The 56613-nt window shown below is 71.0% G+C and carries 52 protein-coding genes and 1 pseudogene (1 of these 53 running past the window's edge); 39 read left to right on the forward strand and 14 right to left on the reverse strand.

The window, feature by feature from the left end; translation table 11 throughout:
- From asnS to QFW80_RS05120, 17 genes and pseudogenes are all read left to right on the forward strand, one after another.
- A protein-coding gene (gene asnS / locus QFW80_RS05040) for an asparagine--tRNA ligase (RefSeq protein WP_280600266.1) crosses the window boundary here: on the forward strand, positions 1-399 show its 3' end. 1002 nt of this gene lie to the left of the window's left edge; only the last 399 of its 1401 coding nucleotides appear in the window; its start codon lies off the left edge, out of view; its stop codon occupies positions 397-399.
- Positions 399-704, forward strand: coding sequence for a hypothetical protein (locus tag QFW80_RS05045; RefSeq protein WP_280600267.1), 306 nt, complete (start codon positions 399-401; stop codon positions 702-704). Before asnS ends, QFW80_RS05045 begins: the two co-directional genes overlap by 1 nt.
- Positions 701-1021 carry a hypothetical protein gene (locus tag QFW80_RS05050; RefSeq protein ID WP_280600268.1) on the forward strand — a complete coding sequence of 107 codons (321 nt, stop codon included), beginning with the start codon at positions 701-703 and terminating at the stop codon, positions 1019-1021. The genes QFW80_RS05045 and QFW80_RS05050 overlap by 4 nt, the downstream gene beginning before the upstream one ends.
- 12 nt (positions 1022-1033) lie before the next feature.
- Positions 1034-1654 carry an FMN-binding negative transcriptional regulator gene (locus QFW80_RS05055; protein WP_280600269.1) on the forward strand — a complete coding sequence of 207 codons (621 nt, stop codon included), beginning with the start codon at positions 1034-1036 and terminating at the stop codon, positions 1652-1654.
- 13 nt (positions 1655-1667) lie between these two features.
- On the forward strand, positions 1668-2453 hold the full coding sequence (locus QFW80_RS05060) for an SDR family oxidoreductase (protein WP_280600271.1): 786 nt from the start codon (positions 1668-1670) through the stop codon (positions 2451-2453).
- Positions 2454-2459: 6 nt separating this feature from the next.
- Complete coding sequence (gene nei, locus QFW80_RS05065) at positions 2460-3275, forward strand: endonuclease VIII (protein ID WP_280600273.1); 816 nt, start codon at positions 2460-2462, stop codon at positions 3273-3275.
- Positions 3276-3310: 35 nt separating this feature from the next.
- The gene (locus QFW80_RS05070) at positions 3311-4738 is read left to right on the forward strand and encodes an aldehyde dehydrogenase (RefSeq protein ID WP_280600275.1); all 1428 of its coding nucleotides are present in this window, start codon (positions 3311-3313) and stop codon (positions 4736-4738) included.
- Between the two features lie 28 nt (positions 4739-4766).
- Positions 4767-5429 carry a carbonate dehydratase gene (gene can, locus QFW80_RS05075; protein WP_280600276.1) on the forward strand — a complete coding sequence of 221 codons (663 nt, stop codon included), beginning with the start codon at positions 4767-4769 and terminating at the stop codon, positions 5427-5429.
- Positions 5426-5863, forward strand: a complete 438-nt coding sequence (locus QFW80_RS05080) for a RidA family protein (RefSeq protein WP_280600278.1) — start codon at positions 5426-5428, stop codon at positions 5861-5863. The genes can and QFW80_RS05080 overlap by 4 nt, the downstream gene beginning before the upstream one ends.
- Positions 5860-6408, forward strand: coding sequence for a 3-hydroxyanthranilate 3,4-dioxygenase (locus QFW80_RS05085; RefSeq protein WP_280600280.1), 549 nt, complete (start codon positions 5860-5862; stop codon positions 6406-6408). Before QFW80_RS05080 ends, QFW80_RS05085 begins: the two co-directional genes overlap by 4 nt.
- A 13-nt stretch (positions 6409-6421) precedes the next feature.
- Entirely contained in the window at positions 6422-7042 is a 621-nt protein-coding gene (locus QFW80_RS05090) for a hypothetical protein (protein ID WP_280600282.1), read from the forward strand.
- 53 nt (positions 7043-7095) lie between these two features.
- The gene (locus QFW80_RS05095) at positions 7096-8121 is read left to right on the forward strand and encodes an amidohydrolase family protein (RefSeq protein WP_280600284.1); all 1026 of its coding nucleotides are present in this window, start codon (positions 7096-7098) and stop codon (positions 8119-8121) included.
- Complete coding sequence (gene kynU / locus QFW80_RS05100; protein WP_280600285.1) at positions 8118-9395, forward strand: kynureninase; 1278 nt, start codon at positions 8118-8120, stop codon at positions 9393-9395. Before QFW80_RS05095 ends, kynU begins: the two co-directional genes overlap by 4 nt.
- Positions 9392-10744 carry an FAD-dependent oxidoreductase gene (locus tag QFW80_RS05105; protein WP_280600287.1) on the forward strand — a complete coding sequence of 451 codons (1353 nt, stop codon included), beginning with the start codon at positions 9392-9394 and terminating at the stop codon, positions 10742-10744. Before kynU ends, QFW80_RS05105 begins: the two co-directional genes overlap by 4 nt.
- A 58-nt stretch (positions 10745-10802) precedes the next feature.
- A pseudogene (sbcB, locus tag QFW80_RS05110) lies at positions 10803-12242 on the forward strand (exodeoxyribonuclease I); the annotation flags it as partial.
- A 139-nt stretch (positions 12243-12381) separates the two neighbouring features.
- On the forward strand, positions 12382-13068 hold the full coding sequence (locus QFW80_RS05115) for a DUF2461 domain-containing protein (protein ID WP_280600289.1): 687 nt from the start codon (positions 12382-12384) through the stop codon (positions 13066-13068).
- A gap of 4 nt (positions 13069-13072) precedes the next feature.
- Positions 13073-13612, forward strand: coding sequence for a DUF2939 domain-containing protein (locus QFW80_RS05120; RefSeq protein ID WP_280600290.1), 540 nt, complete (start codon positions 13073-13075; stop codon positions 13610-13612).
- 120 nt (positions 13613-13732) lie between these two features.
- Here the strand turns inward: QFW80_RS05120 and QFW80_RS05125 are convergent, their stop codons facing one another.
- The 5 genes from QFW80_RS05125 to QFW80_RS05145 form a co-directional block, all read right to left on the reverse strand.
- The gene (locus QFW80_RS05125; RefSeq protein WP_280600291.1) at positions 13733-15829 is read right to left on the reverse strand and encodes a TonB-dependent siderophore receptor; all 2097 of its coding nucleotides are present in this window, start codon (positions 15827-15829) and stop codon (positions 13733-13735) included.
- A 406-nt stretch (positions 15830-16235) separates the two neighbouring features.
- Positions 16236-17150: a 5'-nucleotidase gene (locus QFW80_RS05130; protein ID WP_280600293.1), complete on the reverse strand. Its 915-nt coding sequence runs from the start codon at positions 17148-17150 to the stop codon at positions 16236-16238.
- Positions 17151-17343: 193 nt separating this feature from the next.
- Positions 17344-18114 (reverse strand): NAD kinase, encoded by a 771-nt coding sequence (locus QFW80_RS05135; RefSeq protein WP_280600294.1) that lies wholly within the window; start codon positions 18112-18114, stop codon positions 17344-17346.
- Between the two features lie 161 nt (positions 18115-18275).
- Positions 18276-23255 carry an NAD-glutamate dehydrogenase gene (locus tag QFW80_RS05140; RefSeq protein ID WP_280600296.1) on the reverse strand — a complete coding sequence of 1660 codons (4980 nt, stop codon included), beginning with the start codon at positions 23253-23255 and terminating at the stop codon, positions 18276-18278.
- 163 nt (positions 23256-23418) lie between these two features.
- Positions 23419-24567 (reverse strand): acyl-CoA dehydrogenase family protein, encoded by a 1149-nt coding sequence (locus tag QFW80_RS05145; protein WP_280600297.1) that lies wholly within the window; start codon positions 24565-24567, stop codon positions 23419-23421.
- 198 nt (positions 24568-24765) lie between these two features.
- Between QFW80_RS05145 and QFW80_RS05150 the strand changes: the two genes are divergently transcribed.
- The 3 genes from QFW80_RS05150 (at position 24766) to metH (ending at position 29653) form a co-directional block, all read left to right on the forward strand.
- A complete protein-coding gene (locus tag QFW80_RS05150) occupies positions 24766-25695 on the forward strand; it encodes an ArsR/SmtB family transcription factor (protein WP_280600298.1) in 930 nt (309 codons plus the stop codon).
- A gap of 76 nt (positions 25696-25771) precedes the next feature.
- Positions 25772-26854 (forward strand): homocysteine S-methyltransferase family protein, encoded by a 1083-nt coding sequence (locus tag QFW80_RS05155; protein ID WP_280600300.1) that lies wholly within the window; start codon positions 25772-25774, stop codon positions 26852-26854.
- Between the two features lie 99 nt (positions 26855-26953).
- Positions 26954-29653, forward strand: a complete 2700-nt coding sequence (gene metH / locus QFW80_RS05160; RefSeq protein WP_280600302.1) for a methionine synthase — start codon at positions 26954-26956, stop codon at positions 29651-29653.
- Positions 29654-29690: 37 nt separating this feature from the next.
- Here the strand turns inward: metH and QFW80_RS05165 are convergent, their stop codons facing one another.
- The 6 genes from QFW80_RS05165 to QFW80_RS05190 form a co-directional block, all read right to left on the reverse strand.
- Complete coding sequence (locus tag QFW80_RS05165) at positions 29691-30311, reverse strand: DUF2058 domain-containing protein (protein ID WP_280600304.1); 621 nt, start codon at positions 30309-30311, stop codon at positions 29691-29693.
- A gap of 12 nt (positions 30312-30323) precedes the next feature.
- A complete protein-coding gene (locus QFW80_RS05170) occupies positions 30324-30539 on the reverse strand; it encodes a SlyX family protein (protein ID WP_280600306.1) in 216 nt (71 codons plus the stop codon).
- Complete coding sequence (locus tag QFW80_RS05175; protein WP_280600307.1) at positions 30539-31891, reverse strand: UDP-glucose dehydrogenase family protein; 1353 nt, start codon at positions 31889-31891, stop codon at positions 30539-30541. The genes QFW80_RS05170 and QFW80_RS05175 overlap by 1 nt, the downstream gene beginning before the upstream one ends.
- Positions 31892-31905: 14 nt before the next feature.
- Positions 31906-32670 carry a BamJ family beta-barrel-assembly machinery protein gene (gene bamJ / locus QFW80_RS05180; protein ID WP_280600309.1) on the reverse strand — a complete coding sequence of 255 codons (765 nt, stop codon included), beginning with the start codon at positions 32668-32670 and terminating at the stop codon, positions 31906-31908.
- Between the two features lie 77 nt (positions 32671-32747).
- A complete protein-coding gene (locus QFW80_RS05185; RefSeq protein WP_280600310.1) occupies positions 32748-33680 on the reverse strand; it encodes an FKBP-type peptidyl-prolyl cis-trans isomerase in 933 nt (310 codons plus the stop codon).
- Positions 33681-33794: 114 nt separating this feature from the next.
- Entirely contained in the window at positions 33795-34355 is a 561-nt protein-coding gene (locus QFW80_RS05190) for a glutathione peroxidase (RefSeq protein ID WP_280600311.1), read from the reverse strand.
- 141 nt (positions 34356-34496) lie between these two features.
- Between QFW80_RS05190 and QFW80_RS05195 the strand changes: the two genes are divergently transcribed.
- The 6 genes from QFW80_RS05195 to QFW80_RS05220 all read left to right on the forward strand — a co-directional run bounded on the left by QFW80_RS05195 (position 34497) and on the right by QFW80_RS05220 (position 39394).
- The gene (locus tag QFW80_RS05195; protein ID WP_280600313.1) at positions 34497-35012 is read left to right on the forward strand and encodes a hypothetical protein; all 516 of its coding nucleotides are present in this window, start codon (positions 34497-34499) and stop codon (positions 35010-35012) included.
- A gap of 4 nt (positions 35013-35016) precedes the next feature.
- The gene (locus QFW80_RS05200; RefSeq protein WP_280600315.1) at positions 35017-35388 is read left to right on the forward strand and encodes a GntR family transcriptional regulator; all 372 of its coding nucleotides are present in this window, start codon (positions 35017-35019) and stop codon (positions 35386-35388) included.
- On the forward strand, positions 35385-36263 hold the full coding sequence (locus QFW80_RS05205; RefSeq protein WP_280600317.1) for an ABC transporter ATP-binding protein: 879 nt from the start codon (positions 35385-35387) through the stop codon (positions 36261-36263). The genes QFW80_RS05200 and QFW80_RS05205 overlap by 4 nt, the downstream gene beginning before the upstream one ends.
- On the forward strand, positions 36260-37327 hold the full coding sequence (locus QFW80_RS05210; RefSeq protein ID WP_280600318.1) for a hypothetical protein: 1068 nt from the start codon (positions 36260-36262) through the stop codon (positions 37325-37327). Before QFW80_RS05205 ends, QFW80_RS05210 begins: the two co-directional genes overlap by 4 nt.
- A gap of 305 nt (positions 37328-37632) precedes the next feature.
- On the forward strand, positions 37633-38484 hold the full coding sequence (locus QFW80_RS05215) for a hypothetical protein (RefSeq protein WP_280600320.1): 852 nt from the start codon (positions 37633-37635) through the stop codon (positions 38482-38484).
- Between the two features lie 79 nt (positions 38485-38563).
- Positions 38564-39394: a DUF4097 family beta strand repeat-containing protein gene (locus tag QFW80_RS05220; protein WP_280600321.1), complete on the forward strand. Its 831-nt coding sequence runs from the start codon at positions 38564-38566 to the stop codon at positions 39392-39394.
- A gap of 157 nt (positions 39395-39551) precedes the next feature.
- On the opposite strand, the gene QFW80_RS05225 is transcribed toward QFW80_RS05220, so the two are convergent.
- Positions 39552-40982 carry a class II fumarate hydratase gene (locus tag QFW80_RS05225; protein WP_280600322.1) on the reverse strand — a complete coding sequence of 477 codons (1431 nt, stop codon included), beginning with the start codon at positions 40980-40982 and terminating at the stop codon, positions 39552-39554.
- 194 nt (positions 40983-41176) lie between these two features.
- Between QFW80_RS05225 and purB the strand changes: the two genes are divergently transcribed.
- The 12 genes from purB (at position 41177) to pilH (ending at position 54495) form a co-directional block, all read left to right on the forward strand.
- Positions 41177-42571, forward strand: a complete 1395-nt coding sequence (gene purB, locus QFW80_RS05230; RefSeq protein ID WP_280600324.1) for an adenylosuccinate lyase — start codon at positions 41177-41179, stop codon at positions 42569-42571.
- On the forward strand, positions 42572-42970 hold the full coding sequence (locus tag QFW80_RS05235) for a VOC family protein (RefSeq protein WP_280600325.1): 399 nt from the start codon (positions 42572-42574) through the stop codon (positions 42968-42970).
- On the forward strand, positions 42967-43926 hold the full coding sequence (gene bla, locus QFW80_RS05240; RefSeq protein ID WP_280600326.1) for a subclass B3 metallo-beta-lactamase: 960 nt from the start codon (positions 42967-42969) through the stop codon (positions 43924-43926). The genes QFW80_RS05235 and bla overlap by 4 nt, the downstream gene beginning before the upstream one ends.
- Positions 43923-45119, forward strand: a complete 1197-nt coding sequence (locus tag QFW80_RS05245; RefSeq protein WP_280600327.1) for a ribosomal protein uL16 3-hydroxylase — start codon at positions 43923-43925, stop codon at positions 45117-45119. The genes bla and QFW80_RS05245 overlap by 4 nt, the downstream gene beginning before the upstream one ends.
- Positions 45116-46027 carry a GNAT family N-acetyltransferase gene (locus tag QFW80_RS05250; RefSeq protein ID WP_280600328.1) on the forward strand — a complete coding sequence of 304 codons (912 nt, stop codon included), beginning with the start codon at positions 45116-45118 and terminating at the stop codon, positions 46025-46027. Before QFW80_RS05245 ends, QFW80_RS05250 begins: the two co-directional genes overlap by 4 nt.
- Before the next feature lie 177 nt (positions 46028-46204).
- Entirely contained in the window at positions 46205-49036 is a 2832-nt protein-coding gene (locus tag QFW80_RS05255; protein ID WP_280600329.1) for a 2-oxoglutarate dehydrogenase E1 component, read from the forward strand.
- A gap of 42 nt (positions 49037-49078) precedes the next feature.
- Positions 49079-50314: a dihydrolipoyllysine-residue succinyltransferase gene (sucB, locus tag QFW80_RS05260; protein ID WP_280600330.1), complete on the forward strand. Its 1236-nt coding sequence runs from the start codon at positions 49079-49081 to the stop codon at positions 50312-50314.
- A 150-nt stretch (positions 50315-50464) separates the two neighbouring features.
- A complete protein-coding gene (lpdA, locus tag QFW80_RS05265; protein WP_280600331.1) occupies positions 50465-51901 on the forward strand; it encodes a dihydrolipoyl dehydrogenase in 1437 nt (478 codons plus the stop codon).
- 89 nt (positions 51902-51990) lie between these two features.
- Positions 51991-52296, forward strand: coding sequence for a hypothetical protein (locus tag QFW80_RS05270; protein ID WP_280600332.1), 306 nt, complete (start codon positions 51991-51993; stop codon positions 52294-52296).
- A gap of 2 nt (positions 52297-52298) precedes the next feature.
- A complete protein-coding gene (locus tag QFW80_RS05275) occupies positions 52299-52892 on the forward strand; it encodes an LOG family protein (protein ID WP_280600333.1) in 594 nt (197 codons plus the stop codon).
- 144 nt (positions 52893-53036) lie between these two features.
- A complete protein-coding gene (locus tag QFW80_RS05280) occupies positions 53037-54032 on the forward strand; it encodes a YhdH/YhfP family quinone oxidoreductase (protein WP_280600334.1) in 996 nt (331 codons plus the stop codon).
- Between the two features lie 64 nt (positions 54033-54096).
- Positions 54097-54495, forward strand: coding sequence for a twitching motility response regulator PilH (gene pilH, locus QFW80_RS05285; protein ID WP_280600335.1), 399 nt, complete (start codon positions 54097-54099; stop codon positions 54493-54495).
- 32 nt (positions 54496-54527) lie between these two features.
- On the opposite strand, the gene QFW80_RS05290 is transcribed toward pilH, so the two are convergent.
- Positions 54528-55448 (reverse strand): DnaJ C-terminal domain-containing protein, encoded by a 921-nt coding sequence (locus QFW80_RS05290; protein WP_280600336.1) that lies wholly within the window; start codon positions 55446-55448, stop codon positions 54528-54530.
- A gap of 66 nt (positions 55449-55514) precedes the next feature.
- Entirely contained in the window at positions 55515-55973 is a 459-nt protein-coding gene (locus QFW80_RS05295; RefSeq protein WP_280600338.1) for an Hsp20/alpha crystallin family protein, read from the reverse strand.
- A gap of 143 nt (positions 55974-56116) precedes the next feature.
- Here QFW80_RS05295 and QFW80_RS05300 point away from each other — a divergent pair, with 143 nt between their 5' ends.
- Entirely contained in the window at positions 56117-56599 is a 483-nt protein-coding gene (locus QFW80_RS05300) for a peroxiredoxin (protein ID WP_280600340.1), read from the forward strand.
- The last annotated feature ends 14 nt before the right edge of the window (positions 56600-56613 follow it).

Below are 56613 nucleotides of genomic sequence, written 5' to 3' on the forward strand. Positions count from 1 at the left end.
CTGGACCTGCAGACCGAGCACGAGCGCTGGCTGACCGAACAGCACGTCGGCCGCCCGGTGGTGGTGACCAACTACCCCGAGCACATCAAGGCGTTCTACATGCGCCTGAACGACGACGGCAAGACGGTCGCGGCGATGGACGTGCTGGCGCCGGGCATCGGCGAGATCATCGGCGGCAGCCAGCGCGAGGAGCGTCTGGACGTGCTCGACGCGCGCATGGACCAGTTCGGCCTGGACCGCGAGCACTACGCCTGGTACCGCGACTTCCGCCGCTACGGCACCGTCCCGCACGCCGGCTTCGGCCTGGGCTTCGAGCGGCTGATCGTGTACGTCTGCGGGCTGTCGAACATCCGCGACGCCATCCCCTACCCGCGCGCGCCGGGCAACGCGGAGTACTGATGGTCCTGTTCCTGGCCCTGTGCTTCGTGGGCATCGCCATCGGCGGGCTGACCGCGTTCGTGATCTTCTGGCCGCTGGCGCTGGTGCACCTGCGCGACCGCCATCCGGACGTGCGCGCCACGCTCGGCGAGGGCGCGTTCCTGAGCCCCGGCGCGCTGGGCTGGCTGCTGGGCGGCCGCTACCGCGCGGTGCCTGATGCCCAGTTCACCGGGCTGGCGACGCCGGCGATGGTGTCGGGCTGGGTGATCCTGGGGGCGCTGGGCATGTCGGCGCTGCTGTGGCTGTGGTCGGTGGCGCTGCGATGAGCGCCGATACGACCCGCCACGTGCGCGAGGAATGGTGGCTGGCCTCGCTCGGCCGCACCATCGTCTGGGCGCGGCTGCGCGTGCGCGAGGCCGGCACCGCCGAGGTGTTCGACAGCGACGGCGCCACCCTGGTCTACGACAGCGAGGACACCGCGCGCGCCATGCTGATGGACGCCGACTTCGTGGCGTTCGAGGGCATGGACGAGGACGACGCCCTGGCACGCGGCTTTTCGCTGGCCGAACTGGCGCCGCCGGATGCCGGCAGCGAGGACGTGCTGCGCGCGCGCATGGTGCAGTCGCTCGGCGCGCGGGCCTGACCCGCCCGCGCCGTGTACACCCCGCGCGCCTTCGCCGAGACCGACCTGGCCCATCTCGACGCGCTGGTCGCGGCCGATCCCTTCGTCACCCTGGTCACCACCGGCGCCGACGGTGCGCCGTTCGCCAGCCACCTGCCCGTGCTGTACCGGCGCGACGGCGGGCACGTGCTGGTGGAAGGCCACTGGGCGAAGCCGAACCCGCAGGCGCAGCACAGCGGCCCGGCGCTGATGATCGTGCACGGCCCGCACGCCTACGTCTCGCCGTCGTGGTATCCGGACAAGGAGGCCGCGGCGCGGGTGCCGACCTGGAACTACGCCGTCGCGCACCTGTCGGGCACGCTGCATCCGTTCGCGGACGAGGACGCGCTGGCCGACCTTGTGTCGCGCCTGAGCGACCGGTTCGAGGCCAGCGTCGGCCAGGCCTGGCGCTTCGAACCCGGCCGCGACGACCACCGCCGCCAGCTGCGCGGCATCGTCGGCTTCCGCTTCGAGCCCGCGCACGTCGAACTGAAGTTCAAGCTCAACCAGAACCACCCGGTCGCGAACCGCGTGGCCGTGGCGCAGGCGCTGTCCGGCAGCGACGCAGCGGATGCGCGGGCGGTCGCGGCGCTGATGCGCGAGCGGCTGGACTGACGCGGAGGACGCGATGGATCTCGATCTCACCGGCCGCCACGCCCTGGTCTGCGGCGCCTCCGAAGGCATCGGCCGCGCGGCGGCGCACGAACTCGCGGCGCTTGGCGCCGACGTCACCGTCCTCGCGCGCCGGGCGCAGGCGCTCGAGGAGGTGGTCGCGGCCCTGCCGCGCCGCGACGCGCAGCGCCATCGCGCGCTCGCGGCCGACCTGCTCGATCGCGAGTCGCTGCGCGACACGCTGGACGCGCTGGTGGCGAAGGCGCCGGTGCACATCCTGGTCAACAACTCCGGGGGGCCGCCGGGCGGGCCGGTGTTCGCCGCGGACGAGGCCGCCTTCGTCGCCGCCTTCGGCCAGCACCTGCTCGCCGGCCACGCGCTGGTGCAGGCCGTCGTGCCGGGCATGCGCGCCGCGGGCTGGGGGCGGATCGTCAACGTGGTCTCGACTTCGGTATACGAGCCGATCGCGGGGCTGGGCGTGTCCAACACCGTCCGCGGCGCGGTCGCCGGCTGGGCCAAGACGCTCTCGCGCGAACTCGGTCCGCACGGGATCACCGTGAACAACGTGCTGCCGGGGTATACCGAGACCGCGCGCATCGAGCAGATCCTGCGCGACCGCACCGCCGCCAGCGGCAGGTCGCGCGAGGAGTTGGTGGCGACGATGCTGGCCAGCGTGCCGGTGGGCCGTTTCGCCCGTGCGGAGGAGCCCGCCGGCGTGATCGCCTTCCTGTGTTCGCCGGCCGCGGCCTACGTCAACGGCGTCTCGCTGGCGGTGGACGGCGGGCGCATGCAGTCGATCTGACGCCCGATGCCCGAAGGCCCCGAGATCCGCCGCGCCGCCGATCGCCTCGCCGAGGCCGTGGTCGGCGAGCCGCTGGTCTCGGCCTGGTTCGCGTTCCCGGCGCTCAAGCGCTTCGAGCGCGGCCTGCGCGGCCGCCGGATCCTGTCCATCGCCCCGCACGGCAAGGCGCTGCTGACCCGCTTCGACCACGGCTGGACGCTGTACAGCCACAACCAGCTCTACGGCGTGTGGCAGGTGGCGGCCGCGGGCGAGCGGCCCGACACCACGCGCTCGCTGCGGGTGGCGCTGGAGACGGCGGAGCGGGCGATCCTGCTCTACTCGGCCTCCGACGTGGCGATGTGGCGCGATGCCGATCTCGCCCGCCATCCATTCCTGTGCAAGCTCGGCCCGGACGTACTCGATCCCGCGCTGGATGCCGCCGCCGTGTCGCGGCGCCTGCGCGATCCGCGCTTCGCCACGCGCCGGCTCGACGCCCTGCTGCTCGACCAGGCCTTCCTCGCCGGCATGGGCAACTACCTGCGCGCCGAGGTGCTGTTCGAGGCGAAACTCTCGCCGCGCCTGCGCCCGGCCGACCTCGACGCCGCCCAGCGCAGGCGCCTGGCCCGGGCGCTGCTGGAGGTGCCGCGCCGCAGCTACCGCACCCGCGGCATCGAGCCGGCGCGCGGCATGCGCGGCGACTACCTCACCGACACCCCCGACGGCTTCCGCTTCCAGGTGTTCGACCGCGAAGGACTGCCCTGCCCGCGCTGCGGCACCCCGATCGTGCGCGAGACGCTGGCCGGGCGCCGGATGTACGCCTGCCCGGCCTGCCAGCCCGGCTGACGCGGCGCGCACGCGGGCGGCGTTAAGCTGGCGCCATGAAGCACTGCCGGCATTTCATCGAAGGCGCGTTCCGCGACGCCGCCGACGGCCAGTGGCTGGAGGTGGCCGAGCCGGCCAACGGACGCCCGCTGGCGCGGGCGGCTGCAGGCGATCGCACGGACGTGGAGGCGGCGGTGGCCGCGGCGGACGCCGCGTTCCCGTCCTGGTCGGCCCTGCCCAACGATGCGCGTGCGCGCTGGCTCGAGCGCCTGGCCGATGCGCTGGAGGCGAAAGCCGAACTGTTCGCCGAGGCCGAATCGCGCGATGCCGGCAAGCCGATCCGGCTGGCGCGCGAGATCGAGATCCCGCGCGCGATCGCCAACCTGCGCTTCTTCGCCCACGCCGCCACCCAGTTCGCCAGCGAATCCCACCACGGCCAGGCGGGGCTGAACTACACCCTGCGCCAGCCGCTGGGCGTGGTGGCCGCGATCTCGCCCTGGAACCTGCCGCTGTACCTGCTGACCTGGAAGATCGCGCCGGCGCTGGCCGCCGGCAACACGGTGGTGGCCAAGCCGTCGGAGGTCACGCCGCTGACGGCCACCATGCTGGCCGAACTGGCGCAGGAGATCGGCCTGCCGGCGGGCGTGCTCAACATCGTCCACGGCCGCGGCGCGGACGCCGGCGAGGCGCTGGTCGCCCATCCCCGGGTGCGCGCGGTGTCCTTCACCGGCAGCACCGCGGTCGGCACGCGCATCGCGTCGCTCGCCGCGCCGCAGCTGAAGAAGGTCTCGCTGGAACTCGGCGGCAAGAACGCGACCCTGGTGTTCGCCGACAGCGACTGGCAGGACCAGCTCGACACCCTCGTACGCTCGGCGTTCCAGAATAGCGGCCAGATCTGCCTGTGCGGCTCGCGCATCCTGGTCGAGCGCTCGATCCTGTCCGCCTTCACCGAGGCCTTCGTGGCGCGCGTGCGCGCGCTGCGCATCGGCGACCCGGTCGATCCGGACACCCAGTTCGGCCCGCTGGTCTCGCAGGCGCATTTCGACAAGGTGGTCGCGGCCCTGGCGCGCGCCCGCGACGAGGGCGGTCGCGTGCTGTGCGGCGGGGAGGCGCTCGACCGTCCCGGCTGGTTCGTCGCGCCCACGGTGATCGACGGGCTGGGCCCCGAATGCGCCAGCAACCGCGAGGAGATCTTCGGGCCGGTCGCCACGCTGCAGGCCTTCGACGACGAGACCGACGCCCTGCGCCTGGCCAATGCGGTGGAGTACGGCCTCTCGGCCTCGGTCTGGACCCGCGACCTCGACCGCGCCCACCGGCTGGCCGCCGCGCTGCGCGTGGGCATCGTGTGGATCAACGCCTGGATGCTGCGCGACCTGCGCACGCCGTTCGGCGGCACCGGCCGCTCCGGCCTGGGGCGCGAGGGCGGCATGGAGGCGATGCGCTTCTTCACCGAGCCCAGGAACGTGGCCATCGCTTTGCGATAATGGCCCGGACCCTTCCACGGAGACCGCGATGAGCCGACTGCAGGAACTGCTGGAGAAGAACGAAGCCTGGGCCGCCCGGATCGAGGCGGAGGACCCGACCTTCTTCAGCCGGCTCTCGGAGATCCAGACGCCGAAGTTCCTGTGGATCGGCTGCTCGGATTCGCGCGTGCCCGCCAACCAGATCGTCGACATGGCGCCGGGGGAGGTGTTCGTCCACCGCAACATCGCCAACGTGGTGGTGCACACCGACCTCAACTGCCTGTCGGTGATCCAGTTCGCGGTCGACGTGCTCAAGGTCGAGCACATCCTGGTGGTCGGCCACTACGGCTGCGGCGGCGTGCTGGCCGCGCTCAAGGGCATGCGCGTGGGCCTGGCCGACAACTGGATCCGGCACGTCAAGGACGTGGCCAACAAGCACGACCCGGTGCTGGGGGAGATCCCCGACGAGCGCCTGCGCCACGACCGCCTGTGCGAGCTCAACGTGCTCGAGCAGGTGTCCAACGTGTGCGAGACCACGATCGTGCGCGATGCCTGGTCGCGCGGGCAGAACGTGCACGTGTACGGCTGGGTCTACACCCTGCGCGACGGCCGGGTGCACGACCTCGGGCTCGACATCGACAGCGAGCAGGCGCTCGCCGACCAGTACGCGCCGGCCCTGGCGCGGATACGGGTCGACCGGGAAGACCGGTGACCGGCGTGGCGGGCGTACAGGCGGGCAACGCGCCGACGCCCGTCGGCCGCTACCCGCACGCGCGCCGCCACGGCGACCTGCTGTTCCTCTCGGGCATCGGCCCGCGCGATCCGGCGACCGATGCCGTCCCGGGCAACGTGCTCGACGCGGACGGACGGGTGGTCGCGCACGACATCGCCGCGCAGGCGCGCGCCGTGTTCGCCAACGTGCGCGCGGTGCTCGAGGCCGGCGGCGCCCGCTGGGAGGACCTGCTCGACGTGACCGTCTACCTCACCGACATGGCCGGCGACTTCGCCGGCTACAACGCGGTCTGGGCCGAGCACTTCCCGGACCCCGCCACCGCGCCCTGCCGCACCACGTTCGGCATCGACGCGCTGCCCACGCCGATCGCGATCGAGCTCAAGTGCATCGCCGCCCTGAGGACCTCGCCATGATCGCCGCCCCGCTCGACTTCCAGCAGTGGATCGAGGACAACCGCCACCTGCTGAAGCCGCCGGTGGGCAACAAGTGCCTGTACGACGGCGAGTTCATCGTGATGATCGTGGGCGGCCCCAATGCCCGCACCGACTACCACTGGGAGGAAGGCCCGGAGTGGTTCTACCAGCTCGAGGGCGAGATGGTGCTGCGCATCCAGGAAGAAGGGAAAGTGCGCGACATCCCGATCCGCGCCGGCGAGACCTTCCTGCTGCCGCCGCGGGTCGCGCACTCGCCGCAGCGCGCCGAGGGCTCGGTGGGCCTGGTGATCGAACGCCGGCGGCTGGCGCACGAGGACGACGGCCTGCTGTGGTTCTGCGAACGCTGCAACGCGAAGGTGTACGAGGAGTATTTCCACCTCGAGGACATCGAGCAGGACTTCTTCCGCGTGTTCGAGCGCTTCTACCGCGACGACGTGCTGCGCACCTGCAAGTCCTGCGGCCACCTCAACCCGCGCCCCTCGCGCTACGAACTGCAGGCCGATTCGCAGGCCGACATCACCTGAGGCCGCGACGAAGATGAATCACAGGCACGCCGCCACCCTGCTGTCGGTCCTCGCGTTCTGTTTCGCCGGGCCGGCATTTGCGGTGCATCCCGAGCTGGCTGCGATCCACGAGGCCGACCAGGCTGCACGGTCCGAGCCGGCGGCGATCGACTGGAAGACGCTCGCGGTCGAGGATCGGGCGCGCCGCGAACGCGTGATGCAGTTGCTGCGCGCGGGCGAAGTCAAGGCCGCCGTCGACTACTACCACGCGGCGATGGTCTACCAGCACGGCCAAGGCCTGGAGGACATCCGGCTTGCGCATGCGCTGGCGACGGTCGCGATGTCGCTGGAGCCGGACGAGGCGAGGTATCGCTGGCTGGTGGCGGCCTCCTGGGACCGCATCATGACCACCCAGCTGCAGCCGCAATGGTACGGAACCCAGTTCCAGAGCACTCCGGCCGGCATGTTCCTGTATCCGGTCGCCGACGGTGCCGTCAGCGACCAGGACCGCCGGGCGATGCAGGTGCCGACGCTCGACGAGTCCCGGGGCCGCGTAGCGGAGATGGCGCGGATGAATGGACTGGAGGTCGATCCCGCGCCGCCGACCATCGAACAGCTGCGCGAGGCCAGGCGCGTTCCCGACCGCGCCCCCTGACACCACCGTTGCGTCCGTGCGCCACCTCGGCCCTCCCGACGTAGCATAGGCGCATGCTCAAGATCGACATCCACGCCCACTACCTGCCGCGCGACTGGCCCGACCTGGCCCGCCGCTACGGCGAGGCGCGGTTTCCGGTGATCCACCACACCGACGACGGCCGCCACCGGATCTACAAGGACGGGCGCTTCTTCCGGGAGATCTGGTCCAAGACCTGGGACCCGCGCGAACGCATCGACGACTACGCGCGGTTCGGGGTGCAGGTGCAGGTGATCAGTACCGTGCCGGTGATGTTCAGCTACTGGGCCAAGCCCGCGCACGCGCTGGAGCTGCACCAGGCGCTCAACGACCATATGGCCGCCACCTGCCGCGAGTTCCCGCGCCACTACGCCGGCATCGGCACGGTGCCGCTGCAGTCGCCGCGGCTGGCGGTGCAGGAACTGGAGCGGTGCATGGACCAGCTCGACCTGCAGGGGGTGCAGATCGGCTCCCATGTCACCGGCCCCGACGGCAGCCACTGGAACCTCGACGCGCCCGAACTGTTCCCGTTCTTCGAGGCCGCCGCGGACCTGGGCGCCGCGATCCTGGTGCATCCCTGGGACATGATGGGCACCGACACCATGCCCAAATACTGGCTGCCCTGGCTGGTGGGCATGCCGGCCGAACAGTCGCGCGCGGCGTGCTGCCTGGTGTTCGGCGGCGTGCTCGAACGCCTGCCGAACCTCAAGGTCTGCATGGCGCACGGCGGCGGCAGCTTCCCCTACACCATCGGCCGGATCGAGCATGGCTTCAACATGCGACCGGACCTGGTGGCGACCGACAACCCGCACAATCCGCGCGACTACCTCAAGCGCCTGTACTTTGATTCCTGGGTGGCCGATCCGCGCGCGCTGCGCTACCTGCTCGACACCTGCGGCACGGAGCGGGTGATGCTGGGCACCGACTATCCCTTCCCGCTGGGCGAACAGGAACCCGGCGCGGGGATCGAGGCGATCGAACTCGACGAGGCCGCGCGGGCGCGGCTGTACCACGGCACCGCGCTGGAATGGCTGGACCTGCCGCTGTCGAGGTTCGCATGAGCGACCTGTTCACCGACGCCCATGCCGCGGCGCTCGACGCCGCCGATCCGCTGCGCGGGTATCGCGACCAGTTCCTCCTGCCGCGCCACGGCGACCGCGAGCAGGCCTATTTCTGCGGCAACTCGCTGGGCCTGCAGCCGCGCGGGGCGCGGGCGCACGTCGAGCAGGTGCTGGACAAATGGGCCACCGAGGCGGTCGAAGGCCACTTCACCGGGCAGGCGCAGTGGATGCCCTACCACGAACTGGTGCGCGACCCGCTGGCGGAGGTGGTGGGCGCCGAGCCGTCCGAAGTGGTGGCGATGAACTCGCTCACCGCCAACCTGCACCTGATGATGGTGAGCTTCTACCGGCCGACCATCGAACGCACCGCGATCCTGGTCGAAGCCGGCAGCTTTCCCTCCGACCGCTACGCGGTGGAGTCGCAGCTGCGCTACCGCGGCCTGCCGCCGGCGCACACCCTGATCGAACTTGCGCCGGACCTGCCTGGCGGCCTGTTCTCGATGGAGGCGATCGAACGCGCCATCCGCGAACACGGCAAACGCCTGGCGCTGGTGCTGTGGCCCGGCGTGCAGTACCGCACCGGCCAGGCCTTCGACCTGGCGGAGATCGCGCGCATCACCCATGAGGTCGGCGCAATCTGCGGTTTCGACCTGGCGCACGCGGTGGGCAACCTGCCGCTGCAGCTGCACGACAGCGGCGCGGATTTCGCGGTGTGGTGCCACTACAAGTACATGAACGCGGGCCCCGGCGCCGTCGCGGGCTGTTTCGTGCACGCGCGTCACGCGCGGACCGACCGGCCACGGTTCGCCGGCTGGTGGGGCCACGAGGCCGCCACGCGCTTCCGCATGGGGCCGGAGTTCGTGCCCACGCCCGGCGCCGATGGCTGGCAGCTGAGCAACCCGCCGATCCTCGCGCTCGCGCCCCTGCGCGCGGCGCTGGACCTGTTCGCCGGCGCGGGCATGGCGGCGCTGCGCGGGAAATCGGTGCGCCTGACCGGCTATCTCGAAGCCCTGATCGACGCCGGCCTGGCCGACGTGCTGGACGTGGTGACCCCGCGCGATCCGGCGCAGCGCGGCTGCCAGCTCTCGCTGCGCGTGGCCGGCGGCCGCGAGCGCGGTCGCGCGCTGTTCGGGTTCCTGGGCGCGCAGGGCATCGTCGGCGACTGGCGCGAACCGGACGTGATCCGCATCTCCCCTGCCCCGCTCTACAACACCCACGCCGACGTCCTGCGCTTCGCGCGCGCGGTGGAGCAGTGGCGGAGCGCCGCGGCGTGAGCGACCCGCGCACGATCACCATCATCGGCGCCGGGCTGGCGGGGACGCTGCTGGCCACCCTGCTGGCGCAGCGCGGCTGGACGGTCGAGGTCTTCGAGCGCCGCGGCGATCCGCGCATGCACGGCTACGCCGGCGGGCGCTCGATCAACCTGGCCCTGGCCGAACGCGGACTGCACGCGCTGCGCCAGGCCGGCGCCGACCTCGGGGTGATGCAGCAGGCGGTGATGATGCGCGGGCGCATGGTGCATCCGCTGGGCGGCACGCCGGAGCTGCAGCGTTACGGGCGCGACGACAGCGAGGTGATCTGGTCGATCAACCGCGGCGAACTCAACATCGTGCTCATCGAGGCCGCCGAGGCCGCCGGTGCGACCCTGCACTTCGACCGCCGCCTGGAGGACGTCGATTTCGCCGCCGGCACCATGCGCGTGCTCGGCGAGGGCCACGACGAGCGCCGCGCCTTCGACACCCTGGTGGGTGCGGACGGCGCCGGCTCGACCCTGCGCGCGCGGATGATGCGGATGCAGGACCTGGGCGAGCGCACCGAATGGCTCGACCACGGCTACAAGGAACTCGAGATCCCGCCCGGCCCCGGCGGCGCGTTCCGGATCGAGCCCAACGCGCTGCACATCTGGCCGCGCGGGCACTACATGTGCATCGCCCTGCCCAACGACGAGCGCACCTTCACCGTCACCCTGTTCATGCCGCACGAAGGCCCGTACCCGAGCTTCGCGACCGTGGACGACGGCCCGGCGGCGCGCGCGCTGTTCGAGGCGCAGTTCGCCGACGCGGTGCCGCTGATCCCGATGCTGGAAGAGGACTACGAGCGCAACCCCACCGGCATGCTCGGCACGCTGTACCTGGACCGCTGGCACCTGGACGGACGCGCGGTGCTGCTCGGCGACGCCGCGCACGCGATGGTGCCGTTCCACGGCCAGGGCATGAACTGCGCGTTCGAGGACTGCGTGGCACTGGCTGACCGGCTCGCGCCCGGCGTGGAATTCGCCGATGCGTATGCCGCGTTCGCCGCGGAGCGCATGCCGGATGCCGCGGCGATCCAGCACATGGCGCTGGAGAACTACATCGAGATGCGCGACCGCGTGGACGACCACGACTATCGCCTGCAGCGCGCCCTCGAGCTGCTGCTGCAGGAGCGGCATCCGGGCCGCTTCGTGCCCCACTACGCCATGGTCAGCTTCATGCGCATCCCGTATTCGGTCGCGCTGGCGCGCAGTGAGCTCCAGCGCGGGATCCTGGCGCGCGCCACCGCGGGCCTGGCGTCGCTGGACGCGGTGGACTGGGCCGCGCTCGATGCCGACGTGCGGGCGCGGCTGACGCCGATCGCGGACTGATCGCAGGCCCCTCGGCAGGGCGGCGGACCTGCCGCGCCACCCGGCCTACAATGCCGACATGCCGGCCAGCTTCCTGTTCTACGACCTCGAAACCTTCGGCGCCGACCCGCGGCGCACCCGCATCGCGCAGTTCGCCGCGATCCGCACCGACGAATCGCTGCAGCAGATCGACGAACCGATCGACTTTCTCGTCCGCCCCGCGGACGACCTGCTGCCCTCGCCCGACGCCTCGATGGTCACCGGCCTGGCGCCGCAGGACGTGCTGGACCAGGGCGTGACGGAAGCGGAGGCGTTCTCGCGCATATTCGACGAGATGGCGCGGCCGCAGACCTGCACCCTGGGCTACAACTCGCTGCGCTTCGACGACGAATTCGTCCGCTTCGGCCTGTACCGCAACTTCTTCGACGCCTACGAGCGCGAGTGGCGCGGCGGCAACAGCCGCTGGGACCTGCTCGACGCGATGCGGCTGGCGCACGCGCTGCGCCCCGATGGGATCGCCTGGCCCCAGCGCAACGACGGCAAAGGCACCTCGTTCAAGCTCGAACACCTGGCGACGGCCAACGGCGTGCGCACCGGCGACGCGCACGAGGCGCTGTCGGACGTGCGCGCGCTGATCGGGCTCGCGCGGCGCTTCCGCGAGGCGCAGCCGCGCCTGTGGCAGTACGCGCTGCAGCTGCGCGACAAGCGCTTCGCCGCCAGCCTGGTGGACACCGTGGCGATGACGCCGCTGCTGCACGTCTCGCAGCGCTATCCGGCCAGCCGCCAGTGCGCGGCGCCGGTCGTGCCGCTGGCCAGGCACCCGCGCTACGACACCCGGGTGATCGTGTTCGACCTCGACAGCGACCCCGCGCCGCTGCTGGACCTCGATGCCGAAACGATCGCCGCGCGCCTGTACCTGCGCGCCGACCAGCTTGGCGAGGGCGAAAGCCGCATTGCGCTGAAGGAAGTCCATCTCAACCGTTGCCCGGCGCTGGTGCGCTGGGACCACCTGCGCGACGAGGATTTCGCCCGGCTCTCGATCGACCCGGCCATTGCCCTGCAGCGCGCGGAGCGGCTGCGGGCCGCCGGCCCGGCGCTGGCGGGGAAGCTGCGGCAGGTCTACGAGCGGGACCAGGCATTCGCGCCGGGCGACGCCGACGCGGGCCTGTACGACGGCTTCATTCCGGACGGCGACAAGCGCCTGTTCGCCGACGTGCGCACCACGCCGCCGGCGCAACTGGGGGCGCGCACTTTCGGCTTCCAGGATCCGCGCATGCGAGAACTGCTGTTCCGCTACCGCGCGCGTAACTGGCCGCACACGCTGGACGCCGGCGAACGCCTGCGCTGGGACGCCTACCGGCGCCTGCGCCTGGCCGACGGCAGCGGCCTGTCCGAACTCGGGTTCACGCAGTATTTCGAGCGCATCGCGACACTGCGCAGCGGCCACGCCGCCGACCCGGACCGCCTGCGCCTGCTCGACCGGCTGCGGCACTGGGGCGAGGATCTGGCGCGCAGCCTCGGCAGCGACGCCGCGCCACTCGCGCAGGAGGCGGGCCGTGCCGCGCCGGCCGTCACGGCCGGCCCGCCGTCCGATCCGGTCACGCCATCCCTGTTCCCGACCCGCTGAGCCTACGTACCGCACCGCGCCCGCCCCACCCATGCCGACCTACTTCACGCCCAAAAGCCTTAAATTCCTGCGCGCCCTCGCCCGCCACAACGAACGGGCATGGTTCCAGGACCACCGCGACGACTACGAGACCCACGTGCGCGAGCCGTTCCAGCGCCTGCTGGCCGGCCTGCAGGCGCCGCTGGCCGAGGTCAGCGCGCACTACCGCGCCGATCCGGCCAAGGTCGGCGGCTCGCTGTTCCGCATCCACCGCGATACCCGCTTCGCCAACGACAAGACCCCGTACAAGACCTGGCAGGGCGCGCGGCTGTTCCACGAGCGCAGCCGGCAGGTGCCGGCGCCGTCGTTCTACGTGCAGCTGCAGCCGGGCAACTGCTTCATCGGTGGCGGCATCTGGCACCCGGAGCCGCCGGTGCAGCGCCAGATCCGGCAGTTCATCGTCGACAATCCGGGCGGCTGGCAGGCGGCGGCGCATGCGCCCGCGTTCCGGCGCCGCTTCGCGCTCGACGACGCCGACATGCTGGTGCGACCGCCGCGCGGATTCCCGGCCGATTTCGAGTACATCGACGACCTGCGCCACCGCAACTTCGTCGCCTGGCGCGGCATCGAGGATGACGCGATGCTGGGTCCGCGCCTGCTGCCCACCCTGGTGAAGGACCTCCAGGCCATGGCCCCGTTCATGGACTACCTCTGCGCCGCCCTCGACCTGGAGTTCTGAGCCCATGCGCAAGTGGATCATCCTCGCCGGAGTGCTGCTGGCCGCGCTGCTGGCATGGACCGCCGCCGGGCCGTACCTGACGATGCACGCCATCGGCAAGGCGGTGCGCGAGGAGAACGCCGCCGCGCTGGCGCGCCACGTCGACTTCCCGCCGCTGCGCGCGAGCCTCAAGGCGCAGCTGGGCGACCGGCTGGCGCGCCGCGTGGGCGTGGAGGCGCAGTCGGGCTGGCTCGGTGCGCTGGGTGCGACGGTGGCCAACGAACTGGCCGGCGGCGCGGTCGACCTGATGGTCACGCCCTACGGCCTGGGCGCGCTGATCGAAGGCCGCAAGGTCTGGAACCGCGCCACCGGCCTGCCCCCGCCGCGCACCGAAGCCGGTGCCGCCGCGCGCCCCGACCCCTGGCGCGATGCCCAGCGGCGCTACGAATCGACCTCGCGCTTCACCGCCACCGTGCACACCGACGACGGCGCGCCGGTGGTGTTCGTGCTCACCCGCCAGGGCGTGCGCTGGAAGCTGTCGGATATCCGCCTGCCGCCGCCCTGACGCGCGTTCGCCATCGGCTGGCGCTTCGGTCGCGGCGCCAAGCGGCCCGGCGCATCCTGCCGCTGCGGTCGTCGCCCGCGCGTGGGCGGGCTCGTCCCGTCGGTACGCCAGCCCCCGCCCTCAGAACCGCCAGTTCAGGCTGAGCGTGTAGTTGCGCGGGGCGCCGTAGTAGCCGCTGTAGCGCAGCGTGTTGATGTACTTCTCGTCGCCGGCGTTGTTGACGTTGAGCCGCAGCGCGGCCTCGGGCAGGAAGTTCCAGGCCACGAATCCGTTGATCACGGCGTAGCTGTCCTGGCGCACGGTGAAGCCACTGCTCTCGACGTTGGAGATATCGCTCTGCCAGCGCGCGCCCACGCCCCACGACAGCGTGTCGAACGACGGCACGCGGCCGCTGAGCACGAGGTTCGCGGTACGCCGCGGGACCCAGCGATAGGTGTCGTCGCCGTCCTGGCCGGTCAGCTTCAGGGCCGTGTAGCCGAACACCACGTCGAGCGAGTCGCTCACCCGGCCGGTGGCTTCGAGCTCCACGCCGCGCGAGGTCACGTCCACGCCCTCGTAGTAGAACTGGCCCATGTCGTTGTAGCCGGCCCCGGTGGCCAGCCCGTCCTGCTCGGCGCGGAACACCGCGAGCGTGGTCAGCAGGCGCTTGTCCAGCCATTCGGCCTTCACGCCCAGCTCGTAGTTCGAGCCCCTGGTCGGGTCGAGGTAGCGGCCTTCGGCGTCGGACTGGCTCTGGGGCTGGTAGATGTCGGAGTAGCTCACGTAGCCGAGCACGTCGGGCGTGAAGTCGAACGTCAGCCCGGCGTAGGGGCTGGTCTGGCGTTCGGTCTGGTCGAACACCACGCCGTAGTTCTGGCCGTCGCGGTGGTACTCGGCCCAGTTGACGCCGAGCACGGCCTTGAAGCGGTCGGTCAGCGACAGGCGGGTGGCGCCGTAGGCGCGCTTGAGGCGCTCGTCCAGGGTGCTGTAGGTGGACAGCTCGCCCCACACCGGCTCCGGGATCACATCGCCGCCCCACGGGAAGCCCGGCATCGGGATGTACCCGCACACCGCCTCGCCGCACAGCGCGCCGGCGAACTGGTTGCTGACGTTCTCGCTCTGCGACCAGCTCACGCCGAACATCGCCTCGTGCTCGCGTCCGCCCATCGCGAAGCGGCCGTTGACCGTGGCCGAGCCGAGGTCGGCGGTAAACGCGTCCGCGCCGCCCCACGGATAGCCGTAAAGGCCCACGTTCGTACCCGGCTCCAGGCCGGTGCCATCGCGATCCGTGGCGTAGAACAGCTTGTCGTCGCTGCGGATGTCGCGGCGGTTGTAGGCCAACTTCAGCTGCCAGTCCGCGCCCAGCTGGTGCGTGTATTCGATGAAGCCGGTGCGGGTGGTGGTGTCCCAGTAGGTCCAGTCCTGGGTGGTGGACGCGCCCCGGTCCCATTCGGCCTGGGTGCCGTCGCTGTACATGAAGCCGAGCGCGCCCCACATGTTGCCGTCGGTGTCGGCGTCCTGCCAGGAGTAACCGATCGTGAGGGTGCCGTTCTCGCCCACCTGCCCGTCGACCACACCGTAGACGAAATCGCGCCGGTCGTCCTTGCCGCGCAGGTACGAGCCGCCCTGCTCGTGCGCCGCGACCACGCGTCCGGCCCAGGTCCCGTCGGCGGTGAACGGCGTGGAGTAGTCCACCTCGCCGCGGACCGTGCCCCACGAGCCGTAGGAGAGCCCGAACGTGCCGCGGGTGTCGTTGGTCGGGCGCTTGCGCACGTAGTTGATCGTGCCGGCGGAATTGCCCACGCCGGTGAGCAGGCCGTTCGCGCCGCGGATGACTTCCAGCTTCTCGTAACCGAACGTGTCCTGGGCACCGGTCACGATGCCCCAGCTGTTGGGCAGGCCCACGCCGTCGATCTGGGTATTGGCGATCTCGAACCCGCGCGCGGTGAAGTTGGTGCGGTTGGTCTCCCACTCCTCGACCTGGATGCCGGTGGCCAGGCGCAGGGCCTCGTTGAGGCTGTCGGTGCCGAACTGGGTCATCTGCTCGCTGCCGACCACGCTGATCGACTGCGGCGTGTCCTTGATGGTCAGGTCCAGGTTGGTGGCGCCGTTGCTGACGCGGTTGGCACGCTGGCCGACCACGAGCACCGCGTCGAGATCGCGGGCCGACGGCGTGGCGCCGTCCGTCGCCTCCTGGGCAAGCGTGAGCCCGGGGACGCCGGCCAGGGCCAGGCACACGGCCGCGGACAGGCGGCGGGGAACGGGTCGGAGCGACGGAGCACGGCGGCCCGGAACACGGGCGGGGACGAAGACGGAACGCATCTAGCGGGTCCTGAGACGGGGTGGTCGCGGGGCCCGGAGGCCGCTCGCGGCGCGGCTCGCTGCCGCGGATGCGTATTAAAATGCAAATCACTCGCATTTGGCAACGGGCAATCGGCGGAGGTGGTGTCGACCGGATGGGCTCGAATTGGCCCGATCCGCGATGCGCGACATGCCTGGCGACTTGTCCGCGAGGTCGTCGAGGGCGCGGCGATGCCCTGCACCGCGCGTGTTCCGCTGATGATCTGCTGACCGCTGGCGGCCGACCGGCGCCCTGGCTCTACCAGGCCGGCCCACGCGGCCCGGGCGCCCGCCTGGGCATAGGCTAGCTGTTCGACACCCCGTGCGGGACATGGCCGGCCAGCACGTGCTGGCGGGCGCTGTCGATGTTGTGCGCCGAATCGTCGAAGAAGATGTCGGCGCCGAAGGCTTCCAGGAACGGCCCCTTGGCGCGCCCGCCCAGGAACAGCGCCTCGTCCAGGCGCACGCCCCATTCGCGCAGGGTGCGGATCACGCGCTCGTGCGCCGGCGCGGAGCGGGCGGTGACCAGGGCGGTGCGGATCGGCGAGGCCTCGCCGACGGGAAACGCCGCCTGCAGGTCGTGGAGTGCCGACAGGAACGCGCGGAACGGTCCGCCCGACAGCGGCTCGCGCGCGTTCTCGATCTCGTGGCGGTGGAAGGCGTCGATGCCGCCCTCGCGCGAGACCCGCTCGCCCTCGTCGCCGAAGATCACCGCGTCGCCGTCGAACGCGATGCGGATCTGCTCGCTGGCCATGGTGCCGGGCTTGGCGCGATCGGGAAGGATGGTGGCGGCCGCGACGCCGTTCGCCAGCGCCTGCCGCACGGATTCGGGATTCGCCGACAGGAACAGCTGCGCGCCGAACGGGCGGATGTAGGGCCACGTGGGCTCGCCGGAGGTGAACGTGGCGCGCGAGATGGGGAGTCTGTGGTGCTGGATGGAATTGAAGATGCGCAGGCCGGTGTCGGCGGAATTGCGCGAGAGCAGGATGACCTCGACCCGCGGCGCGTCCGGCGGCGCGGCCACGTTGAGCGCCAGCAGCTTGCGCACCAGCGAGAACGCGATGCCCGGCTCCAGCACGTCGTCCTCGTGGGTGCGCTGGTACTCGGAATACGGCTCGATGCCCTCGCGCTCGAACAGGGCGTGGCTGTCCTCCAGGTCGAACAGCGCGCGCGAGGAGATCGCGATGGTGAGGACCGCGACGGGTTCTTTGCGGGACATGGGGAAATTATGCCTGTGTTGGCGGCGGGCGCGGCGGCGAGTCGCCGTCGGCTCGCCGGCCATCCCCGCTCCATGCCGGACAGGATGCGCGCGAGGCGCCCGAGAGGCCTCAGCGTGACGCCCGCGTCCCGCCCCGAGTGGCGGCTCGACTGTTCACCGATCGAGCCCGTGGCCTGTCCGCCGTTCCGCCCGCTCAGGCCTCGAACTGCTCGCTGAGGATGCGTTCCTCGAGGTTGTGCTCGGGATCGAACAGCATGGTGACGGTGCGCTCGCGCGATTCGCGGATCATGACTTCGACCACGTCGCGCACCTCGTGCGAATCGGCGGTGGCGCTGACCGGACGCTTGAACGGGTCGAGCACGCGGAAGCGCACCTCCGTGTCGCCCTTGAGCAGCGCCCCGCGCCAGCGACGGGGCCGGAAGGCCGCGATCGGCGTCAGCGCCACCACGTTCGCGCCCAGCGGCAGGATCGGCCCGTGCGCAGAATAGTTGTAGGCGGTGCTGCCGGCGGCCGTGGCCACCATCACGCCGTCGGCGATCAGCTCGTCCAGCCGCAGCTTGCCGTTGAGTTCGATCGACAGGTGCGCAGCCTGGCGCGTCTGGCGCAGCAGCGACACCTCGTTGTAGGCCAGCGAGCCCACCGTCGCCCCCGACTCGGTCTGCGCGATCATCTCCAGCGGATGCAGCACCGCCGGCTCGGCCGCGCGGATGCGCTCGATCAGGCCCTCCTCCCGGTGCTGGTTCATCAGGAAGCCCACGGTGCCGAGCTTCATCCCGAACACCGGCTTGCCGAGGCTGCCGTGGCGGTGCAGCGTCTGCAGCATGAAGCCGTCGCCGCCGAGCGCGCACAGCACGTCCGCCTCGTCCGGCTCGCACTGGCCATGGCGCGCGGCAAGCGCGGCGATCGCGCCCTGCGCCTCGTCGGTCTGGCTGGCGAGGAAGGCGATGCGTGGCGTGGTGCTCATCGGCGGCTCCTGCTCGGTCGATCCCCGAGGATAACCCGCGCAGGCGTCGCGTCCGAGGCGGGCGCCGCCGGCGCCCGCCGTGCGGGACCCGTGCGGCCGGGAAGGCAGGCACGGGAGCACCGACCGCGGCGGATGCCGCGGCCGGCCGCGATCAGCCGCGATCAGCCGCGCTGGGCGAGCTGCGACAGCCGCTGCACCGCCACCGACGCGGTCGGGTAGTCGAGCGTTTTCTGCGCCGCCAGCTCGGTCAGCATCGCCAGGGTGAAGCGCAGGGTGGCGTCGTCGCGACCCAGCCACTGCTGCACCTTCTCCTCCGGCGTCTCGCCGGGCATCGCCAGCACCTGGCCGACGATCGTGCGCTGCTGGGTCGCGAGTTCCTCGCGCAGCACGCCGCGTGCCACCGCATGCCAGCGGCCGTCGACCTGCAGCGCGTCGATCTGCTGCGTGAGCCACGGCACGCGCAGCGCCTCGCCGACGCGGAAATGCAGCCTCGCGACATCGATCGGTCGCCGCTTGCGCTCGGTCGCCAGTTCGATGATGTCGGCGCATGGCTCCAGGTACGGCAAGGCGGCCAGCTGGCCGGCGAGTTCCGCCGGCACGCCCTTGCCCAGCCAGTCGGCCAGGCTGGCCTCGTACTCGGGCCGCTGCGAGTCGGGCAGGATGTTCTCGCCCGCGCGGATGTCGCGGAAGCCGTCGTGGTAGCGGTTGACCGCGGTGGTGATGTCCGGGATCGCGCCCGGGCGCGACAGCAGCCAGCGGGTGAACGAGCGCTGCAGGTTCCAGATCACCAGCAGCGCGTCGATCTGCACCGACTCGGCGACGCGGCCATCGAGCGCGTCGATGTCCAGCCACAGCGCGCGCGCCTCCAGCGTCTCGCGGGTGATGGTGAACGCCTTGGCCACCTCGCCGTAGCTGCGGCCGCTGTCCTCCTGCATGCGCAGCAGGAAGGTCGCGCCCATGCGGTTGATCATGGTGTTGGTCACCGCCGTGGCGATGATCTCGCGCTTGAGACGGTGCTGCTCCATGGCCTGGGCGTACTTCTTCTGCAGCGGCTGCGGGAAGTAGCGCTGCAGTTCCTTGGACAGGTACGGATCCTCCGGCACGTCCGAGCGCAGCAGTTCGTCGAACGCGACCAGCTTCGAATACGACAGCAGCACCGCCAGCTCCGGCCGGGTCAGGCCCTGCCCGCGCGCCTTGCGCTCGGCCATCTCCGCGTCGGACGGCAGGTATTCGATCTGCCGGTCCAGCAGCCCCTGCTGTTCGAGCGTGCGGATGAAGTGCTGCTTGGAGCCCAGGCGCGAGACGCTCATCCGCTCCATCAGGCTGATCGCCTGGTTCTGGCGGTAGTTGTCCCACAGCACCAGCTGCGCGACCTCGTCGGTCATCGAGGCCAGCAGCTTGTTGCGCGCCTCCATCTTCAGCCGGCCGTCCTGCACCTGGGCGTTGAGCAGGATCTTGATGTTGACCTCGTGGTCGGAGGTGTCCACGCCGGCGGAGTTGTCGATGAAGTCGGTGTTGAGCAGTACGCCGTGCTGCGCGGCCTCGATGCGGCCGAGCTGGGTCAGGCCCAGGTTGCCGCCCTCGCCCACCACCCGGCAGCGCAGGTCGCGGCCGTCGACGCGGATGGCGTTGTTGGCGCGGTCGCCGACGTCGGCGTGCTGCTCGCGGCTGGACTTGACGTAGGTGCCGATGCCGCCGTTCCACAGCAGGTCCACCGGAGCCCGCAGGATCGCCGACAGCAGCTCGTTGGGCGCCATCGCGGTGGTGCCCTCGGCCAGGCCGAGCGCGGCGCAGGCCTCGGGCGTGAGCGCGATCGACTTGAGCGTGCGCGGAAACACGCCGCCGCCCTTCGAGATCAGGGCCGTGTCGTAGTCGGCCCAGCTCGAGCGCGGCAGCGCGAACATGCGCTCGCGCTCGGCGAACGAGCGCGCGGCGTCGGGCTGCGGGTCGATGAAGATGTGGCGGTGGTCGAACGCGGCCACCAGGCGGATGTGCCGGGACAGCAGCATGCCGTTGCCGAACACGTCGCCGGACATGTCGCCGATGCCCACGCAGGTGAAGTCCTGCGCCTGCGAATCGTGGCCCAGGGCGCGGAAGTGGCGCTTGACCGATTCCCACGCGCCGCGCGCCGTGATCCCCATGCCCTTGTGGTCGTAGCCGACCGAGCCGCCGGAGGCGAACGCGTCCGCCAGCCAGAAGCCGTAGTCGGCGGAGATGCCGTTGGCGATGTCGGAGAACGTGGCCGTGCCCTTGTCGGCCGCGACCACCAGGTACGGATCGTCCTGGTCGTGGCGCACGACGTCGACCGGCGGCACGATGCGGCCGTCGACGATGTTGTCGGTGACATCGAGCAGGCCGCTGATGAACAGGCGGTAGCAGGCCACGCCCTCGGCGAACAGCGCGTCGCGGTCGCCGCCCGCGGGCGGGCGCTTGACGATGAAGCCGCCCTTCGAACCCACCGGCACGATCACGGTGTTCTTCACCATCTGCGCCTTCACCAGGCCCAGCACCTCGGTGCGGAAATCCTCACGTCGGTCGGACCAGCGCAGGCCGCCGCGCGCGACCGCGCCGAAGCGCAGGTGGATGCCCTCCACGCGCGGGCCGTACACGAAGATCTCGCGGTAGGGGCGCGGCTTGGGCAGGTCGGGCACGCGCGCGGAGTCGAACTTGAACGCGATCGTCTCCTTGAACGCGTCTTCCCGGCCGCGCTGGTAGTAGCTGGTGCGCAGGGTCGCGTCGATCAGGCCCATGAAGCTGCGCAGGATGCGGTCCTCGTCGAGGCTGGACACCGTGTCCAGCAATGCCCGGATCGCGAGGCGCGCGGCGTCGTCGCGCGCCTCGCGCCCGGCGCCGCGGGCATCGACCACGGGCTGCACCGCCGCGGCCGCCACGGCGTCCCCGCCGGCCAGCGCCTGCAGGTGGCCGGACAGGTGCGCGGTTGCGGTCGCGAGCGTCGCCTTGTCCTCGCGCCCGGCGCGCGGGTCGAAGCGCGCCTCGAACAGCTCCACCAGTAGCCGCGCGATCAGCGGATTGCGGGCGAACGTGTCCTCGACGTAGCTCTGCGAGAACGGCACCCCGACCTGCTGCAGGTAGCGCGCGTAGCCGCGCAGCAGCGCCACCTGGCGCCAGGTGAGCGAGGCGCCGAGGATCAGGCGGTTCAGGCCGTCGTTCTCGGCATCGCCGCGCCAGACCCGCGCGAAGGCCTCGGAGAAATCGCTGCCGGCGCGCTCGGCGTCGAGCCCGGCCACGTTCGATTCGACCTCGAAGTCCTGGATGTACACCGGCGCGCCGTCGACCTCGATCCGGTACGGATGCTCGGTGATCACGCGCAGCCCGAGGTTCTCCATCATCGGCAGCGCGTCGGAGAGCGGGATGTCGCCGCGCTGGCGGTAGAGCTTGAAGCGCAGCGCGCCCTCGCCGGGCATCGCGTGCGGCGACTGCTGCAGGCTCAGCTGCAGGTCGTCTTCGCCCGTCAGCGCCGCGAGGCGCTCGACGTCGGTGGCGGCGATGGCGGGCGTGGCGTTCTCGATGTAGCCGGCCGGCAGCGCGCGACCGTAGCGGCCGGCGAGCGCCAGGCCCTGTTCCTCGCCGTGGCGGGCCACCAGCTCGTCGCGCAGGTCGTCCTGCCAGTTGCGCACGATCACCGCCAGCTCGCGCTCGAGCTGGGCCTGGTCGACCTCGAACTGCTCGCCGCTGCGCGGGCGCACGATCAAGTGCACCTGCGCCAGCGGCGATTCGCCGATCAGCACGTTGGCGTCGACGTGGTCGGCGTGCAGCACTCGGCGCAGCATCGCCTCCACCCGACGGCGGACCTCGGTGTTGAAGCGGTCGCGCGGGATGTAGGCCAGCACCGAGTAGAAGCGGCCGTAGCGGTCGCGGCGCAGAAACAGGCGGCTGCGCACTCGCTCCTGCAGGCCGAGCACGCCCGTGGCCAGGCGGAACAGCTCGTCCGCGGTGGACTGGAACAGCTCGTCGCGCGGCAGGGTTTCCAGGATGTGCTTGAGCGCCTTGCCGCTGTGGCCGGTGGGCTTGAGGCCCGATTCGCTCATCACGTGTTCGTAGCGCTCGCGCACCAGCGGGATGTCCCACGGCCGCCGGTTGTAGGCGCCGGAGGTGTACAGGCCGAGGAAGCGCTGTTCGGACACCGCGCGCCCCTGCGCGTCGAAGCCCAGCACGCCGATGTAGTCCATGTAGCCGGGACGGTGCACGGTGGAGCGGGCGTTGGTCTTGGTGAGCACCAGCGAGTCGGCCAGGCCGTCGTTGCTCATGCGGTGCGCGGCCAGCGACTTCAGCGGCCGTCCCTTGCCCTCGCCGCCGCGCAGCAGGCCCAGGCCGCTGCCTTCCACCGGCACCAGCAGCTCCTCGCCGCTCTTGCTGCGCAGCTGGTATTCGCGATAGCCGAAGAAGGTGAAATGGTCGTTCGCGGCCCAGCGCAGGTACTCTTGCGCCTCGCGCCGCTCGGCGTCGGTCACCGGCAGGCGGCGGGTGGCGAGGTCGGCCGCCACCTGCTGCATCTTCTCGCGCATCGCGCCCCAGTCGCGCACGATCGCGCGCACGTCCTCGAGCACCTCGACGATCGCCGACTCGATCTCCTTCATGCCCTCGGCGGTCTGGCGGTCGATCTCCAGGTGCATCACCGATTCGGTCTCGCCCTCCCCCACCGCGACCAGCCGCCCGGCCTTGTCGCGCGCGATCTGGATCACCGGATGGCCCAGCACGTGCACGCCGACGGCGCGCTCGGCCAGCGCCATGGTCACCGAATCGACCAGGAACGGCATGTCGTCGTTCACCACCTGCAGCACGGTGTGCGGCGATTCCCAGCCGTGCGACTTCAGGCCCGGGTTGAACAGCCGCACCTGCGCGGTGCCGGGCTTGCGGCGACGCATGAACTCGAGCAGGTCGGTGGCGAGCGCGGCCCAGCCTTCGGCGCTGTGCTGGGGCAGTTCGTCCTCGGTCATGCGCCGGTAGAAGGCGTTGGCGAACGCGTTCGCGTCGTCCTGCGCGGCCTTGCCGGCGCGCTTGCGGACCGCATCGAGGATCGGCTGCAGCACGCCCGCGGTGGCGGAGGTCGCCGGGGTACGCGCGGGCTTGGCGCCCGCGGCCTTGCGCGCCGGGGCTCGGGAGGGTTTGGCGGGGGTCATGGGAAGCGGGCTCCGGATGGAGTGAGGCCCGCGTTCTCACGCGGGCCACGGGGCTGGGCGCGCGCCGCGGGGCGCGCACCAATGGATGCTGCGGGATGGACGCCGCCTCCCGTGTCGGGATCGACGGCCAGCCTGGCGCGGTGGCGCGAAGACACGGCCGGGCTCAGCGCAGGCCGGTCTCGCTGCGGGCGATCACCAGGCGCTGGATCTCGCTGGTGCCTTCGTAGATCTCGGTGATCTTGGCGTCGCGGAAGTAGCGCTCGATGGGCATTTCCTTGGAATAGCCCATGCCCGCGTGGATCTGCACCGCCTGGTGCGCGATCCACATCGCCGCTTCCGACGCGGTGAGCTTGGCGATCGCCGCCTCGGCCGAGAACTTCTTCCCCTGGCCCTTGAGCCAGGCCGCGCGCAGGGTCAGCAGCAGCGACGCGTCGAGCTTGCACTTCATGTCCGCGATCTTGGCCTGCGTCATCTGGAAGGTGCCGATCGGCTGGCCGAAGGCCTTGCGCTCCTTCACGTAGGCCAGGGTGGCCTCGTACGCGGCGCGGGCGATACCCACGGCCTGGGAGGCGATGCCGATGCGGCCGGCGTCGAGCACGCCCATCGCGATCTTGAAGCCTTCGCCCTCCTGGCCGAGCACGTCTTCGGCGCGGGCGACGTAGTCGTTGAACTCGATCTCGCAGGTGGCCGAGGCGCGGATGCCGAGCTTGGGCTCGGTCTTGCCGCGTCCGAAGCCCTCGCGCGTGGTGTCGACCAGGAACGCGGTGATGCCGCGCGCGCCCTTGTCCGGCTCGGTCATGGCGAACAGCACGATGTACTTCGCCACCGGGCCGGAGGTGATCCAGCTCTTCTTGCCGTTGATCACGTAACTGCCGTCGGCCTGCTTCAGGGCGCGGCAGCGCATCGCGGTCGCGTCCGAGCCGGACTGCGGCTCGGTCAGCGCGAACGCGCCGATCTCGGCGCCTTCCGCGATCGCGCGCACGTAGGTCTGCTTCTGCTGCTCGGTGCCGTGGGTCAGGATGCCGTTGCAGAACAGCGAGTTGTTGACCGACATGATGGTCGAGTGCGCGGCGTCGCCGGCGGCGATCTCGACCATCGCCAGCACGTAGGCCACCGGGTCCATGCCCGCGCCGCCGTACTCCTCGGGCACCTCGATGCCCATCAACCCGTTCTCGCCGAGCACGCGGATGTTCTCCAGCGGGAACTCGCCGGTGCGGTCGTGGTGCTCGGCGCTGGGCGCGATCTTTTCCTGCGCGATGCGGCGCGCCACGTCCTGGATCATCAACTGCTCTTCGCTGAACCCGAACTCCACGGCGACCTCTATCGTTTCCGGAGAAACCTTATTGTAGCCCGCGGCGGCACGCGTGGTCCCCATGGCGCCCACCTGCGCACCGCGCTTCGCCCGCACCTGCGCCCGGGCTTGCAGCGTGACACCACGGTACACCCCGCGCGGTTGCGCTCACCGACGTCGCGGCGCAAAATATCTCTATATCGCGATATGGAGATATGCATGGACCTCGAGGCCTGGTCTTCCCGGCTGAAGGTGCTCGCCGACCCCACCCGCGTGCGCCTGCTGGCGCTGCTGGAGGGCGAGGAGCTGACGGTGGCCGAGCTGTCGGGCATCACCCGGCTGGCGCAGCCGCGCGTGTCCACCCACCTGGCCAAGCTCAAGGACGCCGGCCTGGTGCGCGACCGGCGCGCGGGCGTGTCGGCCTACTATCGTTTCGACGACGAATCGCTCGATCCCGCGCAGCGCGCCCTGTGGCAGGCGCTGTCCACCGGCAGCGACGACCCCCTGTTGCGCCAGGATGCCGAACGCGTGGCCGGCGTGCTGGCGATGCGCGCGGCCGACCAGAACTGGGCCGATTCGGTGGCCGGCGACATGGAGCGCCACTACTCGCCCGGGCGCACCTGGGAGGCGCTGGCGCGCAGTGCGCTGCCGCTGCTGGAAACCGGCAACGTGCTCGACATCGCCTCCGGCGACGGCGTGCTGGCCGAACTGCTGGCGCCGCACGCACGCCGCTACGTCTGCGTCGACAGCAGCCGGCGCGTGGTCGCGGCGGCCGCCGAGCGCCTGCGCAAGTTCCGCAACGTGGAGGTCCGCGAGGGCGACATGCACGCCCTGCCCTTCGGCGACGGCGAGTTCGACCTGGTGGTGCTGATGCACGCGCTGACCTATGCCGACAAGCCCGCGCAGGCGGTGGCCGAAGCGGCACGGGTGCTGCGCCCGGGCGGCCGCCTGCTGCTGTCGAGCCTGGCGCGGCACGAGCACCAGAGCGTCGTGCAGGCCTACGGACACGCCAATCTCGGCTTCGCCGACAAGGACCTGCGCCGGTTCGTCTCGCGCGCCGGGCTGGAGCTGGTGAACGCCGACACCGTGACCCGCGAGAAGCGCCCGCCGCATTTCGAGGTGATCTCGATGATCGCCCGCAAGCCGTAGCGGCGCCGATCCACCCTCGCCGCGGCCGCCGCGCCGTTTCTCCGCCACTTCCGAACGCCTGCCCATCGAGCCACGCATGAAGACCCTCCCCTGGCTGCACCCCGACCGCGTCGCCCTGCTGCTGGACGCGCTGCGCACGCGCATCCTGGTGATCGACGGCGCCATGGGCACCATGATCCAGCGCCACGACCTGCAGGAAGCCGACTACCGCGGCGAGCGGTTCGCGGGCGGCTTCGACAGCGCGCACGCGTCCGCCGGCGCCGCGCCGCAGGGCCACGACCTCAAGGGCAACAACGACCTGCTGCTGCTCACGCGGCCGGACATCATCGCGGACATCCACACCGCCTATCTCGAGGCCGGCGCCGACCTGGTCGAGACCAACACCTTCAACGCCACCGCCGTCAGCCAGGCGGACTACCGCCTCGAGCACCTGGTGCGCGAACTCAACGTCGAGGGCGCGCGCATCGCCCGCGCCTGCTGCGACGCGGTCGCCGCGGCCACCGGCCGGCCGCGCTTCGTGATCGGCGTGCTCGGGCCGACCAGCCGCACCGCCTCGATCAGCCCAGACGTGAACGACCCCGGCTTCCGCAATACCAGCTTCGACGAGCTGCGCGCGACCTACCGCGAGGCGATCGACGGCCTGGTCGATGGCGGCGCCGACACCCTGATGGTCGAGACCATCTTCGACACGCTCAATGCCAAGGCGGCGCTGTATGCGATCGAGGAGGCGTTCGAGGCGCGCGGCGGGCGACTGCCGGTGATGATCTCCGGCACCATCACCGACGCCTCCGGCCGCACCCTGTCCGGGCAGACCGCCGAGGCGTTCTATGCCTCGGTCGCGCACGGCCGGCCGCTGTCGGTCGGCCTGAACTGCGCGCTGGGCGCGAAGGACCTGCGCCCGCATGTGGAAACGCTGGCGACGGTCGCCGACGGCTACGTCAGCGCGCATCCCAACGCCGGCCTGCCCAATGCCTTCGGCGGCTACGACGAGACCCCGGAGGAGATGGCGGGCGTGCTGAAGGAGTTCGCCGAAGCCGGCCTGCTCAACCTGGTCGGCGGCTGCTGCGGCACCTCGCCCGACCACATCCGCGCGATCGCGGACGCGGTTGCCGGCGTCGACCCGCGCGCGCTTCCCGATCGCCTGGCGGACGCCGCGTGACCCCCACCGCCACCCGCGCGCCCGCCACCATGCGGCGCCCCGCGCCAATGCCCCCGCGGCACGGGCGCCTCGCCCCGCGCGCGGCCGAAGGACTCGCCTGTGCCTGACGACGCCACCCAGCCCCCCCGCCACACCCGGCTCAGCGGCCTCGAGCCGCTGGTGATCACCCCGGACCTGCTGTTCGTCAACGTCGGCGAGCGCACCAACGTCACCGGCAGCGCCCAGTTCCGCAAGATGATCAAGGACGGCCGCTACGAGGAGGCGGTGGAAGTCGCGCGCCAGCAGGTCGCCAACGGCGCCCAGATCCTCGACGTCAACATGGACGAGGGCCTGATCGATTCGGAAGCGGCGATGACGCGCTTCCTCAACCTGATCATGTCCGAGCCCGACATCGCCCGCATCCCGGTGATGGTCGATTCCTCGAAGTGGAGCGTGATCGAGGCCGGCCTGAAGTGCCTGCAGGGCAAGAGCGTGGTCAATTCGATCTCGCTCAAGGAAGGCGAGGCGGCGTTCGTCGAGCAGGCGCGCAAGGTGCTGCGCTACGGCGCGGCGGCGGTGGTGATGGCCTTCGACGAGCAGGGCCAGGCCGACACCTGCGCGCGCAAGGTCGAGATCTGCACCCGCGCCTACCGCATCCTGGTGGACGAGGTGGGGTTCCCGCCCGAGGACATCATCTTCGACCCCAACATCTTCGCCATCGCCACCGGGATCGAGGAACACGACAACTACGCGGTCGACTTCATCGAGGCGACCCGGATCATCCGCCGGACGCTGCCGCACTGCCACGTGTCGGGCGGCGTGTCGAACGTGTCGTTCTCGTTCCGCGGCAACGAACCGGTGCGCCAGGCGATCCACGCGGTGTTCCTGTACCACGCGATCCAGGCCGGCATGGACATGGGCATCGTCAACGCCGGCGCCATGCCGATCTACGACGACCTGGACCCCGACCTGCGCGAGCGCGTGGAGGACGTGGTGCTCAACCGCCGGCGCGACGGCACCGAACGGCTGCTGGAGATCGCCGAACGCTACCGGGGACGCAAGGGCGAATCCAGGGCCGAGGACCTGGCGTGGCGCGACAAGCCGGTGCGCGAGCGCCTGGCGCACGCGCTTGTGCACGGCATCGACGCCTACGCCGAGGTCGACACCGAAGAGGCGCGGCAGCAGTCCTCCCGCCCGCTGGACGTGATCGAAGGCCCGCTGATGGACGGCATGAACATCGTCGGCGACCTGTTCGGTGCCGGCAAGATGTTCCTGCCGCAGGTGGTGAAGTCCGCCCGGGTGATGAAGAAGGCGGTGGCCTACCTGCTGCCCTTCATCGAGGCCGAGAAGCTGCGTACGGGCGATGCCGGCAAGAACAACGGCAAGATCGTGATGGCCACGGTCAAGGGCGACGTGCACGACATCGGCAAGAACATCGTCGGCGTGGTCCTGGCCTGCAACAACTTCGAGGTGGTCGACCTCGGGGTGATGGTGCCCGCGCAGACCATCCTCGACAAGGCGCGCGAGGTCGGCGCCGACGTCATCGGCCTGTCCGGCCTGATCACCCCCTCGCTGGAGGAGATGAGCCACGTCGCGCGCGAGATGCAGCGCCAGGGCTTCACCATGCCGCTGATGATCGGCGGCGCGACCACCTCGCGCGCGCACACCGCGCTCAAGATCGACCCGCACTACAAGGCGCCGACCGTCTGGGTGAAGGATGCCTCGCGCGCGGTGGGCGTGGCGCAGTCGCTGATCAGCCCCGAGCTGCGCGAGAAGTTCGTCGCCGCCAACGATGCCGACTACGCCGAGATCCGCGAACGCCACCGCAACCGCGGCGACGCCAAGCGGCTGGTCCCGCTCGCCAAGGCGCGCGCGCAGAAGTTCGATGGCGGCTGGGACGACTACGCGCCGCCGGCGCCGCGGCAGCCGGGACTGCACGTGTTCGACGACTATCCGCTGGTCGAACTGGTCGACTGCATCGACTGGACCCCGTTCTTCCAGGCCTGGGAGCTGGCGGGCAAGTACCCGGCGATCCTGCAGGACGAGATTGTCGGCGCGCACGCGAGCGAGCTGTACCGCGATGCCCGCGCCATGCTCGATCGCATCGTCTCGGAGCAGTGGCTCACGGCCCGCGGCGTGTTCGGCCTGTGGCCGGCGGCGAGCGTCGGCGACGATGTCGAACTGGACGTCGGCGGCCGCGCCGAGCGGCTGCACTTCCTGCGCCAGCAGGTGGACAAGCCGGCCGACCGGCCGGACTTCTGCCTGGCCGATTTCGTCGCGCCGCAGGGCTCGGGCCGCCAGGACTGGATCGGCATGTTCGCGGTGACCGCGGGCATCGGCATCGATGCCCACGTGGCGCGCTTCGAGGCCGACCACGACGACTACAACGCGATCCTGCTCAAGGCGCTCGCCGACCGCCTGGCCGAGGCCTTCGCCGAACGCCTGCACCAGCGCGTGCGCACCGAGTTCTGGGGCTACGCGGCGGACGAGACGCTCGACAACGAGTCGCTGATCGCCGAGCGCTATCGCGGCATCCGGCCGGCGCCGGGCTATCCGGCCTGCCCGGAACACAGCGAGAAGGCGACCCTGTTCCGGCTGCTCGATGCGCAGGGCAACGCCGGGATGTCACTGACCGAGAGCTTCGCGATGCTGCCCACGGCCGCGGTCTCGGGCTACTACTTCAGCCACCCGCGCAGCCAGTACTTCGTCGTCGGGCGGGTGTCGAAGGAGCAGGCGCTGGACTACGCACGCCGCAAGGGCGTGGAGCTGGCGCAGGTGGAACGGTGGCTGGCCTCGAACCTCGACTACGATCCCGAGTAGGCGGCCGGAAGATCATCCCGCGTGGCGCGATCCCGGATCACCAGACCAGGTCGTCGGGCACCTGGAACTTCGGATCGGCATAGGGATCGCCCTCCGCCGGCGCCTGCGGATCGATCCTGAGCGCGACCGAGGGCGCGAAGATCGCCTCCGCTTCGGCGAGGTCGGCCGCCGTCACCAGGCAGTAGCGGCCATTGAGCTGGACCACGCCCAGCTCGCCGGCATTGAGCGCACGCAGCTGCGCGGCGTTGACGTAGATGCGCTTGATCTTGCCGCCGTAGGGAAAATGGCGCGCGATGTCGGCCTCGGGATCGTTGAGCAGCCGGTCCTGCAGGAACGCCTCCAGCTTCGCCCGCGCCTCGCGGCGCACGCGTGCGAGCTCCTGGCGTTCGCGCTCGGCCTGGATGCGCTCGTCCTTCTCCTTCTGCGCCCGGATCGCGTAGGCCTTGGCGAGATCGATGTCCTCCCGGCTGCGCGGGCCGCGGCCGCCCTTGCGGGCGCCCGGCTTCCCCGGCGCGCCGGATCCGGACTTGCCGGCGCCCGTGGCCTCTCGTGCCGGGCGCCTGGCGTCGCCGCGCCCCTGCGGGGGCTGGGCGCGTGCAGGCTTGGAGGCCGGCTTGAAGCCCAGGCCGAGCAGCTGGTCACGCAGGGAATCAGTCATCGCGGGTCCGGATCAGTAATGCGGTGGCGGCGGTTCGAGCCCGGCATCGCCAGGTCCATCGCTGCGCGCCAGTTTCAGATCTTCGAGCACCCGCCGGAGCAGGTCGGCATGGCCGACCGCCTCCAGCCGCATTGCGGTCAGGGCCTCGTTGAGTTCGGCGATCACCTGCTCCTGGAACGCCAGCCGCGTCTCCAGTTCGACCAGTCGCTGCTCGAGCTCGCCATTCATCACGCCTGGCTCCGCAGGATCGACCTTCCGCGCCCGATCGCCCAGTAGGCGATGCCCTCGGCCTCGATCTCGCCGGGCTCGTACAGGTTGCGGCCGTCGAACACCACCGCGTCGCGCAGCGCCTCGCGCAGCCGGGCAAAATCCGGGCTGCGGAACTGCTTCCACTCGGTGACCACGGCCAGCGCATCGGCGCCCTGCAGCGCCTCCTCCGCGCTTTCGCACAGCACCAGGTCGTCGCGCTGCCCGAAGATGCGCCGCGCCTCGTCGCGTGCCTCGGGATCGAACGCCCGCACGTGCGCGCCGGCATCCCACAGCTGCTGCAGCAGGCGGCGGCTGGAGGCCTCGCGCATGTCGTCGGTATCGGGCTTGAACGCCAGGCCCCAGACGGCGAACGTCTTGCCGCGCAGCGCCTCGGCTGCGCCGTAGTGGCGCACGAGCAGGTCGAACAGGTGCGCCTTCTGGCGGTCGTTCACCGCCTCCACCGCATTGAGCAGGATCGGCTCGTGGCCGTGCTGGCCCGCGGTGCGCGCCAGCGCCTGCACGTCCTTGGGAAAGCACGAGCCGCCGTATCCCGCACCGGGGTAGATGAAGTGCCAGCCGATGCGCGGATCCGATCCGATGCCGCGTCGTACCTGCTCGACATCGGCGCCGACGCGCTCGGCGATGTTGGCGATCTCGTTCATGAAGCTGATCTTGGTCGCCAGCATCGCGTTGGCCGCGTATTTCGTCAGCTCCGCGGAGCGCACGTCCATCGCCACGATGCGGTCGCGGTTGCGGTTGAACGGCGCGTAGAGCCTGCGCAGCTTCTCGATCGAGGCCGGGTCCGTACTGCCGATGACGATGCGGTCGGGGCGCATGCAGTCCTCGACCGCCGCGCCCTCCTTCAGGAACTCGGGATTGGACACCACGTCGAAGGCGATGTCGGCGCCGCGCGCGGCCAGCTCCGCCGCGATCGTCTCGCGCACGCGGTCGGCGGTCCCGACCGGCACGGTCGACTTGTCGACTACGATCGCCGGCGCCCGCAGGTGCCGTCCGATGGTGTGCGCCACCGCCAGCACGTACTGCAGGTCCGCGCTGCCGTCCTCGTCCGGCGGAGTGCCGACAGCGATGAAGATCACCTCGGCGTCCGCCACCGCGCGGGCGGCGTCGGTGGTGAATTTCAGCCGGCCCGCTGCGTGGTTGGCCTTGACCATCGGCTCGAGGCCGGGCTCGTAGATCGGGACGACACCACGCTCGAGGCCCGCGATCTTGGCCTGGTCGACGTCCACGCAGATGACATCGTGGCCGACCTCGGCCAGGCAGGCGCCACTGACCAGGCCGACGTATCCGGTGCCGAAGATCGCAACATGCATTCGCGACGCGTCCCTTATTCGGCGGAATTGACGATGTCGAGCAGCTCGACCTCGAACACCAGCGTCGCATTCGGGCCGATCGGACCGCCGGGCGTGCCCTGCTCGCCGTAGCCGAGCTTGCCGGGAATCCACAGCTTGTACTTGCTGCCCACCGGCATCAGCTGCAGGCCTTCCTGCCAGCCCGGCACCACCTGCGAAAGCGCGAACTCGACCGGCTCGCCGCGGGCGTAGGAATCGTCGAAGGTCTCGCCGTCGAGCAGCGTGCCCTTGTAGTGCACGCGCACGGTGTCGCCCGCCTTCGGCTTCGCGCCCGAGCCTTCGCTCAGCACCTGGTACTGCAGGCCCGAGGCGGTGGTCTGCACGCCCTCCTTGCCCGCGTTCTCGGCCAGGAAGCGCTCGCCGTGCTCGGCGTTCTCCTTGCCGGATTGTTCGAATTCGGCCATCTGCTTGGCCTGCATGCGGGTGCTGAACGCCTGCATGACCTGCATCGCCTCCTCCTGCGTCAGCAGCGGCTCCTTGCCGTCCAGGGTGCTGCGCACGGCCTTGAACAGGGTATCCAGGTCGACCTCGTCCTTGGCGCCCTTGAGGCTGTCGCCGATCTGCATGCCGATCACGTAGCTGACCTGCTCCTTCTCGGTCTTCAGTCCGCCCTTCGCGGCGACTGCAGGCGCATCGTCGGCGCCGTCCACCGGCTTGCCGGTGTCCTTGTCGAGCGGCTTGCAGGCCACCAGCGCGATCGACAGGGCGAGGCCGAACACGGCCAGGGAAGTGGAACGCATGGACACTTTCATCGGGAACTCCAGGAAAACACGGTGCACAAGGGGAGCGCCGGCGGAACCGCCGCCGACGATGATGTCTACAGGATGCCGAGCAGTTCGACCTCGAACACCAGGGTGGCGTTCGGGCCGATCAGCGGCGGACTGCCGGCCTGGCCATAGGCGAGCTCGCCGGGAATCCAGAAGCGGTAGCGCGAGCCGACCGGCATCAGGGTCAGGCCCTCGGTCCAGCCGGCGATGACCTGGTTGAGCCCGAACTCGGCCGGTTCGCCGCGGCCGATCGAGCTGTCGAACTCGGTGCCATCGAGCAGGGTGCCGCGATAGTGCACGCGCACCTGGTCGCCCGGACGCGGGCGCGGCCCCGAGCCTGCGCGCAGGACGCTGTACTGCAGGCCCGACCCGGTCGTGAACACGCCCTTGGCCCCGCGGTTGCGGGCCAGGAATTCCGCGCCCGCGGCGCGGTTGGCCTCGGCCGCGCGCGCGGCCTCGCTGCGGGAGCGCTGCTCCAGCGCCGCGCGGACCTCGGACGCCTGCTCGGTGGACAGCAGCGGCGTGCCGCCCTCGATTAAGGTGCGCATGGCCTGTACCAGCACCGGCACCTCGATGGTGTCGGCCATCGGTCGCAGCGAACGCCCCACGTCCAGCCCGGTCATCAGCCCGACCTTGGCCGGATCGACCGCGGGCGGCGGCGTGCCGGGCGCCATGCCCGGCACCTGGCGGCCGCTGCGCACGGCGATGCGCTGCATCAGCGCCTGCCCGACCTGCGCCACCTCGGCCTCGCCGATCAGCGGCTCGCCACCGGCCAGCGCATGGCTCACGGCGCGCTCGAAGCTCGCGTAATCGATGTCGGGGCCGGCCGCGGCCAGCGACCGCGCGACGTCCATCCCCACCAGGTAGCTGATCTGCTGGCGCTCGCCCGACAGGCGGGTCAGCTCCTGCGCCATGCCCACCGATGCCGTCGCCACCAGCGCAGACAGGGCCAGCGCGGCCATGCCACGCGCGAAACGGTTCATCGGATCCAGACTCCGGCACGCGCCGCCTGGTGCGGCGCAGGGGCCGCTATTGTCGCGGCCGGCGCCCGCCACGGCAATCTCGCGCCGATGCCGCGCCCGCGGGCGTTCAGCACCTCAGCGGGCGGGAACCGGCGCCCTCAGCGCCTGCTCGATCGCGGCGACGATCTCCGGATCCTCCGGCAGCGTACGGCTCCCGAACGAGGCGACCACCTTGCCGTCGCGGCCCACCAGGTACTTGTGGAAGTTCCACGCCGGCGCCTCGCCCGTGGCCTGCAGCAGGTCGCGATACAGCGGAGTGGCGGCGTCGCCGACCACGTGGACGCGTTCGAACATCGGGAACTTCACCCCGTAGGTGAGGGTGCAGAACTCCTGGATCTTCTGTTCGTCCTCGTACTCCTGGCCGCGGAAATCCGCCGAAGGGAACCCCAGGACCGAAAACCCGCGCGCCTTGTAGCGCGAGTGCAGGGATTCCAGTCCCTCGAACTGCGGGGCCAGCCCGCACTTGCTGGCGGTGTTGACGATCAGCAGGACCTGCCCGCCATATGCCTGCGAGAGCTCCACCGGGGTCTTGCCCGTCAGCGGACGGAAGCTGCGTTCGAGCAGGCCGCCGGCAGCGGCGGCGGTCGCGGACGCCGTCATGAGGACGGCGAGTACGAGATATCCGATTGATTTCATGGCTGTTTCCTCGCCCCGGACGGATTGCGCCCGTGGACCGTGACTTCAGTTGGGTCGACCAGGGCCCGAAACCCCTTGCAACGGCCTGTTCTGGTGTTATAGTTGAATACAACACCTATCCACCAGAGCAGGACGTTCATCATGAACCGCAAGCTCCGCAACACGATACTGGCTTTCTCGGTGACCGGCATGGTGCTGGCGCTGGGCCTGATGGCGGCCCGCCCCATGGTCGACGCCGGGGCGGGCGAAGTCCGCGCGCTCGCCGGCGCGCAGGCGCCCGCGGCTCCGGCGCGCACCGCCCCGCTGATGCCGCTCGCCGACGCTGCCGGGCAAGACGTCTCCGCGCTGGACCAGGCCGACGCCGTGGCGGTCCGGCTGCAGGCGCGCGGCCCTCAGTACGAGGCGGCGCTGGTGGACGCGCGTTCGGTCGAACAGGCTGTTGCGCTCACCGTGAGCTTTGTGACCACCGTGGTGGCCGAGTCCCTGATGACCCCGTCGCTGGAGACTGACCCGGCCACCGCCGCGGCCTCCGACGCAGGCGACGGGAGCACCGACACCGATGCCGCCCCGGCCCGCCGCAGCGGCAGCGTGCGCAGCGCGATCGCCGTCCCCTACTTCTCGTTCGCACGCGGGACAGGCCGCGCCGGCCGGAGCTGATGCCATGACCAATATCCAGTGGAGCGATGGCGCTCCCATCTACCGCCAGCTGAAGGAACGCGTGATCGCGATGATGCTGGACGGGATGCTCAAACCGGGCGACGCGCTGCCGTCGGTGCGCCAGGTCGCCGCCGAATACCAACTCAATCCGATCACCGTCTCGCGCGCCTACCAGGAGCTGGCCGACGAGTCGCTGGTCGAAAAACGAAGGGGCCTAGGCATGTACGTCACCGAAGAAGCCGCGAAGAAACTCCTGCTGAACGAACGCGAACGCTTCCTGCGCGAGGAGTGGCCGCTGGTGCTCGAACGCATCCAGCGGCTGGGCCTGGCGCTGGAGGACCTGGTGCAGGCGCAGTCCGACGGGGGTGCGCGATGAACGCACCGGCCGACACCCTGCAGGTGGTCGATGCGCGCGGCCTGCGCAAGGCCTACAAGAACAAGCTCGCGCTCGACGGCGCCAGCTTCCGGATCGACGCCGGCCGCATCGTCGGCCTGATCGGCCCCAACGGCGCGGGCAAGACCACCGCGCTCAAGGCGATGCTGGGCCTGATCCCGTTCGACGGCGAACTGAGCGTGCTCGGCCGCGACCCGCGCACCGAGCGCGACGAGCTGATGAAGGACGTGTGCTTCATCGCCGACGTGGCGGTGCTGCCGCGCTGGATCCGGGTGCGCGAGGCGATCGATTTCGTCGCCGGCGTGCATCCGCGCTTCGACCGCGCCCGCTGCGAACGCTTCCTGGCCAACACCCAGCTCAAGCCGAAGCAGCGCGTGCGCGAGATGTCCAAGGGCATGATCGTGCAGCTGCACCTGGCGCTGGTGATGGCGATCGACGCCCGCCTGCTGGTGCTGGACGAACCGACGCTCGGGCTGGACATCCTGTACCGCAAGCAGTTCTACCAGCGTCTGCTGGAGGACTACTTCGACGAGCAGAAGACCATCGTCATCACCACCCACCAGGTCGAGGAGATCGAGCACATCCTCACCGACGTGATGTTCATCCGCGACGGCAAGGTAGTGCTGGACGCGCCGATGGAGGACGTGGGCGAACGCTTCGTCGAGGTGCTGGTGAACGCCGACCGGGCCGAGGCCGCCCGCGCGCTGGGTCCGATCGACGAGCGCGCCCTGCCCTTCGGCAAGACCGTGATGCTGTTCGACGGCGTGCCGCAGTCCTCGCTCGCCGCCTACGGCGAAACCCGTACCCCCGGGCTCGCCGATCTGTTCGTCGCCACGATGAAAGGAACCTACGCATGAACGCCGTCGTCGATACCCCCGCCGAAGCCCCGCGCGCGGCCGGTGCCGGGCACGTCCATCCGGTGCATCGCTTCCGCTGGCTGCTGCGGCGCGAGTTCTGGGAGCACAAGGGCGGATTCCTGTGGGCGCCGCTGGTGGCCGGCGGCATCTCGCTGCTGCTCTCGGCGATGGGCATGGTGCTGGCCATGGTTGCCGCCCGCGGCAAGGTTCCGCAGGACGCGCACATCTCGCTCGACGACGGCACCTCGATCCAGATCAACGGCATGGACCTGGGCATGCTCACCTCGCAGCTGGGCCACGAGGAACTGGCACGGCTGGGGGACGGCATCGACGTCACCCTGATCCTGGCGTCGAGCTGGCCGTTCATCGTGCTGGCGTTCGTGATGTTCTTCTACTGCCTGGGCGCCCTGTACGACGAGCGCCGCGACCGCAGCGTGCTGTTCTGGAAGTCGCTGCCGCTGTCGGACGCCTCCACCGTGCTGTCGAAGGTGGTCAGCGCGATCCTGGTCGCGCCGCTGCTGGCCACGCTGGCCGCGATCGCGACCCTGTTCGGGTTCCTGGCGCTGATCAGCGTGGTGACGATGTTCTACGGCGGCAATCCGGCGACCCTGCTGTGGGGACCGGCGAGTCCGGTGGTGCTGTCGCTGCAATACCTGTCGGTGATCCCGGTGTACGCGCTGTGGGCGCTGCCGACCGTCGGCTGGCTGATGCTGTGCTCGGCCTGGGCGCGCAGCAAGCCGTTCCTGTGGGCGATCATGATCCCGCTGTTCGCCGGCATCTTCGTCGCGTGGCTGGAGTTCCTGGGCGTATACGACGACCTGACCTGGCCGTTCTTCAAGAACATCGTGCTGCGGATGCTGACCAGCGTGTTCCCGATGACCTTCCTGGATCTGGACTATCTGCAGCACGTGGACTTCGACGTTCCCGGCGCGGCGCGCAACATCCTCAATCCGGTCAACGTGTACCGCAACCTCGCCAGCGCCAACCTGTGGATCGGCGCCGCGGCCGGCGCCGCGATGATCTTCGGCGCCATCCGCCTGCGCCGCTGGCGGGACGAGGGGTGAGGCCGCGATGCCCGCGACGCATCGCGTCGCATCGCGGCCGAACGCCTCGCGCGCTGCGCGAGGCCGGGCCGGATCGCTCCGGAGACCGGCGAGTTCCGCCGGGGATGGCGACACGTCATCTCCGGAGCGACACCGATCGCGAGCGGGCAGCGTCCGATCACCTCGTGGGCAGGCGCGATCGCATTCAGGACCGGAGCAGGCCCGACTGCCTCGCACCCGACACATCCGTCCCACCCAGGACGTCACCCCACTCACCGTCGCGCCCTGCGCCCCACCCGGCCGCGCATCCCGCCAAGGAGCCCCGCATGAAGACCGTCGCCACCCTCGCCCTGCTTGCCGCCCTGCCGCTGGTGGCCGCCTGCGGGCGCGAACCGGATCCCGCACCCGTTGCCTCGCCGACGGCCGACGCGGACGCCGCCGACGCCGCGCCGGCGCCCACAACCGCGCTCGGCCGCACCGTTGCGCGCGCGCTCGACGAGGCCCGCAAGGAGTTGCGCGAAGGCGAGCTGAGCCTGAACGGCGATTACAACGTCACCGTCAACGGCAGGCGGATCCAGCGCAAGGCCGACGACCTGCCGAAAGCGGCGATCACCCCGGAAGGCGACCTGCGTATCTCCGGCACCCTCGTGCCCATGGATGCGCAGGCGCGCGCGCTGGCGCTCGACTACCGCAGCGCGATGCTCGACGTGGCCGAGGCCGGCATGGACCTGGGCGTGCGCGGCGCGGACCTCGGCATGAAGGCGGCAGGCGACGCCATCGGCAGCCTGCTGCGCGGCGACACCGAGCAGATGGAAAAGCGGGTCGAGGCCGAAGCCGCCCAGCTGGAGGAGGCCGCGATGCAGCTGTGCGAGCAACTCCCGCGCCTGCTGGCGGCCCAGGAGGCCCTCGCGGCCGCGGTCCCGGAGTTCGCGCCCTACGCGCGGATGACCGCCGGCGACATCGACGACTGCCGCGACGGCGACCATGGCGTGGCCGCCTCCGAGACGGCGACCGCCGCGCGTGCCGCGGACGACGCGAACCTGGATGCCGCCGCCGAGGCCGATGCGGCGGCCGCGTCCCGCGCCGCCAAGGCACCGGACCGGGCCCGCGACGCACGCGACGATGCCGCCGCGGATGCCGCCACCGAAGCCGCCGCGGCGACCGATCCGACCCGTTGACCACGCGGCAGCGCGTGGGCTTCAACCTTTCGCGCCGCCGCCGCATCCAAGCTGGCCAACACTTCGAATGGAGCGCTCCATGACCCGCCACGCCGCCCTCGCCGCCCTGTTGCTCGCCGCCGTCTCCGCCCCCGTCCTGGCCGAAGACTGCCAGCATTCGGCTCCGCGCAGCCTGGACCTCGATTTCGACGGCGTGCGCACGGTGATGTTCGACGTCGGGCCGCATACCCTGCGGGTCGACGCCGGGCCGGCCGCCACCGGACAGGTCGAGGGACGCGCCTGCGCCTCGGACGAAGGCCGGCTGCAGGCGCTCACCCTCGAGGCGGCGCGCGACGGCGACAAGCTGGTGGTACGGCTGGGCCACGACAGCAACTGGAGCGGCATCTCGCTCGGCAAGCGTTACGCGTACATGACCCTGGACGCGAGCGTGCCCGCCGACGTGCTGGTTCAACTGCAGGTGGGATCGGGCGATGCGCGCGTCACCGGCGCGTCCGCGGCCAGCGCCGATGTCGGCTCCGGCGACGCGGAGCTGCTGCGCATCGCCGGCCGGGTGACGGCGAAGGTGGGGTCGGGAGACGTCGAGGTCGACGATGCCGGTGCGCTGCACGTGCTGTCGATCGGCTCGGGCGACCTCGAGGCCGCGAACGTGCGCGGCGAGGTGGAGGTCGGCAGCATCGGCTCGGGCGATTTCACCCTGCGCGGCGCCGCGGGCGATGTCTCGATCCGGTCGATCGGCTCCGGCGATGCCGACCTGGCCGACGTGGCCGGCAGCGTCGACGTGGGATCGGTCGGATCGGGCGATCTCGATGCGCACCGGATCGGCGGCGACCTGCGGGTCGGTTCGGTCGGCAGCGGCGACCTGGACCACAGTGGCGTGGCCGGCCGGGTCGAGGTTCCGCGCAAGCGCTGACCTCCACGGGGCGGGCGCCCTGCGCCGCCTCCAGTGCGGGCGCAAGGTCCGCGCCGCCGCCATCGCGCTCGCGGACGAACTCCACCCTGGCCTGGCCAGCACCGCGCCATGCGCGCCCGTGCCCGCGGTGCGATGCTCCGCATGCGCCCCGGTGCGATCAGCCGCCTCCGCCGGCGCTCCCTCCGGCCGGAATCCCGCCGCGCGTGAGCGTCGCCGGATCCAGCAGCCGGCGCAGTTCGTCCGCCGCCAGGCCGCTGTCCTCCAGCGCCACGTCGAACACCGGTCGCTGTTCGCGGTAGGCGCGCTTGGCGATCGCGGCGGCGCGCTCGTAGCCGATCACCGGGTTGAGCGCGGTGACCAGGATCGGATTGCGCTCCAGGGCGGCGCCGATCGCCTCCCGCCGCACCTCCAGGCCCGCGATCACGCGGTCGGCCAGCAGGCGGCTGATGTTCGACAGCAGCCGCAGCGAATCGAGCAGGTTCGCCGCGATCAGCGGCAGCGCCACGTTGAGCTGGAAGTTGCCGCTCTGCCCGGCCACGGTGATCGCGGCGTGATGGCCGATCACCTGCGCGCCCACCATCACCGCCGCTTCCGGGATCACCGGATTGACCTTGCCCGGCATGATCGAGCTGCCCGGCTGCAGCGCCGGCAGCGCGATCTCGCCCAGCCCCGCCAGCGGACCCGAATTCATCCAGCGCAGGTCGTTGGCGATCTTGATCAGGGCCACGGCCAGCGCGTTGAGCTGGCCCGACAGTTCCACTGCGTCGTCCTGCGAGGCGATCCCTTCGAAGCGGTCGGCCGCGGCCTCGAAACGGGTGCCCGACAGGCGCGAGAGTTCGCGCGCCATCCTGGCGCCGAACTTCGGATGGGCGTTGATCCCGGTGCCGATCGCGGTGCCGCCGATGGGCAGCCGGCGCAGCCGCACCAGCGCATCCCCGATCCGCGCCTCGGCCGACGCAAGCTGCGCGGACCAGGCGCCGAATTCCTGCGCCAGCGTCATCGGCATCGCGTCCATCAGGTGGGTGCGCCCGGTCTTGACCACCTTGGTCAGGCCCCGCGCACGGCGGTCGATCGCCTTGCGCAGGTGGCGCAGCGCCGGCAGCAGGTCCTCCACCGCCGCCAGCTGCGCCGAGACCCGGATCGCGGTGGGCACCACGTCGTTCGAACTCTGGCCGAGGTTGACGTGGTCGTTGGGATGCACCTTGCGACCCTTGCGCGAGGCCAGGGTCGCGACCACCTCGTTGGCATTCATGTTCGAGGAGGTCCCCGAGCCCGTCTGGTAGACGTCGACCGGGAACTGGTCGTCGTGACGACCCTCCGCCACCTCCAGGGCCGCGGCGCGGATCGCGGCGGCCGTGGAGTCCGGCAGCAGGCCGAGGCCGCCGTTGACCCCCGCGGCCGCGGCCTTCACCAGCCCGAGCGCGCGGATGAAGCCACGCGGCATGGTCTGGCCCGAGACCGGGAAATTCTCCACCGCCCGCTGCGTCTGCGCGCCCCAGAGCGCGTCGTTGGGCACCTGCAGCTCGCCCATGCTGTCGTGTTCGATGCGATGTCCCGCGGTCGCGGCGCGCGGCGTCGTCCTGGCCATCGTTCGGGTCTCCCGGATGCGTGGCCGGCAGCATCGCCGGCGATGCCTGGAGGATACGGGAGCCGCCGCATGCGACGTGTGTCGGCGGGCGCCGGTGCGCGGGGAAACCGCGACGCGCGTGCGGACGCCGCGCACCGGCGCCCACGGCGCGCAGCCACTAGAATAGGCTCCCCGCCCGCGCCCGCCACCGCCGCATGACCGACCACGCCCCGCACGACCCCACGCAGGACGCCACCCTGCTCGCCCTGTCGCCGCTCGACGGCCGCTATGCCGGCAAGCTCGACGCGCTGCGGCCGATCTTCTCCGAGTACGGCCTGATCCATGCGCGCGTGCAGGTGGAGATCGAGTGGCTGCTGGCGCTGGCGGCCGAGCCGGGCATCGTCGAGCTGCCGGCGTTCGATGCCGGCCAGGTCGACGCGCTGCAGGCGCTGTGGAAGGGGTTTTCGGTCGCCGACGCGGCGCGCATCAAGCAGATCGAGCGCACCACCAACCACGACGTCAAGGCGGTCGAATACTTCATCAAGGAGCGCCTGAAGGACGAGGCGGGGCTGTCGCAGGCGCTGGAGTTCGTGCATTTCGCCTGCACCAGCGAGGACATCAACAACCTCGCCTACGCGCTGATGCTGGGCCAGGCGCGCCAGGAAGTGCTGCTGCCGCGGCTCGACGCGCTGCTGGCCGCGCTGCGCCAGCTCGCCCACGCCCACGCCGGGCTGGCGATGCTCTCGCGCACCCACGGCCAGAGCGCCTCGCCGACCACGGTCGGCAAGGAGATCGCGAACGTGGTGGCGCGCCTGCAGCGCCAGGGCGAGCAGCTGGCCGCGGTGTCGATCTGCGGCAAGATCAACGGCGCGGTCGGCAACTACAACGCGCATGTGGCGAGCTACCCGAACGTGGACTGGCCGGCGTTCGCGCGCCGGTTCGTCGAATCGCTCGGGATCGAGTTCAACGCCTACACCACCCAGATCGAGCCGCACGACTACATCGCCGAGCTGTGCGACGCGCACAAGCGCATCGGCACGATCGCGATCGACCTGTGCCGCGACATCTGGGGCTACATCTCGCTGGGCTACTTCCGCCAGGCGGTGGTGGCCGGCGAGGTCGGCAGCTCGACCATGCCGCACAAGGTCAACCCGATCGACTTCGAGAACGCGGAAGGCAACTTCGGCATCTCCAACGCGCTGCTGGAACACTTCGCGGCCAAGCTGCCGGTCAGCCGCTGGCAGCGCGACCTCACCGACTCGACCGTGCTGCGCGCGCTCGGCACCGCGTTCGGCCACGGGCTGATCGGCTTCGACGCCCTGCTGCGCGGCCTGGGCAAGCTCAGCCCCAACGCCGACCGCCTCGCCGCCGACCTCGACGCGGCGTGGGAGGTGCTGGCCGAAGCGGTACAGACCGTGATGCGCCGCCACGGCCTGCCCAACCCCTACGAACAGCTCAAGGCGCTCACCCGTGGCCAGGGCATCACCGAGCAGTCGATGCGCCGGTTCATCGAATCGCTGGAACTGCCCGCCGACGAGAAGCGCCGGCTGCTGGCGATGGCGCCGGGCGACTACACCGGCCTGGCGGCGACGCTGGCCAGGGAGTCCTGAGTGCAGCTGCTGCTCAATATCGACGTGCCCGACCTCGCCCGCGCGGAAGCGTTCTACACCGCCGCGTTCGGGCTCACGCCGGCGCGCAGCTTGGGCGACGGCGGCCTGGAACTGCTCGGCGCGCAAGCGCCGCTGTACCTGCTGCAGCAGCCCGCGGGCAGCGAGGGCGCCGCCGGCCGGGCGCGCGACTACGAGCGCCACTGGACCCCGCTGCACCTGGACGTGGTGGTCGACGACCTGGACGCGGCGCTGGAGCGCGCGCTGGCCGCCGGCGCCACCCGCGAGGGCGAGGTGCGCGAGGCGGCCTGGGGGCGGATCGTGCGCATCGCCGATCCGTTCGGCCACGGCTGGTGCCTGCTGCAGTTCCTCGGCCGCGGCTACGACGAGATCGCGACATGACGGCGGCGATCCGTTGCGTCCTGCTGCCCGGCGCGCTGGCTGCCGCGCTGCTGCTGGCGTCCTGCGCCCGCGACGAGGCGGCCGTTCCCGCGCCCGCTGCGGCGACGGCGGATGCGCAGGCCGCCCCGGCGCCCGCGCCGGCGCCGTGCCGCGACGATTCGGAATGGAACGCGCCGGCCGAGCCACTGCACGTGTTCGGCAACACCTGGTACGTGGGCACCTGCGGCCTGAGCGCGCTGCTGGTGAAGTCCGACGGCGGCCACGTGCTGGTCGACGGCGGCACGCCTGAGGCGGGCCCGCTGATCCTGGACAGCCTGCGCAAGCTCGGCGTCGAGCCGACCGGGATCAAGGCGATCGTGCTCTCGCACGAGCACTTCGATCATGCCGGCGGCCTGGCGGCGCTGCAGGACGCCACCGGCGCGCCGGTGTTCGCCCTGGCGCCGGCGGTGGCGACGCTCGGGCGCGGTCGCAGCGACCGCAGCGATCCCCAGTTCGGGGCGCTCGAGTCGTTCCCGCCGGTCGCCGACGTGCGCCTGGTGCCGGAGGACGGCGTGCTGCGCGTCGGCGATGTGGAGCTGCGCGCCGTGCCCACGCCCGGTCACACCCCCGGCGGCACCAGCTGGACCTGGCGCACCTGCGACGGCGACGACTGCCGCCAGATGGTCTATGCCGACAGCCTGACCGCGATCTCCGACGACGTGTTCCGCTACAGCGACAACGCGGCGCACCCCGGGTATCTGGCCGCGTTCCGCGACTCGATCGCGCGGATCGCCGGCCTCGACTGCGACGTCCTGGTCACGCCGCATCCATCGGCCAGCGGCCTGTGGCAGCGGATCGGGCCGACCGCCGACCGGCCCCTCGCCGGGCCCGGGGCCTGCGAGGCCTACGCGCGCGCGGCGGGTGAACGGCTGGAGCGGCGCCTGGCGGAGGAAGCCGCGGGGCCGGCGGCGCCATGAGCCGCGCGCCCGCCATCGAGCTGCAGGGGCGACCCGGCCAGCCGCTGGGCATGCCGCCGGCGCGCTTCCTGCGCGACTACTGGCAGAAGCGCCCGCTGCTGGTGCGCGGCGCGTTCCCCCGCTTCGTCTCGCCGATCGAGCCGGAGGACCTGGCCGGGCTGGCCTGCGAGGAGTTTGCGCTCTCGCGCCTGATCCGCCACGACCGCGCCCGCGATGCCTGGGAACTGCGCCACGGGCCGTTCCCCGAAGCACTATTCCCCACGCTGGGCGAGCGCGACTGGACCCTGCTGGTCCAGGACGTGGACAAGTGGGACGCCGACGTCGCCGCGCTGCTGGCGCGCTTCGGCTTCCTGCCGCGCTGGCGGATCGACGACATCATGGTCAGCTTCGCCGCCACCGGCGGCTCGGTCGGCGCGCACGTGGACCAGTACGACGTGTTCCTGCTCCAGGCGCAGGGACACCGGCGCTGGCAGATCGACGCCGGCCCGTCGCCGCCGCTGGACTTCCGCGACGACGTCGAGCTGCGCCTGCTGCGCCGGTTCGCGCCCACGCACGACTGGGTGCTCGGCCCGGGCGACATGCTCTACCTGCCGCCCGGCGTGCCGCACCACGGCGTGGCCGAAGATCCCTGCCTGACCTTCTCGATCGGCATGCGCGCGCCATCCGCCGCCGAGCTGATGGGCGACTACATCGACACCCTGGCTGCGGACGCCGATGAAGCCCTGCGCTATGCCGACCCGGACCTCGCGCCGCCGAAGGATCCCAACGAGATCGATGCCGACGCCATGCGCCGCGTGGTGGACGCGCTGAACGCGCTGCGCTTCGATGATCCCGACCGCCTGGGCGACTGGTTCGGCCGCTTCATCACCGCCTACCGCAATGCCGAGGTGGCCGCCGACGATGCCGGGCCGCCGGCGCGGATCGAGCTGGAGTGGTCGCTGCAGCACCAGGGTGCGGTGCTTCGGCGGCATCCCTTCTCGCGCATGGCCTGGCGACGGGCCGCGGACGGCGGACGGCTGTACGTGTCGGGCGAGGATCATCCGCTGCCGGTGCCCGATGCGCGCCGGCTGGCCGCCGCCGAGTGCATCGACGGCGCGGCGTACGACGCGCTTTCGCCCCCGGGCCGCGATGTGGTGCACGCGCTCCTCGCCGCCGGCCACTACCGCTGGCTGCCCGCGGAGGATGCTGGATGACCGCCGACGGGCCCATCCAGATCGTTGCGGTCGACTACGCCGGTTCGCTGGAGGCGCTGCGCGCGGTCCGCGAGGCGGTGTTCGTGCTGGAACAGCAGGTCCCCGCGGAGCTGGAGCTCGATGCGCTCGACCCGCGCTGCCGCCACGTCCTGGCGCGCGATGCGGCCGGGCTGCCCATCGGCACCGCGCGGCTGGCGCCGGACGGCCGAATCGGCCGCATGGCGGTGCTGCGCGCCTGGCGCGGGCGTGGGGTCGGCAGCGCGCTGCTGCAGGCCCTGCTGCGGCTCGCGCGCGAGGACGGACGCGACCGGGTGAGCCTGCATGCGCAGGCCGGCGCGATCGACTTCTACCGGCGCCACGGCTTCGTGCCGGTCGGCGAGCGTTTCATGGAAGCCGGCATCGAGCACCTGGCGATGGAGCGGCACCTGGAACGCCCGCTGGCGGTGGACGACCGCGACGCGGCCGTCGCCACCACCGCCGCGATCGTCGCCGCAGCGCGCCGCCGGCTGTGGATCTACAGCCGCGAGCTGGATCCCGGGCTGTACGACCATCCGCGCGTGGTCGAGGCCCTGCGCCGGTTCGGGACCGCGGGGGTGGCCGGCGAGGCGCGGATCCTGCTGCAGGACGCGGCCGCCGCGCAGCGCGCGCATGCACCGCTGATCTCGCTCGGCCAGCGGCTGCCCAGCGTGTTCGCCTTCCGCGAGGTGGGCGATCCGGTCGACCGCACCTATCCGTCCGCGTTCATCGCCAACGACGCCGGCGGCTACTACTTCCGCGCGCTGGGGCACCGCTTCGACGGCGAGGCCGGCCTGGACGCGCGCGCCCGCGCGCGCCAGCTCGCGGACACGTTCGACGCGGTCTGGGAACGCGCGCGGCCGTGCAGCGAACTGCGCGCCCTGGGCCTGTGAACGCTGCGCGCGTCCTGTCCACCGCCCCAACGCGCGCCGCGCCCCGGACCAAAGCATGATGCATCGCCACATGCGCAGCGGCTATAATGCCGGCCTTCCCGCACGCATCCCGCCGGACGCCAGAAATCCGTTCCGGATCAGCGGCTTGCCTCCCCACCTGAGTCCCAAACGCCCGACGTGGACAGTCTCCTGAAGCAGTTTGCGCAGTCCTCCCAGCTCGGCGCCAATGCCGCCTACATCGAGGACCTCTACGAGCAGTACCTCGTCTCTCCCGACAGCGTCGGGCCGAAGTGGAAAGCGTGGTTCGACGGCTTCCAGGGGCGCGAGGCCGGGGACGTCCCGCATTCGACGGTGATGGCGGCGGTCGCGCAGGCCGGGCGCGAGGCCGCGCGTGGCGTGGTCGCCGGCGGCACGGGCGGCAGCGACGAGCGCGAGCGCAACGTGGGCCGGCTGATCACCGCCTACCGCTCGCGCGGTCACCTCGGCGCGAAGCTGGACCCGCTGGCGCTGACCCCGCCGATGAACCCGCCCGACCTCGGGCTGCCGTTCCACAACCTGTCCGAAGCCGACCTCGACGGCGAATTCAGCACCGGTGGCGTGGCCGGGCAGCCGCGGATGAAGCTGCGCGACCTGCTGTCGCGGCTCAAGGCGACCTACACCGGCCCGATCGGCGCCGAGTTCATGCACATCCCGGAGGTCGAGCAGCGGCAGTGGCTGTACCAACGCCTGGAGACCGCGGCCGGCGACTACAACCTGAGCGCCGAGACCCGCCGCCGCGTGCTCGAGCGGCTGACGGCCGCGGAAGGGCTCGAACGCTACCTGCACACCAAGTACGTCGGCCAGAAGCGCTTCTCGCTCGAGGGTGGCGACTCGCTGATCCCGCTGCTTGATGGCGTGATCCGCCAGTCGGGCCTCGACAAGGTCAAGGACATCGTGGTCGGCATGGCCCACCGCGGCCGCCTCAACGTGCTGGTGAACACGCTGGGGAAGAATCCGCGCAAGCTGTTCGACGAGTTCGAAGGCAAGTTCGAGCACGACGAGCGCGCGCACGCCGGCGACGTGAAGTACCACATGGGCTTCTCCGCCGACCTCGCCACCCCAGGCGCGCCGGTGCACATCGCGCTGGCGTTCAATCCCTCGCACCTGGAGATCGTCGATCCCGTGGTCGCCGGTTCGGTGCGCTCGCGCCAGGAACGGCGGGGCGACGAGGAACGCCGCCAGGTGCTGCCGATCCTGATCCACGGCGACGCCGCATTCGCCGGCCAGGGCGTGGTGATGGAACTGTTCCAGATGTCGCAGGCGCGCGGATTCGCGGTCGGCGGTACGCTGCACGTGGTGATCAACAACCAGGTCGGCTTCACCACCAGCAACAAGGAAGACGCGCGCTCGACGCTGTACTGCACCGACGTGGCGAAGATGGTCGGCGCGCCGGTGTTCCACGTCAACGCCGACGATCCCGACGCGGTGGTGTTCGTGGCGAAGATGGCCTACGAATTCCGCCAGCAGTTCCGCAAGGACGTGGTCATCGACCTGGTCTGCTACCGCCGCCACGGCCACAACGAGGCCGACGAGCCGGCGGCGACCCAGCCGCTGATGTACCAGACCATCCGCAAGCACCCGACCACCCGCGAACTCTATGCCCGGCGCCTGGAACAGGACGGCGTGCTGGACGCGGCCGGGATCAAGGCCCTGGTCGACAGCTACCGCGACAAGCTCGACGCCGGCGAGGTCACCACCGAACTGGCCGGCTCCAAGCCCGAAGACTACGAACTGACCATCGACTGGTCGAAGTACCTGACCGGCAACCTGTACGACGCGGTCGACACGCGGGTCAAGCCGTCCACGCTCGCCGAACTGGCGAAGGCGATCAACACCATCCCCGAGGGCGTGCACCTGCACGCGCGGGTGGCGAAGATCTACGAGGACCGCCGCAGGATGAGCGCCGGCGAGCTGCCGGGCGACTGGGGCTTCGCCGAGAACCTGGCCTACGCCACCCTGCTCGCGGAAGGCCATGGCCTGCGCCTGGTGGGCCAGGACGCCGGTCGCGGCACCTTCTTCCACCGCCACGCGATCCTGCACGACCAGAAGACCGACAGCTACTACCTGCCGCTGCGCCAGCTGGTCGACAGCCCGGAGCAGTGCACGATCATCGACTCGCTGCTGAGCGAGGAAGCGGTGATGGCGTTCGAGTACGGCTTCTCGACCACCGACCCGAACACGCTCGACATCTGGGAAGGCCAGTTCGGCGACTTCGCCAACGGCGCCCAGGTGGTGATCGACCAGTTCATCGCCTCCGGCGAGGCCAAGTGGGGCCGCATCTCGGGCCTGACCCTGCTGCTGCCGCACGGCTACGAGGGCCAGGGGCCGGAGCACAGCTCGGCGCGCCTGGAGCGCTTCCTGCAGCTGTGCGCGCTGGAGAACATGCTGGTGTGCGTGCCCACCACGCCCGCGCAGTGCTTCCACATGCTGCGCCGGCAGCTGAAGATGGCCACGCGCAAGCCGCTGGTGGTGATGAGCCCGAAGTCGCTGCTGCGCCACAAGCTGGCGGTCTCCACGCTCGACGAGCTGGCCAACGGAGAATTCCAGCACCTGATCCCCGACGCCAGCGCCGACCGCAAGAAGGTCCGGCGCGTGGTCCTTTGCTCGGGCAAGGTGTACTACGACCTTGTCGAGGACGCGCAGAAGCGCGGCCAGGACGATGTCGCGATCCTGCGCATCGAGCAGCTCTACCCGTTCCCGCGCGAGCTGCTGGCCGAGGAACTGAAGAAGTACGCCAAGGCCACCGACGTCGTCTGGTGCCAGGAAGAGCCGCAGAACCAGGGCGCCTGGTACCAGATCAAGCACCACCTGCAGGCCTGCATGGCCAAGGGCCAGGCGCTGAGCTACGCCGGCCGCAGCCGTTCGCCCTCGCCCGCGGTCGGCCACTTCGCCGACCACGTCGAGGAACAGCTGAAGCTGGTGGCCGACGCGCTGGTCAACTCGCCCGGCGACCAGATCGTCGCCGAGTAGCATCGTCCCTCCCCGAATCCAACGCATCAAGGACGCCATCCCATGGCCACCGAAGTCAAAGTCCCGGTCCTCCCCGAGTCGGTCTCCGACGCCACCATCGCCGGCTGGCACAAGAAGGCGGGAGACGCGGTCAAGCGCGACGAGAACCTCGTGGACCTGGAGACCGACAAGGTCGTGCTCGAGGTCCCGTCCCCGGTCGACGGCGTGCTCAAGGAGATCAAGTTCAAGGAAGGCGACACGGTGACCAGCCAGCAGCTGCTGGCGCTCATCGAGGAAGGCGCCGCCGCCGAGGCCGCGCCCGCCAAGGACGCCAAGGAAGACGCGCCCGCCGCAGGCAACGAGGAAGTGCAGCCGAAATCCGGCGCCGCCAAGGCCGGGGCGGCCGCCCCGGCGTCGACCAAGCCCGCGCCGGTCAAGTCCGGCGGCACCGGGGAGTTGCCCCCCGGCGCGCGCTTCACCGCCGAGAAGGAAGGCATCGACCCGTCGCAGGTCGAAGGCACCGGCCGCCGCGGCGCGGTGACCAAGGAAGACCTGGTCAACTACGCCAGCGGCAGGACCGCCGGCGTGTCCGGCGGTGCGCGCCCGGAAGAGCGCGTGCCGATGACCCGCATCCGCAAGCGCATCGCCGAGCGCCTGATGCAGTCGAAGAACTCCATCGCCATGCTCACCTCGTTCAACGAGGTCAACCTCGGCAAGGTGATGGCGCTGCGCAAGGAGCTGGGCGAGCAGTTCCAGAAGGATACCGGCGTCAAGCTCGGCTTCATGAGCTTCTTCGCCAAGGCCGCGGCCAACGCGCTGCAGCGCCACCCGGTGGTCAACGCCTCGGTCGACGGCGACGACATCATCTACCACGGCTACGCCGATATCTCGGTGGCGGTGTCCACCGACAAGGGCCTGGTCACGCCGGTGCTGCGCAACGTCGAGCGCATGTCGTTCGCGGAGGTCGAGAAGGGCATCGGCGATTACGCCAAGGCTGCGCGCGAGGGCGGGCTCAAGCTCGAGGACCTGCAGGGCGGCACGTTCACCATCACCAACGGCGGCACGTTCGGCTCGCTGATGTCGACGCCGATCGTCAACCCGCCGCAGTCGGCGATCCTGGGCATGCACGCGATCAAGGAGCGCGCGATCGTCGAGGATGGCAAGGTCATCGCCGCGCCGATGATGTACATCGCGCTCAGCTACGACCACCGCATCATCGACGGCAAGGACGCGGTGCTGTTCCTGGTCGACATCAAGAACCAGCTGGAAAACCCGGGCCGGATGGTGCTCGGGCTGTAATCGGCTCAGGCCCCTCTTCCGTCGGGAGCGGGGCCGGGGCGAGGGGAGGACCGCCGCCGTTCCATCCGGCACCCCCACCCCGCCGCACCCTCATCCGCCCTCCGGGCACCTTCTCCCGACGGGAGAAGGCGAAAGGCAAAGGACACTGACATGGCAGAACAGTTCGACGTCGTCGTCATCGGTGCCGGCCCGGCCGGCTACCACGCCGCCATCCGCGCCGCGCAGCTGGGCATGAAGGTCGCCTGCATCGATGCCGCGCTGGGCAAGGACGGCAAGCCGGCGCTCGGCGGCACCTGCCTGCGCGTGGGCTGCATCCCGTCCAAGGCACTGCTCGATTCGTCGCGCCAGTTCTGGAACATGGGCCACCTGTTCGGCGACCACGGCATCAGCTTCAAGGACGCGAAGATCGACGTCGGCGCGATGGTCGGTCGCAAGGACAAGATCGTGAAGCAGTTCACCGGCGGCATCGCGATGCTGTTCAAGGCGAACAAGGTCACGCCGTTCTACGGTTTCGCCACCCTCCACGCCGACCGCCTGGTCAAGGTGAAGCAGCACGACGGCAGCGAGGTCGAGCTGACCGGCACCAACGTGATCATCGCCGCGGGTTCGGATTCGATCGAGCTGCCGTTCGCGAAGTTCGATGGCGAGACCATCGTCGACAACGTCGGCGCGCTCGACTTCACCGAGGTGCCCGGGCGCATGGCCGTGATCGGCGCCGGCGTGATCGGCCTGGAGCTCGGCAGCGTGTGGAAGCGCCTGGGCGCGGAGGTCACGATCCTCGAGGCGCTGCCGGAGTTCCTGGCCGCCGCCGATTCGGAAGTGGCGAAATCCGCGCTGAAGGAATTCAGGAAGCAGGGCCTCGACATCCGGCTCGGCGCCAAGGTCTCCAAGGCCGAGGTCGGCGGCAAGGGCAAGAAGAAGGAAGTCGCCGTCACCTTCGCCGACAAGGACGGCGAGCAGACGATCACCGTCGACAAGCTGCTGGTCGCGGTCGGCCGCAAGGCCGCGAGCAAGGGCCTGCTGGCCGACGGCTCGGGCGTGAAGCTCACCGAACGCGGCCAGATCGAGGTCGACGAGCACTGCCACACCGGCGTCGACGGCGTCTGGGCGGTCGGCGACTGCGTACGCGGGCCGATGCTGGCGCACAAGGGGTTCGAGGAAGGCATCGCGGTCGCCGAGCTGATCGCCGGCCTGCCCGGCCATGTCAACTTCGACACCATCCCGTGGGTGATCTACACCGAGCCGGAGATCGCCTGGGTCGGCAGGACCGAACAGCAGCTCAAGGACGAGGGCGTGCCGTACAGGACCGGCAGCTTCCCGTTCGCGGCGATCGGCCGCGCGGTGGCGATGGGCGAGCCGGCCGGCTTCGTCAAGGTGATCGCGCACGCCGAGACCGACCGCGTACTGGGCATGCACCTGGTCGGCGTCGGCGTGTCGGAGCTGGTGCACGAAGGCGTGCTGACGATGGAGTTCAAGGGCTCGGCCGACGACCTCGCCCGCATCTGCCACGCGCACCCGACCCTGTCCGAAGCGATCCACGACGCCGCCATGGCGGTCGACAAGCGCGCGATCCACAAGGCGAACTGATGCCCGGCGGGCGCCACGCTGCGCCGGCGCGATGCGCACGCGTCGCGCTGCTGGGCGGCCTGGGCCTGCTGGCGAGCGGAGCGATGGCGATGCCCGACCCTGCCGACCCGCCTGCGCCGGCCGCCGGCTGCGGTGCCATCACCCCCGGCATGAACATCCGCGAGGCGCTGGCGATCATGCGACGCCCGCCCGACAGCACGCTCTCCGGACACACCGCCGCCGGCCCCGGCGGCGATCCGCCGGCCGGCAGCTACGCCATCGACTTCTGGCACGCGATCGGCGCCGACGGACGTCGCCTCACCACATCGATCCGCTCCAGCGGCGGCGTGGTCGAGGAGGTGGACTGCGAACGGCCCGATGCCGCGCCAGCCGCGACCACTTCCAGGGGATCATGACCATGCGCTCGATCTGCGTGTACTGCGGTTCCAACGCCGGCGCGAGGCCGGTCTACGCCGAACGCGCGCGGGCGCTGGGCGAACGCCTCGCCCGCGACGGCATGAGCCTGGTGTACGGCGGCGGCAATGTCGGGCTGATGGGCGTGGTGGCCGACGCGGTGCTCGCCGGCGGCGGCGAGGTGGTCGGCGTGATTCCCGAGCAGCTGGTGAACTGGGAAGTCGCGCACCGGGGCGTGAGCCGTCTCGAGGTCGTCGGTTCGATGCACGAGCGCAAGATGCGCATGTTCGACCTCGCCGACGGCTTCGTCGCCCTGCCCGGCGGCTTCGGTACGCTCGACGAGATGTTCGAGATGCTCACCTGGCGCCAGCTCGGCATCGGCGACAAGCCCTGCGCCTTCCTCGACGTGGACGGATTCTTCGAACCGCTGATCGCGATGATCGACCGCATGGTCGACCAGCGCTTCCTGCACCCGGCGCAGCGCGCGGACCTGTGGCATGGCGACGATCTCGAGGCGATGCTGTCGTGGATGCGGGCGTATGCGCCGGCGAATGCGTCGAAGTGGTTGGACGAGAAGCACCGCAAGGACCTGCGGTAGTTCCACGGCGCGTGGCGACGCGTCCAACGCACCGGCGGCCATGCTCCGCAGGGGCGCTCCTTTCGTGTCGGGCGCGGTCGCGGGCGCTGTGTGACAATGCCGTCGGACCGGCGTCCGCAGTCACCGGCATTCATGGAGCGACAGATGGACACCCCCGGCAGCTTCTCCGCCTTCCGCATCCACCGCGACGCCGAAGGCCACCGCAGCGGGCTCGAGCAGCTCGCGCTCGACGACCTCTCCCCGGGCGAGATCGTGCTCCGCACCGCGTATTCGTCGGTGAACTTCAAGGATGCGCTGGCCGGCACCGGCAAGGGCCGGATCCTGCGCGAGTTCCCCCTGGTGGGCGGCATCGACGTCGCCGGCCACGTGGTGTCGTCGGCGGATCCGAAATTCCGCGAGGGCGACGAGGTGCTGGTCACCGGCAGCGGGCTGAGCGAGACCCGCGACGGCGGCTACGCGCAGTACGCGCGGGTGGAGGCGAAGTGGGCGGTGCCGCTGCCGATGGGACTGTCGCTGCGCGAGAGCATGATCCTGGGCACCGCGGGCTTCACCGCCGCGCTCGCCCTGCTGCGCATGGAGGAGAACCGGCAGTCGCCCGCGCTCGGGCCGCTCGCGGTCACCGGCGCGACCGGCGGCGTCGGCTCGCTCGCGGTCGACATCTTCAGCCGTGCCGGCTACACGGTGCACGCGATCAGCGGCAAGCCCGCGCAAGCCGAATACCTGAAGTCGATCGGCGCCAGCGAGGTGTTCGACCGCGACGCGCTGGCCACGCAACGGCCGCTGGAATCGGTGCGCTTCGGCGGCGGTCTGGACAACGTCGGCGGGTCGATGCTCGCCAGCCTGCTGGCGCAGACGCGGCCCTACGGCAACGTCGCCAGCGCCGGGCTGGCGGCCAGCGCGGACCTGTCCACGACCGTCATGCCCTTCATCATCCGCGGCGTCTCGCTGCTGGGCGTGGCTTCGGCCGGGACAGCGCGCGGGATCCGCGACGAAGTCTGGCGGCGCCTGGCCAGCGACTGGAAGCCGCGCCACCTCGACCGCATCTGCACCCGTGAAACCACGCTCGCGCAGCTGCCCGAGGTCTTCGAGGGCATGCTGGCGGGCGGTTCGGTCGGCCGGACCCTGGTCACAGTCGCCTGACACAGGCGGTTGGCAAGGCGCGGCCGGGCGGCGACAATCGATCCGGTCCGCAAGGGGAACCCGAATGGCGCGCATCCTCATCGTCGATGATTCACCCTCGCAGCTGATGGGCATCCGCCGCATCGTCGAGAAGCTGGGGCACGAAGCGGTCACCGCCGAGGACGGCGCGGCCGGCGTACGCGCCGCCAAGGAGCACCTGCCCGACCTGATCCTGATGGACGTGGTGATGCCCAACCTCAACGGCTTCCAGGCCACGCGCACGATCAAGCGCGACGCCGCCACCGGCCACATCCCGGTGATCCTGGTGACCACCAAGGACCAGGAGACCGACCGCATCTGGGGCATCCGCCAGGGCGCGCAGGGCTATCTCACCAAGCCTTTCAGCGAAGCCGAACTCACCGAAGCCATCGTCTCCACGATCGGCCACGGCGGCGCCCCCGCACCGGCCCCGCAGGCCGGCTGACGCCGGCCGCACGGGCCGGCGCGAACGCGGGCTCACTCGCGGCGCCAGTCCTCGGCGAACGCTTCCCGGATCTTCTCGTAGGCCTCGCGCTGGCGCAGGTCGTGCGGCGTGGGGGCCTGGATCTCCAGTTCGACCAGCTGGTCTCCCGACGCCGCGCCGCCGGTGCCCGGCAGGCCGCGTCCGCGCAGGCGCAGCTTGCGCCCGGCCTCGGACCCGGCGGGGATCTTCAACTCCACCTGGCCACCGAGCGTCGGCACGCTCACCGTGGCGCCCAGCGCGGCCTCCCAGGGCGCGACCGGCAGGCTGTAGAGGATGTTGCGGCCGTCGACCTCGAACTTCGGGTGCGCGGCGTACTCGATTTCCAGCAGGAGGTCGCCGCCGTGGCTGCCCTGCCCGGCCAGCCGGATCACCTGGCCGGGGCGGATGCCGCGCGGCACGCGCACGTCGAACGAACGGCCGTCGATCGCGATGCGCACGCTCTCGCCGCGGTGCACGTTCTCCAGCGAGACCGCCAGGCGCGCGCGCGTGTCGCCGGCGCCCATGGCGGCGCCACGCGGCCCGCCGCGCATGCCGGGTCCGGGCCCGGGACCGCCGGCGCCGCGGCGGAACAGGCTCTCGAAGAAGTCGCTGAAACCGCCGCCCGCGCCGCCGCCGGCGAACACCTCGTCGAAATCGAACCCGCCTTGGCCGCCACCGCCACCGAAGCCGGCCGGGGGCACCTCGTCGCCGGGGCGGTAGCCGCCGGCGCGCAGCTGGTCGTAGGCCTTGCGCCGGGCGGGGTCGCGCAGCGCCTCGTAGGCCTCGTTGACGGCCTTGAACCGGTCTTCGGCGCCGGCTTCCTTGCTCACGTCCGGATGGTACTTGCGCGCCAGGCGCCGGTACGCGGACTTGATCTCCGCGTCGCCCGCGCCGGGCTCCACGCCGAGCACACTGTAGTAATCCTTGAACTGCATGGTCGCTCCACGACAACGGCCCGCATTGCGGGCCGTCGCCAGTCTAACGGTGGACCCGCGCGACCGTCAGTGCGCGGTCGCGGCTCCGACCTGGATCCGCCGCGGGGTGGTCTCCGGCTTCTTCGGGATCACGATCTCGAGCACCCCGTTGCGGCCGTTGGCGGAAATGCCCTCGGCATCGGCGCTGTCGGGCAGCGCGAAGCGGCGGTGGAAGCTGCCGTAGCGACGCTCCACGCGAGAATAGCGCTCGGTCTCGGTGGTCGATTCGCTCTTGCGCTCGCCCTTGATCGAGAGGATGCCCTTGTCCATCTGGATCTCGATCTCCTGCGGGTCGATGCCCGGCAGGTCGGCGTACAGGACGAAGCGTTCGGCTTCTTCCTTGATGTCGACCCGCGGCACCCACTGCGCGGTGACCACGGCCGAGGCGTCGGTGTCCTGCTCGCCGAAGAAGCGGTCGAAGACCTGCTTGATCTCATCATGCAGCGCCAGCTCCGTCGGGCGCTGGCGGTAACGGACGATGCTCATGTCTGGCTCCTGGTGTCTGGTTCGGGCGGCGCGTCGGCCGCCATGCCCGCGATGTGTGCGCGGGCGACGGGTTTTCAAGACCCCGCCGGCCGCCGCGGCGGCGTGCGAGGATAGGGACCGTTCACTCCGCCGGAAGGCCCCCCATGACCATCCAGATCGGCGACCGTATCCCCGAGGTCGTGCTCAAGTACATCGACGACGGCGTCCAGGCCATCGACACCCCGACCCTGTTCGAGGGCCGCAAGGTGGTGCTGTTCGCCGTCCCCGGCGCGTTCACGCCCACCTGCTCCGAGCGCCACCTGCCGGGCTTCGTCGAGCATTTCGACCGCTTCCAGGAGCGCGGCATCCACGTCGCCTGCATGGCGGTCAACGACCCGTTCGTGATGCAGGCCTGGGGCGAGGCGCAGCAGGTGCCCAAGGGCCTGCGCATGCTCTCGGACGGCAATGCCGACCTCACCCGCGCGCTGGGCCTGGAGATGGACGCCAGCGGCTACGGCATGGGCGTGCGCTCGAAGCGGTTCGCGCTGTACGCCGAGGACGGCATCGTCAAGCAGCTGTTCGTCGAGGCGCCGGGCGAGTTCAAGGTGTCCGGCGCGGAGCACGTGCTGGCGCAGCTCGAGGGCTGACGCACCCCGCTGAC

Source organism: Luteimonas rhizosphaericola, assembly GCF_029888045.1.
Taxonomy (GTDB): domain Bacteria; phylum Pseudomonadota; class Gammaproteobacteria; order Xanthomonadales; family Xanthomonadaceae; genus Luteimonas; species Luteimonas rhizosphaericola.

Excerpts from the sequence above, each read along its gene's own strand:
- QFW80_RS05175 (WP_280600307.1), bottom strand. The coding sequence starts at position 31,891 with ATGCATGTTGCGATCTTCGGCACCGGATACGTCGGCCTGGTCAGTGGC.
- kynU (WP_280600285.1), top strand. The coding sequence starts at position 8,118 with ATGAGCGACCTGTTCACCGACGCCCATGCCGCGGCGCTCGACGCCGCC.
- QFW80_RS05135 (WP_280600294.1), bottom strand. The coding sequence starts at position 18,114 with ATGAGCACCACGCCACGCATCGCCTTCCTCGCCAGCCAGACCGACGAG.
- QFW80_RS05060 (WP_280600271.1), top strand. The coding sequence starts at position 1,668 with ATGGATCTCGATCTCACCGGCCGCCACGCCCTGGTCTGCGGCGCCTCC.
- QFW80_RS05200 (WP_280600315.1), top strand. The coding sequence starts at position 35,017 with ATGACCAATATCCAGTGGAGCGATGGCGCTCCCATCTACCGCCAGCTG.
- QFW80_RS05225 (WP_280600322.1), bottom strand. The coding sequence starts at position 40,982 with ATGGCCAGGACGACGCCGCGCGCCGCGACCGCGGGACATCGCATCGAA.
- QFW80_RS05045 (WP_280600267.1), top strand. The coding sequence starts at position 399 with ATGGTCCTGTTCCTGGCCCTGTGCTTCGTGGGCATCGCCATCGGCGGG.
- QFW80_RS05295 (WP_280600338.1), bottom strand. The coding sequence starts at position 55,973 with ATGAGCATCGTCCGTTACCGCCAGCGCCCGACGGAGCTGGCGCTGCAT.
- lpdA (WP_280600331.1), top strand. The coding sequence starts at position 50,465 with ATGGCAGAACAGTTCGACGTCGTCGTCATCGGTGCCGGCCCGGCCGGC.
- QFW80_RS05220 (WP_280600321.1), top strand. The coding sequence starts at position 38,564 with ATGACCCGCCACGCCGCCCTCGCCGCCCTGTTGCTCGCCGCCGTCTCC.
- QFW80_RS05155 (WP_280600300.1), top strand. The coding sequence starts at position 25,772 with ATGAAGACCCTCCCCTGGCTGCACCCCGACCGCGTCGCCCTGCTGCTG.
- can (WP_280600276.1), top strand. The coding sequence starts at position 4,767 with ATGAGCCGACTGCAGGAACTGCTGGAGAAGAACGAAGCCTGGGCCGCC.
- QFW80_RS05245 (WP_280600327.1), top strand. The coding sequence starts at position 43,923 with ATGAGCCGCGCGCCCGCCATCGAGCTGCAGGGGCGACCCGGCCAGCCG.
- QFW80_RS05190 (WP_280600311.1), bottom strand. The coding sequence starts at position 34,355 with ATGAAATCAATCGGATATCTCGTACTCGCCGTCCTCATGACGGCGTCC.
- nei (WP_280600273.1), top strand. The coding sequence starts at position 2,460 with ATGCCCGAAGGCCCCGAGATCCGCCGCGCCGCCGATCGCCTCGCCGAG.
- QFW80_RS05115 (WP_280600289.1), top strand. The coding sequence starts at position 12,382 with ATGCCGACCTACTTCACGCCCAAAAGCCTTAAATTCCTGCGCGCCCTC.
- sucB (WP_280600330.1), top strand. The coding sequence starts at position 49,079 with ATGGCCACCGAAGTCAAAGTCCCGGTCCTCCCCGAGTCGGTCTCCGAC.
- QFW80_RS05215 (WP_280600320.1), top strand. The coding sequence starts at position 37,633 with ATGAAGACCGTCGCCACCCTCGCCCTGCTTGCCGCCCTGCCGCTGGTG.
- QFW80_RS05205 (WP_280600317.1), top strand. The coding sequence starts at position 35,385 with ATGAACGCACCGGCCGACACCCTGCAGGTGGTCGATGCGCGCGGCCTG.
- QFW80_RS05070 (WP_280600275.1), top strand. The coding sequence starts at position 3,311 with ATGAAGCACTGCCGGCATTTCATCGAAGGCGCGTTCCGCGACGCCGCC.
- QFW80_RS05090 (WP_280600282.1), top strand. The coding sequence starts at position 6,422 with ATGAATCACAGGCACGCCGCCACCCTGCTGTCGGTCCTCGCGTTCTGT.
- QFW80_RS05195 (WP_280600313.1), top strand. The coding sequence starts at position 34,497 with ATGAACCGCAAGCTCCGCAACACGATACTGGCTTTCTCGGTGACCGGC.
- QFW80_RS05085 (WP_280600280.1), top strand. The coding sequence starts at position 5,860 with ATGATCGCCGCCCCGCTCGACTTCCAGCAGTGGATCGAGGACAACCGC.
- pilH (WP_280600335.1), top strand. The coding sequence starts at position 54,097 with ATGGCGCGCATCCTCATCGTCGATGATTCACCCTCGCAGCTGATGGGC.
- QFW80_RS05050 (WP_280600268.1), top strand. The coding sequence starts at position 701 with ATGAGCGCCGATACGACCCGCCACGTGCGCGAGGAATGGTGGCTGGCC.
- QFW80_RS05140 (WP_280600296.1), bottom strand. The coding sequence starts at position 23,255 with ATGACCCCCGCCAAACCCTCCCGAGCCCCGGCGCGCAAGGCCGCGGGC.
- bla (WP_280600326.1), top strand. The coding sequence starts at position 42,967 with ATGACGGCGGCGATCCGTTGCGTCCTGCTGCCCGGCGCGCTGGCTGCC.
- QFW80_RS05280 (WP_280600334.1), top strand. The coding sequence starts at position 53,037 with ATGGACACCCCCGGCAGCTTCTCCGCCTTCCGCATCCACCGCGACGCC.
- QFW80_RS05185 (WP_280600310.1), bottom strand. The coding sequence starts at position 33,680 with ATGAACCGTTTCGCGCGTGGCATGGCCGCGCTGGCCCTGTCTGCGCTG.
- QFW80_RS05290 (WP_280600336.1), bottom strand. The coding sequence starts at position 55,448 with ATGCAGTTCAAGGATTACTACAGTGTGCTCGGCGTGGAGCCCGGCGCG.
- QFW80_RS05095 (WP_280600284.1), top strand. The coding sequence starts at position 7,096 with ATGCTCAAGATCGACATCCACGCCCACTACCTGCCGCGCGACTGGCCC.
- purB (WP_280600324.1), top strand. The coding sequence starts at position 41,177 with ATGACCGACCACGCCCCGCACGACCCCACGCAGGACGCCACCCTGCTC.
- QFW80_RS05250 (WP_280600328.1), top strand. The coding sequence starts at position 45,116 with ATGACCGCCGACGGGCCCATCCAGATCGTTGCGGTCGACTACGCCGGT.
- QFW80_RS05120 (WP_280600290.1), top strand. The coding sequence starts at position 13,073 with ATGCGCAAGTGGATCATCCTCGCCGGAGTGCTGCTGGCCGCGCTGCTG.
- QFW80_RS05210 (WP_280600318.1), top strand. The coding sequence starts at position 36,260 with ATGAACGCCGTCGTCGATACCCCCGCCGAAGCCCCGCGCGCGGCCGGT.
- bamJ (WP_280600309.1), bottom strand. The coding sequence starts at position 32,670 with ATGCGTTCCACTTCCCTGGCCGTGTTCGGCCTCGCCCTGTCGATCGCG.
- QFW80_RS05275 (WP_280600333.1), top strand. The coding sequence starts at position 52,299 with ATGCGCTCGATCTGCGTGTACTGCGGTTCCAACGCCGGCGCGAGGCCG.
- QFW80_RS05150 (WP_280600298.1), top strand. The coding sequence starts at position 24,766 with ATGGACCTCGAGGCCTGGTCTTCCCGGCTGAAGGTGCTCGCCGACCCC.
- QFW80_RS05270 (WP_280600332.1), top strand. The coding sequence starts at position 51,991 with ATGCCCGACCCTGCCGACCCGCCTGCGCCGGCCGCCGGCTGCGGTGCC.
- QFW80_RS05130 (WP_280600293.1), bottom strand. The coding sequence starts at position 17,150 with ATGTCCCGCAAAGAACCCGTCGCGGTCCTCACCATCGCGATCTCCTCG.
- QFW80_RS05165 (WP_280600304.1), bottom strand. The coding sequence starts at position 30,311 with ATGACTGATTCCCTGCGTGACCAGCTGCTCGGCCTGGGCTTCAAGCCG.
- QFW80_RS05300 (WP_280600340.1), top strand. The coding sequence starts at position 56,117 with ATGACCATCCAGATCGGCGACCGTATCCCCGAGGTCGTGCTCAAGTAC.
- QFW80_RS05170 (WP_280600306.1), bottom strand. The coding sequence starts at position 30,539 with ATGAATGGCGAGCTCGAGCAGCGACTGGTCGAACTGGAGACGCGGCTG.